The 56,401-nt window shown below is 66.0% G+C and carries 46 protein-coding genes, 3 tRNA genes and 1 pseudogene; 18 read left to right on the top strand and 32 right to left on the bottom strand.

Translation table 11 applies throughout. The annotated features are described in order from the left end of the window. The first annotated feature begins 4 nt into the window (after window positions 1–4). Complete coding sequence (locus tag ACIPVK_RS09640; RefSeq protein WP_407611758.1) at window positions 5–577, top strand: YdeI/OmpD-associated family protein; 573 nt, start codon at window positions 5–7, stop codon at window positions 575–577. Here ACIPVK_RS09640 and ACIPVK_RS09635 read toward each other — a convergent pair. Further along, window positions 574–1,320 (bottom strand): glutamine amidotransferase, encoded by a 747-nt coding sequence (locus ACIPVK_RS09635; RefSeq protein WP_407611757.1) that lies wholly within the window; start codon window positions 1,318–1,320, stop codon window positions 574–576. The two genes, ACIPVK_RS09640 and ACIPVK_RS09635, sit on opposite strands and share 4 nt — an antisense overlap. A 147-nt stretch (window positions 1,321–1,467) precedes the next feature. On the opposite strand from ACIPVK_RS09635, the gene ACIPVK_RS09630 reads away from it, so the two are divergent. After that, entirely contained in the window at window positions 1,468–2,247 is a 780-nt protein-coding gene (locus ACIPVK_RS09630; RefSeq protein WP_407611756.1) for an SDR family NAD(P)-dependent oxidoreductase, read from the top strand. A gap of 37 nt (window positions 2,248–2,284) precedes the next feature. On the opposite strand, the gene ACIPVK_RS09625 is transcribed toward ACIPVK_RS09630, so the two are convergent. Further along, window positions 2,285–3,061 carry a DUF1684 domain-containing protein gene (locus ACIPVK_RS09625; protein ID WP_407611755.1) on the bottom strand — a complete coding sequence of 259 codons (777 nt, stop codon included), beginning with the start codon at window positions 3,059–3,061 and terminating at the stop codon, window positions 2,285–2,287. A 99-nt stretch (window positions 3,062–3,160) separates the two neighbouring features. On the opposite strand from ACIPVK_RS09625, the gene ACIPVK_RS09620 reads away from it, so the two are divergent. Beyond that, entirely contained in the window at window positions 3,161–3,466 is a 306-nt protein-coding gene (locus ACIPVK_RS09620) for a hypothetical protein (RefSeq protein ID WP_407611754.1), read from the top strand. 22 nt (window positions 3,467–3,488) lie between these two features. Here ACIPVK_RS09620 and ACIPVK_RS09615 read toward each other — a convergent pair whose 3' ends face one another. The 5 genes from ACIPVK_RS09615 to ACIPVK_RS09595 all read right to left on the bottom strand — a co-directional run bounded on the left by ACIPVK_RS09615 (window position 3,489) and on the right by ACIPVK_RS09595 (window position 13,255). Further along, window positions 3,489–5,561, bottom strand: a complete 2,073-nt coding sequence (locus tag ACIPVK_RS09615; RefSeq protein WP_407611753.1) for a hypothetical protein — start codon at window positions 5,559–5,561, stop codon at window positions 3,489–3,491. 198 nt (window positions 5,562–5,759) lie between these two features. Then, the gene (locus ACIPVK_RS09610; protein WP_407611752.1) at window positions 5,760–6,833 is read right to left on the bottom strand and encodes a pseudouridine synthase; all 1,074 of its coding nucleotides are present in this window, start codon (window positions 6,831–6,833) and stop codon (window positions 5,760–5,762) included. 69 nt (window positions 6,834–6,902) lie between these two features. Then, entirely contained in the window at window positions 6,903–7,736 is an 834-nt protein-coding gene (locus tag ACIPVK_RS09605; protein ID WP_407611751.1) for a DNA-formamidopyrimidine glycosylase family protein, read from the bottom strand. Between the two features lie 111 nt (window positions 7,737–7,847). After that, a complete protein-coding gene (locus tag ACIPVK_RS09600; RefSeq protein WP_407611750.1) occupies window positions 7,848–12,737 on the bottom strand; it encodes an ATP-dependent helicase in 4,890 nt (1,629 codons plus the stop codon). 59 nt (window positions 12,738–12,796) lie between these two features. Then, window positions 12,797–13,255 (bottom strand): 23S rRNA (pseudouridine(1915)-N(3))-methyltransferase RlmH, encoded by a 459-nt coding sequence (locus tag ACIPVK_RS09595; RefSeq protein ID WP_407611749.1) that lies wholly within the window; start codon window positions 13,253–13,255, stop codon window positions 12,797–12,799. Window positions 13,256–13,355: 100 nt separating this feature from the next. Between ACIPVK_RS09595 and ACIPVK_RS09590 the strand changes: the two genes are divergently transcribed. Both ACIPVK_RS09590 and ACIPVK_RS09585 read left to right on the top strand, forming a co-directional pair. Then, window positions 13,356–14,060: a phosphatase PAP2 family protein gene (locus ACIPVK_RS09590; protein ID WP_407611748.1), complete on the top strand. Its 705-nt coding sequence runs from the start codon at window positions 13,356–13,358 to the stop codon at window positions 14,058–14,060. Window positions 14,061–14,142: 82 nt separating this feature from the next. Continuing rightward, complete coding sequence (locus ACIPVK_RS09585) at window positions 14,143–14,916, top strand: SDR family oxidoreductase (protein ID WP_407611747.1); 774 nt, start codon at window positions 14,143–14,145, stop codon at window positions 14,914–14,916. Between the two features lie 155 nt (window positions 14,917–15,071). Here ACIPVK_RS09585 and ACIPVK_RS09580 read toward each other — a convergent pair whose 3' ends face one another. Continuing rightward, window positions 15,072–15,971: a hypothetical protein gene (locus ACIPVK_RS09580; protein WP_407611746.1), complete on the bottom strand. Its 900-nt coding sequence runs from the start codon at window positions 15,969–15,971 to the stop codon at window positions 15,072–15,074. A gap of 8 nt (window positions 15,972–15,979) precedes the next feature. Beyond that, entirely contained in the window at window positions 15,980–16,999 is a 1,020-nt protein-coding gene (locus ACIPVK_RS09575) for an SPFH domain-containing protein (protein ID WP_407611745.1), read from the bottom strand. Window positions 17,000–17,109: 110 nt separating this feature from the next. On the opposite strand from ACIPVK_RS09575, the gene ACIPVK_RS09570 reads away from it, so the two are divergent. Continuing rightward, window positions 17,110–17,844, top strand: coding sequence for an NUDIX hydrolase (locus ACIPVK_RS09570; protein WP_407611744.1), 735 nt, complete (start codon window positions 17,110–17,112; stop codon window positions 17,842–17,844). Window positions 17,845–18,001: 157 nt separating this feature from the next. Here the strand turns inward: ACIPVK_RS09570 and ACIPVK_RS09565 are convergent. Next, window positions 18,002–18,092, bottom strand: a tRNA-Ser gene (locus ACIPVK_RS09565). A gap of 70 nt (window positions 18,093–18,162) precedes the next feature. On the opposite strand from ACIPVK_RS09565, the gene ACIPVK_RS09560 reads away from it, so the two are divergent. Beyond that, window positions 18,163–19,401 carry a DNA glycosylase AlkZ-like family protein gene (locus ACIPVK_RS09560; protein ID WP_407611743.1) on the top strand — a complete coding sequence of 413 codons (1,239 nt, stop codon included), beginning with the start codon at window positions 18,163–18,165 and terminating at the stop codon, window positions 19,399–19,401. Between the two features lie 11 nt (window positions 19,402–19,412). Here the strand turns inward: ACIPVK_RS09560 and tadA are convergent, their stop codons facing one another. After that, on the bottom strand, window positions 19,413–19,901 hold the full coding sequence (tadA, locus tag ACIPVK_RS09555; protein ID WP_407611742.1) for a tRNA adenosine(34) deaminase TadA: 489 nt from the start codon (window positions 19,899–19,901) through the stop codon (window positions 19,413–19,415). A gap of 79 nt (window positions 19,902–19,980) precedes the next feature. Continuing rightward, the gene (locus tag ACIPVK_RS09550) at window positions 19,981–21,390 is read right to left on the bottom strand and encodes an FAD-binding oxidoreductase (protein WP_407611741.1); all 1,410 of its coding nucleotides are present in this window, start codon (window positions 21,388–21,390) and stop codon (window positions 19,981–19,983) included. A gap of 151 nt (window positions 21,391–21,541) precedes the next feature. On the opposite strand from ACIPVK_RS09550, the gene upp reads away from it, so the two are divergent. Then, window positions 21,542–22,180, top strand: a complete 639-nt coding sequence (upp, locus tag ACIPVK_RS09545) for a uracil phosphoribosyltransferase (protein WP_407611740.1) — start codon at window positions 21,542–21,544, stop codon at window positions 22,178–22,180. Between the two features lie 93 nt (window positions 22,181–22,273). On the opposite strand, the gene ACIPVK_RS09540 is transcribed toward upp, so the two are convergent. Together ACIPVK_RS09540 and ACIPVK_RS09535 are read right to left on the bottom strand one after the other, a co-directional pair. Further along, on the bottom strand, window positions 22,274–23,914 hold the full coding sequence (locus tag ACIPVK_RS09540; protein WP_407611739.1) for a sensor histidine kinase: 1,641 nt from the start codon (window positions 23,912–23,914) through the stop codon (window positions 22,274–22,276). Then, window positions 23,911–24,651, bottom strand: a complete 741-nt coding sequence (locus ACIPVK_RS09535; protein ID WP_407611738.1) for a response regulator transcription factor — start codon at window positions 24,649–24,651, stop codon at window positions 23,911–23,913. The genes ACIPVK_RS09540 and ACIPVK_RS09535 overlap by 4 nt, the downstream gene beginning before the upstream one ends. A 584-nt stretch (window positions 24,652–25,235) precedes the next feature. Between ACIPVK_RS09535 and ACIPVK_RS09530 the strand changes: the two genes are divergently transcribed. Then, the gene (locus tag ACIPVK_RS09530; protein WP_407611737.1) at window positions 25,236–26,033 is read left to right on the top strand and encodes a winged helix-turn-helix domain-containing protein; all 798 of its coding nucleotides are present in this window, start codon (window positions 25,236–25,238) and stop codon (window positions 26,031–26,033) included. A gap of 111 nt (window positions 26,034–26,144) precedes the next feature. Here the strand turns inward: ACIPVK_RS09530 and ACIPVK_RS09525 are convergent, their stop codons facing one another. Together ACIPVK_RS09525 and ACIPVK_RS09520 are read right to left on the bottom strand one after the other, a co-directional pair. Beyond that, complete coding sequence (locus ACIPVK_RS09525) at window positions 26,145–26,564, bottom strand: hypothetical protein (RefSeq protein WP_407611736.1); 420 nt, start codon at window positions 26,562–26,564, stop codon at window positions 26,145–26,147. A 110-nt stretch (window positions 26,565–26,674) separates the two neighbouring features. Then, window positions 26,675–27,160 carry a hypothetical protein gene (locus ACIPVK_RS09520; RefSeq protein ID WP_407611735.1) on the bottom strand — a complete coding sequence of 162 codons (486 nt, stop codon included), beginning with the start codon at window positions 27,158–27,160 and terminating at the stop codon, window positions 26,675–26,677. 24 nt (window positions 27,161–27,184) lie between these two features. Between ACIPVK_RS09520 and ACIPVK_RS09515 the strand changes: the two are divergent. Continuing rightward, a pseudogene (locus tag ACIPVK_RS09515) lies at window positions 27,185–28,042 on the top strand (IS3 family transposase); the annotation flags it as partial. Window positions 28,043–28,160: 118 nt separating this feature from the next. Here ACIPVK_RS09515 and ACIPVK_RS09510 read toward each other — a convergent pair. The 9 genes from ACIPVK_RS09510 to ACIPVK_RS09470 all read right to left on the bottom strand — a co-directional run bounded on the left by ACIPVK_RS09510 (window position 28,161) and on the right by ACIPVK_RS09470 (window position 39,804). Next, window positions 28,161–28,466, bottom strand: coding sequence for a hypothetical protein (locus tag ACIPVK_RS09510; protein ID WP_407611734.1), 306 nt, complete (start codon window positions 28,464–28,466; stop codon window positions 28,161–28,163). A gap of 351 nt (window positions 28,467–28,817) precedes the next feature. Further along, window positions 28,818–29,198, bottom strand: coding sequence for a hypothetical protein (locus tag ACIPVK_RS09505; protein ID WP_407611733.1), 381 nt, complete (start codon window positions 29,196–29,198; stop codon window positions 28,818–28,820). A gap of 77 nt (window positions 29,199–29,275) precedes the next feature. Beyond that, complete coding sequence (locus tag ACIPVK_RS09500; RefSeq protein WP_407611732.1) at window positions 29,276–29,722, bottom strand: hypothetical protein; 447 nt, start codon at window positions 29,720–29,722, stop codon at window positions 29,276–29,278. A 366-nt stretch (window positions 29,723–30,088) separates the two neighbouring features. Continuing rightward, window positions 30,089–30,619 carry a hypothetical protein gene (locus tag ACIPVK_RS09495; RefSeq protein ID WP_407611731.1) on the bottom strand — a complete coding sequence of 177 codons (531 nt, stop codon included), beginning with the start codon at window positions 30,617–30,619 and terminating at the stop codon, window positions 30,089–30,091. 302 nt (window positions 30,620–30,921) lie between these two features. Continuing rightward, complete coding sequence (locus ACIPVK_RS09490; RefSeq protein ID WP_407611730.1) at window positions 30,922–31,251, bottom strand: hypothetical protein; 330 nt, start codon at window positions 31,249–31,251, stop codon at window positions 30,922–30,924. A 132-nt stretch (window positions 31,252–31,383) separates the two neighbouring features. Further along, window positions 31,384–37,311, bottom strand: coding sequence for a DUF6531 domain-containing protein (locus ACIPVK_RS09485; protein WP_407611729.1), 5,928 nt, complete (start codon window positions 37,309–37,311; stop codon window positions 31,384–31,386). Window positions 37,312–37,542: 231 nt separating this feature from the next. Continuing rightward, on the bottom strand, window positions 37,543–37,824 hold the full coding sequence (locus ACIPVK_RS09480; protein ID WP_407611728.1) for a pyrophosphorylase: 282 nt from the start codon (window positions 37,822–37,824) through the stop codon (window positions 37,543–37,545). A 623-nt stretch (window positions 37,825–38,447) separates the two neighbouring features. Further along, window positions 38,448–38,906, bottom strand: a complete 459-nt coding sequence (locus tag ACIPVK_RS09475) for a hypothetical protein (protein WP_407611727.1) — start codon at window positions 38,904–38,906, stop codon at window positions 38,448–38,450. A 76-nt stretch (window positions 38,907–38,982) separates the two neighbouring features. After that, the gene (locus tag ACIPVK_RS09470; RefSeq protein ID WP_407611726.1) at window positions 38,983–39,804 is read right to left on the bottom strand and encodes a hypothetical protein; all 822 of its coding nucleotides are present in this window, start codon (window positions 39,802–39,804) and stop codon (window positions 38,983–38,985) included. A gap of 302 nt (window positions 39,805–40,106) precedes the next feature. On the opposite strand from ACIPVK_RS09470, the gene ACIPVK_RS09465 reads away from it, so the two are divergent. Next, complete coding sequence (locus ACIPVK_RS09465) at window positions 40,107–40,628, top strand: SixA phosphatase family protein (protein ID WP_407611725.1); 522 nt, start codon at window positions 40,107–40,109, stop codon at window positions 40,626–40,628. Between the two features lie 12 nt (window positions 40,629–40,640). Here ACIPVK_RS09465 and ACIPVK_RS09460 read toward each other — a convergent pair whose 3' ends face one another. Beyond that, on the bottom strand, window positions 40,641–41,627 hold the full coding sequence (locus ACIPVK_RS09460) for a LysR family transcriptional regulator (protein WP_407611724.1): 987 nt from the start codon (window positions 41,625–41,627) through the stop codon (window positions 40,641–40,643). A gap of 73 nt (window positions 41,628–41,700) precedes the next feature. Here ACIPVK_RS09460 and ACIPVK_RS09455 point away from each other — a divergent pair, with 73 nt between their 5' ends. The 3 genes from ACIPVK_RS09455 to ACIPVK_RS09445 all read left to right on the top strand — a co-directional run bounded on the left by ACIPVK_RS09455 (window position 41,701) and on the right by ACIPVK_RS09445 (window position 45,780). Further along, window positions 41,701–42,657: an EamA family transporter gene (locus tag ACIPVK_RS09455; protein WP_407611723.1), complete on the top strand. Its 957-nt coding sequence runs from the start codon at window positions 41,701–41,703 to the stop codon at window positions 42,655–42,657. Between the two features lie 208 nt (window positions 42,658–42,865). After that, window positions 42,866–44,029: a DUF1611 domain-containing protein gene (locus ACIPVK_RS09450; protein WP_407611722.1), complete on the top strand. Its 1,164-nt coding sequence runs from the start codon at window positions 42,866–42,868 to the stop codon at window positions 44,027–44,029. Continuing rightward, window positions 44,026–45,780, top strand: coding sequence for an ABC transporter transmembrane domain-containing protein (locus ACIPVK_RS09445; RefSeq protein WP_407611721.1), 1,755 nt, complete (start codon window positions 44,026–44,028; stop codon window positions 45,778–45,780). The genes ACIPVK_RS09450 and ACIPVK_RS09445 overlap by 4 nt, the downstream gene beginning before the upstream one ends. Here the strand turns inward: ACIPVK_RS09445 and ACIPVK_RS09440 are convergent. The 3 genes from ACIPVK_RS09440 to ACIPVK_RS09430 are packed head-to-tail and all read right to left on the bottom strand — an operon-like array spanning window position 45,761 to window position 49,493. Beyond that, window positions 45,761–46,366 (bottom strand): TetR/AcrR family transcriptional regulator, encoded by a 606-nt coding sequence (locus tag ACIPVK_RS09440; protein WP_407611720.1) that lies wholly within the window; start codon window positions 46,364–46,366, stop codon window positions 45,761–45,763. The genes ACIPVK_RS09445 and ACIPVK_RS09440 overlap by 20 nt on opposite strands. Beyond that, on the bottom strand, window positions 46,363–48,681 hold the full coding sequence (locus tag ACIPVK_RS09435; RefSeq protein WP_407611719.1) for a YhgE/Pip family protein: 2,319 nt from the start codon (window positions 48,679–48,681) through the stop codon (window positions 46,363–46,365). Before ACIPVK_RS09435 ends, ACIPVK_RS09440 begins: the two co-directional genes overlap by 4 nt. Further along, window positions 48,678–49,493 (bottom strand): ABC transporter ATP-binding protein, encoded by an 816-nt coding sequence (locus ACIPVK_RS09430; protein ID WP_407611718.1) that lies wholly within the window; start codon window positions 49,491–49,493, stop codon window positions 48,678–48,680. Before ACIPVK_RS09430 ends, ACIPVK_RS09435 begins: the two co-directional genes overlap by 4 nt. A 155-nt stretch (window positions 49,494–49,648) precedes the next feature. On the opposite strand from ACIPVK_RS09430, the gene ACIPVK_RS09425 reads away from it, so the two are divergent. Continuing rightward, a complete protein-coding gene (locus ACIPVK_RS09425; RefSeq protein WP_407611717.1) occupies window positions 49,649–50,674 on the top strand; it encodes a lactonase family protein in 1,026 nt (341 codons plus the stop codon). Between the two features lie 153 nt (window positions 50,675–50,827). On the opposite strand, the gene ACIPVK_RS09420 is transcribed toward ACIPVK_RS09425, so the two are convergent. Together ACIPVK_RS09420 and ACIPVK_RS09415 are read right to left on the bottom strand one after the other, a co-directional pair. Then, window positions 50,828–50,901 (bottom strand) — tRNA-Arg (locus ACIPVK_RS09420). 754 nt (window positions 50,902–51,655) lie between these two features. Beyond that, a tRNA-Arg gene (locus ACIPVK_RS09415) sits at window positions 51,656–51,732 on the bottom strand. A 309-nt stretch (window positions 51,733–52,041) separates the two neighbouring features. On the opposite strand from ACIPVK_RS09415, the gene ACIPVK_RS09410 reads away from it, so the two are divergent. The 3 genes from ACIPVK_RS09410 (at window position 52,042) to ACIPVK_RS09400 (ending at window position 55,914) form a co-directional block, all read left to right on the top strand. Next, the gene (locus ACIPVK_RS09410) at window positions 52,042–53,871 is read left to right on the top strand and encodes a phosphoenolpyruvate carboxykinase (GTP) (protein WP_407611716.1); all 1,830 of its coding nucleotides are present in this window, start codon (window positions 52,042–52,044) and stop codon (window positions 53,869–53,871) included. A 226-nt stretch (window positions 53,872–54,097) separates the two neighbouring features. Then, window positions 54,098–54,625, top strand: a complete 528-nt coding sequence (locus ACIPVK_RS09405) for a PadR family transcriptional regulator (RefSeq protein WP_407611715.1) — start codon at window positions 54,098–54,100, stop codon at window positions 54,623–54,625. Continuing rightward, window positions 54,622–55,914, top strand: a complete 1,293-nt coding sequence (locus tag ACIPVK_RS09400; RefSeq protein ID WP_407611714.1) for an alpha/beta fold hydrolase — start codon at window positions 54,622–54,624, stop codon at window positions 55,912–55,914. Before ACIPVK_RS09405 ends, ACIPVK_RS09400 begins: the two co-directional genes overlap by 4 nt. Before the next feature lie 90 nt (window positions 55,915–56,004). Here the strand turns inward: ACIPVK_RS09400 and ACIPVK_RS09395 are convergent, their stop codons facing one another. Continuing rightward, window positions 56,005–56,274 carry a hypothetical protein gene (locus ACIPVK_RS09395; protein WP_407611713.1) on the bottom strand — a complete coding sequence of 90 codons (270 nt, stop codon included), beginning with the start codon at window positions 56,272–56,274 and terminating at the stop codon, window positions 56,005–56,007. Between the last annotated feature and the right edge of the window lie 127 nt (window positions 56,275–56,401).

Here is a 56,401-nt window from a genome sequence, read left to right as displayed (position 1 = left end):
GTCCATGGCAATCCTCCTGGAAGAACTGTTGCTGCCCGATGCCGCCGCGTGGCGGGCCTGGCTGGACGAGCACCACGACAGCCATCCGGGCGTGCGCCTGGTGCTGCACAAGAAGGGCGGAACCACCACCGAACTCACTTACGCCCAGGCCGTGGACGAGGCCCTGTGCTTTGGCTGGATCGACGGCCAGCGCAGCGCCCGCGACGAGCACACCCACTACAACCGGTTCACCCCGCGCACCGCGCGCAGCAAGTGGTCGACCAGGAACGTGGCAAACGTGGAGCGGCTTGCCGGGCTGGGGTTGATGGCGCCCTCCGGGATCGCCGCGGTGGATGCGGCCAAGGCCGACGGGCGCTGGGACGCCGCCTACGAGGGGCAGGCCACCGCGACACTGCCCGAGGATTTCCTCGAGTCGCTCGCCGGGCACCCGCTGGCGCTTCAAAAGCTTGAAACGCTCAGCGCCACGGAGCGCTACGCCATCTATTACCGGCTGCATGCCGTCAAGGGGGCCGAGACACGGCGGAAGAAGATCGCCGACTACGTCGCCAGGCTCGACGCCGGGCGCGGGATCTTCTAGCGCGACGGCCCGTAGCGCCGCACGAAGTTGCGCAGGATCAGCGCCGGCCACTCCACCTGCGCGGCCAGGGCCTCGTCGTGCAGCCGCTGGGCATCGTGCGGTGGGAAATAGCCGGCGTCGCGGTAGATCAGGATGCGCTGGGCCAGCCCGGCCGGGTCGAGCTCGGGATGGAACTGGGTGGCGTAGAGGTTCGTCTTGACCCGAAACATCTGCACGGGGCAGGCCGCCGAATCCGCCAGCAGCACCGCCGTTTCCGGAAGCACGGAGACTGCCTCCTTGTGGCCCACAAAGGCATCGAATTCCTGGGGCAGCCCGGCCAGCAGCGGATCGCTGCGGCCCTGAGCGGTGAGCCGGATGCGCGAGGTGCCCACGGGCTCGCCGAAGTGCGTATCGATTCTCCCGCCCTGGTGGGTGCCGAGGGTGCCAACGCCGTAGCAGGCACCCAGGAACGGGAAGTCCTCCTCCACCAGCACGTCGAGCAACCCGGACAGGTCGGACTCGCAGCGCTGCTGCGTCGGGGATTTCAGCGAGGGGTGGTCCGAGGCGTTGAAGGGGCTGCCGCCCAAGATGATGCCCGGGCAGTCCTCCAGTCCCAGGGCGCCAATGGGGCCGAGGGGTGCGCGGTCCAGCCGGATGACGCGCAACGCATCGGCTGCCAGCCCGCCGGCGGCCAGGACCCCGCGCACCTCGTCGGATGCGGCCAGGTCGTGTTCCCTGGTGGAAACCAAGATGAAGCGGCCCATGGCTGCAGTCTACTTCCCGGGTTGCCCCGGGCAAGGTGCGGTGCCCCCCTTCTGTCTTGGGGCTTCCCGGTCTAGTCTGTAGTGAGTTAATGGCCACTAACCCAATCGAGGGACCGGCGCAGTACCACCGACGAAGGGAACCACACCATGCTCATCACCGACTCAGTCGCACTGGTCACCGGGGGCGCCTCGGGCCTCGGGGCCGCCACCGCACGGGTGCTTTACGACGCGGGCGCCCACGTGGTGCTGGTTGACCTGGCCTCCGCGAAGGGAGACGCGGTCGCGGCCGCGCTGGGGGAGCGGGCCAGGTTCGTGGCCGCCGACGTCACCGACGAAGATCAGGTCAAGGCCGCCATTGCCGTGGCCGGCGAACTCGGCCCCCTGCGCATCGTGGTCAACTGCGCCGGGGTCGCCACCCCGGGCAAGGTGCTGGGACGCGAGGGAGTGCTGCCGCTGGCCAATTTTGAGAAGGTCATCGCCATCAACCTCACCGGCACCTTCAACGTGGTCCGCCTGGCGGCCGAGGCCATGGCTGCCACCTACCCGGCAGTCGATCCGGACACCGGCACCTCCGAGCGCGGGGTCATCGTCAACACCGCATCGGTCGCGGCCTTCGACGGGCAGATCGGCCAGCCCGCCTACGCCGCCTCCAAGGGCGCGGTGGCCGCCATGACGCTGCCGCTGGCCCGCGAACTTGCCCGCCACTACATCCGGGTCATGACCATTGCCCCGGGCATCTTCGAGACCCCGATGATGGCCTCGCTCTCCGCCGAGGCGCAGGCTTCCCTGGGCGCCCAGGTGCCGCACCCGGCACGGCTGGGCAAGCCAGCCGAGTATGCGGCCCTGGTGGCGCACATCGTGGCCAACCAGATGCTCAACGGGGAAACAATCCGCCTGGACGGCGCCATCCGCATGGGACCGAAGTAGGTAGCGTGGCAGCTACCGCAGCGCCCGTTCCCGGGGCTCAGTGGGGCAGCAGCTCCCCGGCGCGCACCGGGACCTCGAGCTGGTTGCCCGGGACCGGGGCGGGGCACACCGCATGCGGCGAGAACGCCATGGGATAGTTCAGCGTGCGGTTGAAATCAATGCTGACGGTGCCGTCGGGCCCCGGTGCCTTGACCGCGACGAAGCGCCAAGGAGCGGTCTGCACCCCGTTGGTCTTGTCCCGGAAGGTCAGGGTGAGGGAACCGTCGACATTCTGGGTCGCCGCCAGCCGGGCAGGGTGCCCGGCCAGCTCGAATTCGACGTCGCCGATCAGTTCGGCCTTGAGCTTGGTGTCGGCGCGGAAGCTGTCGATCGGAACGACCCGCGGGGCGTGGAAGGCGGTGTAGCGCCCGGGAACGATGAAGGCCGGGTCGTAGTCGAAGACCGGCACCCCGGTGAAGGCCCTCAGCCGGGGATGGGTGCGCTCGCGTGTGCGGATCATGTACCTGCCCCCGCGCACGCCCAGCTCCACCAGGGTGTCGCCGTGGCGGATGAAATGCATCGACTCGTCCTCGTGCAGGGACCTCTCCAGCGGCCCGAGCACCGGGTCGCCGTCCGGGGTCGTGACGGAGTCCGCTGCTTCGAAGGTGGCCCTCGCCGCGACGGCATCGGCGCTCCAGCTTCCGGGCACCAGGTCCAGCGGACCCGGGGACTCGGGCAGCCACTGGTAGCTGCTCAGCGATAGCCACCCGAACGGGACCGCCAGGCCTTCTTCGCGCATGCGGCGCCACTGCATGAATTCTGTTGGTGCACTCATGGCATACAGTGTGCCACTTCCGCGCGCTGGGAGGACCGGCCCTCGCCGGGGCGGTGACGAGGTGAAGGTGCGTCGGGGGCACGCACTAGGCTGGTTTCCATGCCTTCCTATCGCGCCCAGTTGAACATCATGGGGCTTCGGCCCGGGAACGCCCCCGAAGCCGTCATGGATACCGCCGTGGGCTCCTTGGCCGCCGCCCACCATGTGGATGCGAACCAGCTGGACGTCGTTGCCGGGGTTCCGCGGATCACCGTGCGCTACACGGTGGAGGAGGACGGGAACCCCGATGCCCGCGCCATCGCCTCGGCCGCGGCCATGCGCGCGGCGGTGGAAAAGGTGGGGCTGACCGAAAAGCTGGTGGTGCTGCGCCGCACCCGCGGACGCTGGATCACGCTGCGGCGCTAGGCGCGCAGCGGGAAACCGCCGGCTAGGAGAAGTCCGTCGTCTTGCCGCGCGCGGCGCGGTGCTCGGCGTGGTGGATCTGGTAGCGCCGGTTCTCGGTTGCCAGCAGCACCACGAACCCTGCCATGCCTGCAAGGATGGCCACCCAAATGGAATTGTTGGCCCCCAGCACCCGCGGCACGAGCAGCCAGAACATGCCCCAGCCGAAACCGATCGCCATGATGATGCGCCCGCGTTCGGTCATGGACAGGCTCGTCGCGACGTAGCCCAGGGCCGGCACCAGGAGAGTGGCGATCCAGATGCCCGCTCCGCCGGCACCCCAGGACGCCAGCATGTTCATGAAGGTGGACACCAGCACGACCATGCTGAATCCGGTCATGAGGCTGACGGGTGCGTCGGTGAGCATGCGTTCGCGCGGGGTGCGGGCGGTCTTGAGGTTCAACCCGCGCACGGCGGTGTACAGGAACCAGCAGCTGGCCGCGGCGAAGCCGAAGGCGGGGAAAAGCCAGTCGTTCAGGACGCTGAGCATCCACAGCACGTTGCCCGCGCACGCCAGGGCGAACCGATGGCCCACCGCGCGTTGGCGCACCGCGGAGCGTTGCGAGGGTGCCCACGAGTAGGCGGCACCCAGCAAGGCCCAGACGAAGATGACGGGCCAGAGCAGGTGCGCGGTGGGTGCCAGGGACAGCAGCGAGTGGTTGGAGCCCAGCGACTCGACCGTCCCGGAGGACAAGGTTTCCAGGGTGGCCAGGGACACCACGGCCGCCGCCAACGCGGCACCGCTGCCGAGTATCCGGCGGCGCACGTCCGCCGGTTCCTCGGCCGGGTTGGGGCCGGTCTCGGGCAGCACATAGGGGGCCACGTAGACCGGTTCCTCGGCCGCCGTCTGTTGGTGGTCTATGGCCGCCTTGGCGCTCGCCACCAGCGCGGCCAGCTGTTCCGGATCCATCGGCGGGGCCGGGGTGGAGGCCACCGTGGTCCCGGAGCCGGCAGCCACGAGGCCTTCGCCGGGGGCGTCGTGATCGGCTGGGTCCCAGTCGTCGGCCGGTGTGGAAAGCAGGTTCCCGGCATGCAATTCGGGTTCGCCGTCCACGGGGGAATCGGAGGGGGACAGGTCCAAGGCAAGCAACCGCGCCTCCTCGGCGGCCGCGGCACGGGCATCGGCCTGCGCCTGGGCGGCGATCCGTGCGTCGGCGGCCTGCCTGGCAGCGGCATCCAGCTTGGCCTGGTGTGCAAGGCGCGTGGCTTCGCGCTTGGCGGCTTCCGCCTTCGCCTCGGCCCGGGCGACCTCGAGCAGCCGCTCCTGTTCCTTGAGCTCGGCGGCCTTGGCCCGCTCGATGCGGAACCGGTGCCAGCGCTTCTTGAAGGTTGCGGGGGCCGCGTAGATCCTGTCGCCCAGTCGTTCCAAATTGGGCTCGGGCAGGGAATCGAGCCAGTTGTTCAGTCCGGTGAAACCGCCGGACACCGCCTGGGTGCCTGAGCCGGTGGCATCCTGTCCCGCCGAGGATTTCTTGTCCGTCAGGTGGCGCAGCGGGGATTCGCCGGGAGCCGTGCCCTCGGGGCTCTTGAGGACTTCTTCGACGTTGTCGGGTTCCGGAACGGAGTGGTGCGGCACGGGGTGGGCAATGCGCTGGGAGAGCTGTTCCCGGGCCTCGGCCGGTGCTGCCTTCCCGGACTCCCGGACCGTGTCGGTCGGGCCCGGGGACGGGGAAGCGGCGTCGTTTGTGGTGCCGTCCTTCGGCGCGTGGTCTGTGGTGTCCGGAGCGGTTTTCGCTGCCGGGGGCGCCGGAGGCTTCCCTGCGCGATCGGTCTTGGCCTTGGCCGGTGCTGCCGGTGCGGCGGGTGCGGCCTTCCCGGATTCACGGACCAGGTCGGTCGGGCCCGGCGACGGGGAAGCGGCGTCGTTTGTGGTGCCGTCCTTCGGCGCGTGGTTTGTGGTCTCCGGGGCGGCTTTCGCTGCCTGGGGTGCCGCGGGCTTCTTTGCCTGATCGGCCTCGGCCCCCTCGGGCGTCGTCGCCGGCTCGTCCTTGCCGGTGGACGGTGCCGGGTCCTGCGATTTGTTTGACGCGGCGGAGGTCCTGGTATCGGAATTGTTCATCTTCATCTCCTTCATCGCCGCGATGCCTTTGGCGCACCGGCTCATCGGATGGCTTCCAGCGTACCGAACAACCCGGGCGTGGTGCCCGATTACCACGCCCTGACGCCCGAGGCACGAAGGTGAGCTGCGCCATGGCCGCGGCAGGCGCCCCTGTAGGCGCCCCTGTAGGCGCCCCTGCGGGTGCCCCGCCGCGGCCGCTCAGGCGGGGGACTCGGCCAGCTCCAGCCCCGAGGTGTAGCTCACCGGAATCCCGGAGAGCGGATCGATGAAGGAAATGCTGCGGGCCAGCAGTTGCAGCGGGCGCGCGTAGTCATCCGCCGCCAGGTCCAGCAACGTCGGGTAGAAGGGGTCGTTGAGGATCCCGAGTCCCAGGGCCGCCAGGTGCACGCGCAGCTGGTGGGTCTTGCCAGAGTGCGGGCTCAGCCTGAACTTGGCCACCGGAACCCCGGCAAAGTGCCCGGCCGAGGTCCCGGTGCCCAACAGCTCGATCAGGGATTCGGCGTTCGGTTCGCCCTCCTCGACCAGCGAGCGCAGCTGCCCCTTGATCTTGCTCATCCGGTTCCGGTACACCAGCGGCTCCCGGCCCAGCGCCTCGAGGCGGCCGCGCAGTTCGGCCTCCGTGAGCAGGTGGTTGCCCGGGCCCGCCGTGCCGTCCACCGCGTTGCCGCTGCGCTCCTCCGCGCTGCCGCCCAGCCCGCCGGTGCCCAGCACCTCGCCGGCCGGGCGCCCCGCCACCTGCTCGAGCGCCGAAACCGCCTCGTAGGTCTTGGTGATCTCGCGGCGCTCGAAGAGCGTCTGGTAGGCGCCGCGGGTCTCCGGGTTGGTGGAGAAGAGCAGGATCCCGGCCGTCGCCCGGTCCAGCCGGTGCATGGGGATCAGCTCCGGGTTGCCGACGCGGTTGCGCAGCCGCACCAGCGCGGATTCCTGGATGAAGCGCCCGCCGGGGGTGGTGGGCAGGAAGTGCGGCTTGTCGATGACCAACAGGTTTTCGTCGTGGTGCAGGATCGTCTCGGTGAAGGGGATCGGTTCCTCGGCCGGCAGGTTCCGGTAGTACCAGATGAACTCGTGCGCGCCCAGCGTGGTGTGGGCATCCAGCGGGTTCCCGTCGATGCCCACGACCTCGCCGTGCTCGAAGCGGCGGGCAATGCCGGCCGCGTCGACGTGTCCGAAGCGGTGCAGCATGTACTCGCACACCGTGGCCCACGGGCCCGAGGAGGGCACGCGCAGGCGGGTTGCGTTGACGCCGTTGCGCACGGGAAGGGGAGAGGTCATGGCCATGCACACCAGTCTGTCATGTGCGCCGGGCCCGCCCGGACGGGTGCCGCCCCGCCGTCCCCGCCGCTAGCGGGCGCCTCGGCCGCTGGGGACGTTGGAGTCCTGGCAGGCGGCGCAGAAGTACACGTCGCGCTCGGCGCTGCGCGTGGATTCGGCCAGCGATTCCTTTTGCAGCGTTCCCCCGCAGCGCAGGCACGGCTGGCCGGCGCGGCCGTAGACCCAGTACGGGTTCATCCCGTCGGAGCCGGTGGTCACCCGCCGGGCACGGTCCTTGTTGGCGTGAAGCAGGCGGTGGGCGATGTCCACCAGGTGGGCCAGGTCCGCGACCTCGCCCACCGGGGTGCGCGGATGCACGCGGGTGACGAAGAGCAGCTCGGAGCGGTACACGTTGCCCAGCCCGCAAATCAGCCGCTGGTCAAGCAGGGCCAGCCCGATGGGCCGGGCCGGGTCGCCCAGCAGGCGGCGCACCGCCTCGTCCGGATCCCAGGAATGCCCCAGCGGGTCCGGGCCCAGGTGGCCGATGACCTCCACCTCGTCGGTGGTCCGCAGCACGTGCAGGAACCCGAGTTCGAAGCCCACGGCGGTGAAGGCCTGGTTGCCCAGCACCGCGCGTGCCTTGAACGCCGGGGAGCGCCAGCGCTCGCCGGTGGCGTACACGTCCCAATGCCCTTCCATGAGCAGGTGGGAGTGGATGCTCAGTGGAGGTGCGGAAACCTTGTTCGGCGGACGGGTGCGGATGAGCAGGTGCTTGCCGCGCGAAACCACCGACTCCACCATCCAGTCCACCAACGACAAGGTTGCGTGGGCGGGCACCCGGAAATCACTCGTGCTCAAGGCCCTGCCCCCCAGCGCGGCCTCCAATCGACGGGCCGTGCGAAAAACTGTGTCCCCTTCGGGCATCGCTAAAACCACCTATCCAGCTAGAAGGGTTCACCTGCCCAAGTTTCAGGTGACCCTGATCACCTAGCCTAGCCGGTGTCCGTGGTCCGCGGGTGGAATCGGCGCAATTACCTAGGATCTAAAACGCAATCCACTAGGGCTCGAATAGAACCCGGCACGCCGCAGGGCCGCGCCCACGGGCGTATCGGCGATGGGTTTTCCGTTGATCTTCTCGATTCCCAGCTTGGCGATGGCGGCGCGGCGCAGCACCGCCACAAGCTCGGTTGCCACGGCATCGAGCACCGCGGGATCGGCGTCGGGGGAATCCGGTTCCCCGGACAAGGCGCCAAAGCCCAGCACCGTCTTGCCGCCACGCTCCACGTACAGGGCCAGCCGTCCGTCCAGCAGCACCACCAGGGCGCCGGCCTTGCGCCCGGGTCGGTGCCCGCCGGCGGCCTCGGGCCAGCCCAGCGCCGCCCCGTAGGGATTGGCCGGGTCGGTGGCCGCCAGCGCCAGCGCCACCGGGGGCGCCGGATGCCCGGGCTCGCGCACCAGGGCGCGGAGCCGGTCGATGGTCGCGGAGGTGGAGAACTGGGCGGCACCGAGCCGCTCCACGAAGTAGCCGCGGCGGGTGTGCCCGGCCTCTTCGAGCCGGCCGAGCACCCGGTAGAGCTGCCCGAAGCCGCCGGGCACCGATTCGGCGGCGACCGAGCCGCGGGTCACCACCCCGTAGCGCTCGAGCAGGAACTCGGCCGCGGCGTGGGCGCGGATGGTGGTGTCCCCCTCTGGCGCGGGCAGCGCCGCCCAGCGCCCGGAGGCCGAATCGGGGAGCTGGCGGCGCCCGGCCAGGTCGATGCCGGCATCCGGGCGGCCGGCACGCAGCATGGCCATGCGCCCCAGCCGGGCGGTCCGTGCCCGCGGGGCCAGGGCCGGCACCCGGTGCGCGGACTTGCCCCCGGAGAGCAGCTGGCGGATGGGTGCCAGGGTGTCGGGGGCGACGGCCGAGGCCCAGAACAGTTCCCACAGGGCCTCGAGCACCGAGGCGGCGGACGGTTCGCTTCCCGAAGCGGCGCCGGGTCCGTCGCCGGGGGATCGGGCCAGCAATTGCGCCAGCTGCGGCACGAAGTGGGCGCCGGAGGAGCCCAGCACGGCGTGCAGCCGGGCGGCCAGCGGTCCCAGCGAGGAGGTGTCGGGCAGCGGCAGGCTCAGCGGCGCGTTTTCCGCCGTGTGCAGGGCGATCCAGCCGTCGGTCCCAGCCAGCGCCCCGGCGCCGGAGACCAGCACCTCCCCGGAGCTCATGAGCTCGTCGAGCATCGCCGGGGTGTAGTCCCGCACGCGGGCGGGCAGCACGTGGGATTCCAGGGCGGAGGCCGGAACCGGCACCCCGGCCAGCTGCTCGATGACCGCCAATACCCCGTCGATCCCGCGCAGCCCGGCGCCGATGCCTTGCCAGCCCGGCAGGAACCGGGCGAAGGTCTCCTGGTCCACGGGTTCGACCTCCGCCCGCAGCGCGGCCAGCGAGCGGGTGCGGATCATCCGCAGCACCGACGCATCGCAATATTCGGTGGCGCCGGCTCCGGCCACCGGGGCGTCAAGGAGCATTTCGGCGGGCCGGAACGCCCCGACCATGACCCGGGAATCGGCCACCAGCCGCTCCAGGACAGAAACGACCACCGCGACGCCCAAGCCCAGCGCGGTCGCGACATCCGGTGCGGTGAAGGGCCCGTGGGTGCGGGCAAAGCGGGAGACCAAGTCGCCCACCGGATCGGCCACCGGCTCGATGAAGGCCAGCGGCACCCCGTGCGGCAGCGGGACCCCGAGCCCGTCGCGCAGCCGCGGGGCGTCCTCGATCGCGGCGAACAGCTCCCGCCCGCCCAGGCGCACCGCCAGCGCCCGGTTGGCGCGCACCAGTGAGGCCAGGTGATCGGCCGCGGCCTCAACGGCGTCCTGTTCGGTCGTGTCTTCCCCTTCGGGGCGCAGTCTGGCCGCCACGGCCGCCGCGTCCAGCGGGCCGAGCATCCGGAGCAGGTCCGCGGCGCCCTCGAGCCCGGCCAGCTTGCGGTTCTCCGCGGTGCGCTGCAGCTCGTCCTGGGTGCGGGCGATGACCTTGGCGTCGAGCAGTTCGCGCAGCTCGGTGCGGCCCAGCAGCTCGTTCAGCAGTGCCGGGTCCAGGGACAGGGCGGCGGCACGGCGCTCGGCCAGCGGCGAATCGCCCTCGTAGAGGAATTGGGCGACGTAGCCGAAGAGCAGCGACTGGGCGAAGGGGGAGGGTGTGCGGGTCTGCACCTCGCGCACCGCGAGGGAACGCGAGGAAATGCCGGCCAGCAGCCCCTTGAGCGAGGGCAGGTCGTAGACGTCGTTGAGGCACTCGCGCACGGTTTCCAGGATGATCGGGAAGTCCGGGTACTTCCGCGCCACGTCCAGCAGCTGCGCGCTGCGCTGGCGCTGCTGCCACAGCGGGGTGCGCTTGGAGGGGTCGGTGCGCGGCAGCAGCAGCGCGCGGGCCGCGCACTCGCGGAAGCGCGAGGCGAAGAGCGCGGAATTGCCCACCTGCGCGGTGACCAGGTCCTCGATCTCGTCGGGTTCGAAGGCGAAGAGCTCGGCCCCGGGAGGTTCGTCGTCCATGGCCGGGACGCGCAGCACGATCCCGTCGTCCGCGGCCATCGCCGATCCGTCCAGCCCGTAGCGTTCGTGCAGCCGCGCGCCCACGGCCAGCGCCCAGGGCGCGTGCACCGGCAGCCCGAAGGGCGAGTGCAGGATGACCCGCCAGTCCCCGAGCTCGTCCACGAAGCGCTCGATGAGCAGCGTCTTGTCGCTGGGCACCACGGAGGTCGACTGTTCCTGAGCGCCCAGGTAGTTGAGCAGGTTCCCCGCCGCAAAGGCGTCCAGGCCGATGTCCTGAAGCTCGGCACGCGCCTGCGCCTCGGTGGCGTTGGCCAGCCGGGCGGTGAAGGCGCCCAGCGCCGCACCCAGTTCCACGGGCCGGCCCTGGGTGTCGCCCTTCCAGAAGGGCAGCTTGCCGGGCTGCCCGAACGCGGGGGAGACCAGCACCCGGTCGTGCGTGATGTCTTCGATCTTCCAGCTGGTCGCCCCGAGCGCAAAGACGTCCCCGACGCGGGACTCGTAGACCATTTCCTCGTCCAGCTCCCCGACCCGGCGCCCGCCCTTGGCCCCGGAACCGTCGTCGCCGGCGGCCAGGTACACGCCGAAGAGCCCGCGGTCCGGGATGGTGCCGCCGCTGATCACGGCCAGGCGCTGGGCGCCGGGCCGCCCGATGAGCACCCCGGCGTCCCGGTCCCAGACGATGCGCGGGCGCAGCTGCGCGAACTCGTCCGACGGGTACTTGCCGGCCAGCATTTCCAGGGTCGCGGTGAAGGCGGCGCGCGGCAGCGCGGCGTAGGGGGCGGAGCGCCGGACGGTCTCGAACCAGGCCTCGACGCCCAGGTCCTGAAGCGCGCAGGCGGCCAGGGTCTGCTGCGCGAGCACGTCCAGCGGGTTCGCCGGGATGTGCAGCTTCTCGATCTTCCCCTCGCGCATCCGCGAGACGGTCAGCGCGGTGGCCAGCAGGTCCGCGCGGTGCTTGGGGAAGAAGGTGCCGGTGGAGGTCTCGCCGACCTGGTGTCCGGCGCGGCCCACGCGCTGCAGGCCCGAGGCCACCGAGGGCGGGGACTCGACCTGGATCACCAAATCCACCAGGCCCATGTCGATGCCGAGCTCCAGGGAACTGGTGGCCACCACGGCCCTCAGCACCCCGGTCTTTAGATCGTCCTCGATGTTCGCCCGGGTCTCCTTGGACACCGAGCCGTGGTGCGCGCGGGCCAGCGGCGCCACGGATCCGCCCTCGCCCGCCGGGGTGCTGGTGGCGGTGGTTCCGGCCTGGGCCATCATGGCCGCCGGCATCCCGGTGCCCGGCTGCACCCGCACCGCGGGGGTGCCCGCCGTCATCTCGGCGCCGGTGGAACCGATCCCGTTCGGGGCGAAACCCGGTGCCGCGCCGGTTCCCGTGGTGCGGGTTTCGTGGATCTCGTTCAGCCGCCCGGTCAGCCGCTCGGCCAGCCGGCGCGAATTGGCAAAGACGATGGTGGAGCGGTTCGCCTCGATCAAATCGACGATCTGCTCCTCGACGTGCGGCCAGATGCTCGCCTGCGGGGCCAGCCCGGAACTGGGACCCAGGTCGTGGGCGGCCGCGGCGGCGGGCAGGTCGGTCATGTCTTCGACCGGCACCCGCACGCTCAGTTCCCAGGTCTTGGTGATGGGCGGGGCGATGATACGCACCGGGGCCGTGCCGCCCAGGAAGCGGGCGACCTCGTCGCGCGGCTCGACGGTGGCCGAGAGCCCGATGCGCTGGGCAGGGGAGGCCAGCAGGGCGTCGAGGCGTTCCAGGGACAGGGCCAGGTGGGCGCCGCGCTTGGTGCCGGCCACCGCGTGCACCTCGTCGATGATCACGGTATGCACGCCCGTCAGGGACTCGCGGGCCCTGGAGGTGAGCATCAGGTAGAGGGATTCGGGGGTGGTGATGAGGATATCCGGCGGGTTGGTCACCAGCTTGCGGCGCTCGCCCGCCGGGGTGTCCCCGGAGCGGACCCCGACGGAGACCTGCGGCACCGCGAGCCCGAGGTGCGCCGCGGTGGCCTTGATGCCCACCAGCGGGGCGCGCAGGTTCCGCTCGACGTCCACGCCCAGGGCCTTGAGCGGCGAAATGTAGAGCACCTTGGTGCCGCCGGGGGCGGCAGCGGATTTCTTGTCCTTGGCCCCGGGGGACGCGCCGGTTTCCAGGCCCGGGAGTGCGGGGGCCAGGATCTCCGTGGCGGCGCGGGCAAAGGAGTCCAGGGCCCACAGGAACGCCGAGAGCGTCTTGCCGGATCCCGTGGGGGCAACCACCAGGGCATGCTGGCCGGTGGAAATGGCGTCCCACGCCCCGATCTGGGCGGGGGTCGGCGCGGCAAAGGCTCCCTCGAACCAGGCCCGCGTCGCGGGGGTGAACCGCTCAAGGACGTGCGCCGCCTCAACATTCTTAGCCATCGACCCCAGCCTAAACGCTGGAGGCGTCAATTGGGGGCCGGTGTTCCCCGGCGGCCGGGCTAAACGTGGTGGTACTTGCCGCCCGAGGCGATTTCCTGGGCGCGGTAGAGCTGCTCGGTGAGAATCAGGCGCACCAGCTGGTGCGGGAAGACCAGCTTGGACAGGCTCCAGGTGAAGTCCGCGCGGGAGTGCACCGATGCGTCGACGCCGTAGGCGCCGCCGATCACCACGGTGATGTTCCGTGAGCTGTCGATGGGGCGTTGCAGGGTCGTGGCCAGGGCGGGGGAATCGATGTTCTTGCCTCGCTCGTCGAGCAGCACCAGGAAGTCCCGGGCATCGACCTTGGACAGGATCCGTTCGGATTCCTCGGTGCGGGCCGCATCCCCCTCGCGTGCCGAATGGGGGAGCAGCTGCCACTTGAGGTCGAAGGGCTTCTTCATGCGTTTTTCGTAGCGCTCGATGCCCTCGCTCACCCAGGATTCATGTTTCTTGCCGATGGCCAGCACGCGAATTGTCATGCCTCCATCTTCCCGCATGCCGGCCCGACCCTCCGGCAGATACCCAAGGCAACGGCCCGCATCGAACCAAGCCCCGGTGCGAACGTCTAGGCTGGCTTGCATGAGTTCACCGCGCCGGCCCGGGAAAAACCGCCGACATGCCGGGTCGATCCTGGTCTTCGCCCTCGCCATATTGCTGGGGCTTTTTGCCGTGGCACGCCGCGTCTGGGTTTCGGTCCGCGCCGGCGGGGTGCCCAATGCCTGGGACATTCCGGTTCTTGAATGGATGGTGTCGCACCGCAACGCGGCGGCGACGGACGCCGCCTGGTTCTTCACCGTCCTGGGGGACACCCCGGCCATGACGATTCTGGCGCTATGCGTTGCCGTCCTGTTTTCATGGCGCGCCCGCAGCGTGTGGCCGGGAGTGCTCATCGCGCTGACGGCGGCGGGCTCCGTGGCCTTGACCCTCGTCCTGAAGGCCACCCTGGGCCGGGCGCGGCCATCGCTGGAGAGCGTTCTGGCACCGATTCCCTCGTCCTTCGCCTTCCCCAGCGGCCATACACTCAACTCCATCGCGATCCTGGGGATCATCGGATACCTGTCGATCCTCATCCTGCGCAGCCTCTGGGCGCGAATCCTTCTCGTGTGCACCTTGGCGTGCTTGGTGCTGTGTGTGGGATGGAGCCGGATCTACCTCGGGCACCACTGGCTGACCGATGTCCTGGGCGGCCTGCTCATTGGCGGCAGCTGGGTGGCGGTCATCATCCTCCTGCACCACTTCGTGCTGCTCAAGAACCGGCGCACCGTCAGGTGGCTGCAGCTCTGAATCGGCCCGGCGCAAGCTCGGAGGCCGCGAACCACCTGGTTTCCCTCGAACCAACAGCGCTTTCAGGCGTAGGCTGAAATGCATGAGGGTGATCGTTCTCGGCGGCAGCGGAAACATGGGCAAGCGGGTCGTTGGCCTGTTGCGGGATTCCGGCCACGAGGTGGTGGTTGCGAGCCGGAGCTCGGGCGTCGACGCCTACACGGGCTTTGGCCTGGCGGTGGCGTTGCGCGGTGCGGACACCGTGGTGGATTGCCTGAACATGATGTCGGTCAACGCGAACGCATGCATCGACTTCTACGACACCACGGCCAAGAACATCATTCGCACCGCGGAGCAGGAACGCGTCAAGCACCTGGTGTGCGTCTCGATCATCAACGCCCGCAAACCGGAAGTCAACCGGCGGATGGGCTATTACCGCGGCAAGGCCGCACAGGAGGCCCGCTACCAAAACGCGAAGATCCCCACCACGATCGTGCGGTCCACCCAGTGGTTCGAGCTGGCCGAGACCTTGGTGGAACAAATGAGATTCGGGCCGGTGGCGGTGGTGCCCCGCATGCATTGCCAGCCGGTGGCTGCCGATGCGGTGGCGAGATTGGTCGTCTCCACGGTCGATTCGGGGAAGGATGCCCCGGCGGGGGTCGACCTGGCCGGTCCCGAGCCGCGCAACATGGCCCACTTGGCGCGCCTGGTCTCCAGGAACAACGCCGTCTCGCGCAATGGCGGCCCCCACGCCCGCGTCATTGGTGTTCCGGTGCCGGGAATGAAGGCGATGAACGGCGGGCTGCTCCCCTCCACTTCCGTCTTGACGGACCCCACGACCTTTGAGCAGTGGCTGGCCAACGGCCGGAAGGCCTGAACGGCTTTCCCCAGCCAGTGGCAGGCATCGTTCTCCCGGGAAGCCGGCCAAGTCCGCGCACGGAGATCTCCGACTCGATTCGGGGCCGGCGAACACGACCCCCTGGATCCGGCCCGTGCCGCCTTGCGGAGGATGGGGCCGTTCATCCACGACGCCTACGCCAGCCGCAGGGGCCGAATGCCGAGCTCGACGCTGATTTCCTGTCCCCAGGAGGCGGTGAGTCGGTCCTGCTCCATGCCGTCGCCAAACACCACCAGCTGGTCCGACGCCACGGTGAGGCGCAGCGCTTCGCCCGCCTCCAGTGCACCTTCCGTCAGGGACGTCCCGGTGGCGGGGGAGGGCCACGCTTCGCGGACAAACCATGCCAGGGCCGGGTCCGTCGGGGCCGGCAGGGTGCGGCCCCCGCGCTCGAGGGCGATGGAGGCGCACCATCCGGTGGCGCCCGTCCCCGTGGAAACGATGAGGCCGGACGACGACTGCGGCTCGCTGAGGCCCTCCGGCGTCGTGAGCCGGTAGCGGGCCGACTGGTGGGAGGGGTGGCCGATGAAGATCTCGTTGAGTCCCGACAATTCCTGTCCGTCGTCGAGCCTTGCTCTCACCATGGACAGTTCCCGGCAGGGCAACGGCACCCGTTTTCCGCCGCCCGGGGCGGGGTTGCCCAGCAGCCGTGCGGCATCCGCTGCGGTGTGCCGGACCAAGACGCCCGGATTCGTTCCCGGTTCCGGGTCGATCCCGATGACGGGCTGGCCGGTGAGGTACTTGGCCACGTTGGCCACCAGACCGTCCTGGCCCACGACGGCGATGATGTCCTCGGCCGTGAACATGAACCTGTTCAGGTCCCCCCGTTCCACCTCGGCGCGGCGCCAGTCGGCCGGGACCGCGGCGCGGACGGTTGACAGGGCCGCGGCAAGCAGCTCGTGGCGCTCCTGGACGGCGGCCATGGTGCGGCCCCGGGACCTGAGAAAGAATTCGGCCTGGCCGAGGGTGGCGTGCCGGTCCAGCAATTCGTCCAGCTCGGTTCGCCGGTGGACGATGACGAGGCGGGATTTTTCCACGGCCGGGCCTACTTTTCGCCGACGGCTGCGGCGCCCGGTTCCCGGAACAAGCCGGCCAGCGCCCCGCTGAGGAGGTCCGGGGTGACGGTCAGGTTGCCGATGTTCGGCAGCGATCCGGCGGCCTCGCGGAATGCCAAGGCCAGCAGGGTGGCCTGGTCCATGCCCCGGTAGACCTCCATGGTCGCGGCTTCCCGTGCTGCTTCCGCCTCGCCCACCAGGCGGATTCGGTTGGCCTCGGCGGTGGCGCCGATGCCCCGGCGTTCGGCTTCCGCATTGGCCTGGACAAGGCCGGCGGCGGCCTGTTCCTCGGCCTCGCGCCTGGCGTTGGCCCCCTCTTGGGCCACGAGGCGTTCGCGCCGGGAGGCCAGTTCGATCTGGCTGGCCATCTCGTTTTCCGAGATCGTCCGTTCACGTTCGACCGCGACTGCCCGGCGTTCGTACACGGCCCGGTCGGCCTCGGCCTGCAGTTGTTCGCGGACCGGTGTCTGCAGGGCCCGTTCGACCTCGGACTCCGGCCGGACGGCGAGGACCTGCACGCCGAGGATCTCGATGCCGGTGGACACCAGCCGGGTGTCGGTGCGCAGGGCCTCGGTGAGGAGCTGGCGCAGTTCGCTGACCCCGCGTTCCAGCGACTGGGCGAGCGTGGTGGTGGCGATGTGGTCGATCGCGTGGCTCTGGCAGAGCTGGCCAATGATCGTGGCCACCTGTTCCTTGCCGCCGGAGGTTGCCGGGCCCGCCTGCTGGAGGGCGAAATCGAGCCGGCTGGCCACGGACACCGGGTCCACGAAGCGGTAGGTGACGTTGGCCTGGACGCTCACGTCCTGGTGGTCGCGGGTGATGGCGTGGAAGAGCGTGGGCAGTTCCTGGTCGTCGACGGGAACTTCGCTCAGCACGGATGCCGCCGGCCGGAACCAAAACGCCTGGCCCACTCCCCGGTGCCGGACGGCACCCTTTTGCAGGTGGACGACGTAGCCGGTGGGGCTGCCCAGGAAGTGGCTGATCCAGGGGTAGCGCTTGATGGTGGCCATGGCGGGGTGCTCCTCAAACTGTTCAAGTTATCGTCGGTTTGACGATAACAAAAGCATAGGACGAATCCAGAATTATTGTCAAGGTGACGATAAGTATTTATGATGGGTGCATGGCCAAATCCCTGCCGGCGCCCACGCGCTTCCCGGTGACGGTGGACATCGTCGCCCTCACCGTCCGCGACGATGCCCTGAACGTCCTGCTCATTACGCGCCGCATCGAGCCGTTCCGCGGCAAGCTCGCGCTGCCCGGAGGGTTCGTGCTTGCCGGAGAGGGCCTGGGGGAGGCTGCGATCCGCGAACTGGCGGAGGAAACCGGGGTCAAGCAGGTCCCTGGGCACCTGGAGCAACTGCAGAGCTACGGGCCCCGGGGACGCGACCCGCGCGGGGACGTACTCACCGTGGCGCACCTGCTGCTGGCGCCCAATTTTCCCGTCTTGTCTGCCGGAAGCGACGCCGAACACGCCGCGTGGTACCCGGTCAGCGACGTCCTGGACGGGGAAAGCGAAATTGCTTTCGACCATGCCCGCATCCTGGCCGACGCCGTGGAGCGGGCACGGTCAAAGCTCGAGTACTCGCCGCTGGGGGCGGCATTCTGCGGGGAGGAATTCACCATCGCGCAACTCCGTGCCGTGTATGAAGCAGTGTGGGGCACCCGCCTGGATCCCCGGAACTTCCACCGCAAGGCCACGGGAAACCCTGGTTTCCTTGAGGACACCGGGCGGATGACCACGGGCGACGCCGGTCGCCCTGCAGCGCTCTTCCGGCTCGCGGCGGAGGCTCGTTCCGCAGCGGATGAACCGGTCCGAGCGGTACTCAACCCGCCGCTCATGCGACCAAATTCCTGAAGCTGCCTCGGTACAGGCATGCCCACGCACCTGTTCCTGGAAGGCGGAAAGGCGTCACTTCCGCAATTCCAAGGCGGGAGGCCTCCACTCCGACTTCTGTGCGGGCAAAGCAAAAGGCCCCGAATCCCTTGTTTAGAGGGGATTCGGGGCCTTCTTATGGCGGTGACGGAGGGATTTGAACCCTCGGTACGGGGTTACCGTACACAACATTTCGAGTGTTGCACCTTCGGCCGCTCGGACACGTCACCAGACCAGAACACTCTACCGGGTAAATGGCCCACAACAAAAACGAGCCATCTTTCGGGGCAGAATGTAGCCATGACGACGAAGAGCGAAACGCCGCAGATCCCTCAGGAGAAGCTGACCCCGCAGGTGCTGCGGGCCTGGTCGTGGCAGCGCCAGGGACTGGACGGTTCGCTGGCGCGATGCGATTCCGCGACAGTCCTGGATCGCGTGGGCTGGGCTCGGTCGATCGGCGGCGCCAACACCTACCTGACGCTCTTTGCGCGCGCCGGCATCCGCCGCGCCGAGGCCGACGCCGCACTCGCCGCGCAGGACATCCATGAACTGCCCACGGCACGGGGCTGCACCTACGTCCTGCCCGCCAAGGACCATGCCTGGGGGCTGCAAATGGGGCATGCCTCGGCGGAGGCCTCGGTGAAGGTGTTGGTGCGCCTGGGCGTGGAGCGGGAAGAAGTCGAGCAGCTGGCCGAGGATGTGCTGCAGGTCCTGCTCCGGGCTCGGGGCACCGCCGAGGAGGCCTTGGACCCCCGCGGGCTGAAGGAGATCCTGGGTGACAAGGTTCGAAGCATGGGCGAGGAAGGCAAAAAGAAGGGCGCCAGCACCACGCTGCCCGCAGCGCTCGGGCTGCTGCAGGCCGACGGACGGATCCGCCGTGTGCCGGTGAACGGGCGACTGGACCAGCAGCGCTACTCCTATGTGGCCTGGGAACTGCCTGCCAGCGGCGAATCCGACGAAGCAGTCAGGGCGCGGATGCTCGAGCGGTTCCTGGGCTGGACGGGCGGGGCCACGCTGGGACAGATCCGCTGGTTCACCGCCTTCACGGTGGCCCAGGCCAAGAAGGCACTTGCGGCCACCGGGGCCGTGGAAGTCCCCACCGCTGCCGGCGACGTGCTGTGGATGCTGCCGGAAGACGTGGACGAGCTCGCCGGATTCGAGGCACCGCAGACCGAAGACATCCAGCTGCTTTCGGGCTCCGATTCGCTCGTGTTGCTGCGCCGGAACGCGGCCGACCTGTTCGACGAAGCCGGCACCGAAGCGGTGCAGGGAATGAGCGGGTCGGCACTGGCCGCCGATCTCTCGGACCACCCGATCGTTGACCGCGGCCGGATCATCGGCTTGTGGCAGTACGACCCGGAAGGCACTCGGATTGCGTGGTGGACGTTCGAGCCCGCAAGCGCCGGCGTGCGCTCGCGCATTGCGCAGGTCGAGGCATGGATCACCGAGGACCTGGGAGACTTCAGGTCCTTCAGCCTGGATTCGCCGAAGTCGCGGGCGAAGAACATCGCCAAGCTCGATGAGTTGCGAAAGAAATAGCGGGCCCTGGCTTAGTCCAGGCGCCTGGCTCGGAAGAAATCGGTGAGCAGGGCTGCGCATTCGGTCTCCCGCACCCCGGGGTAGACCTCGACCCAGTGGTTGAGCCGCGGCTCGCGCAGGATGTCGAACACCGAGCCGACGGCACCGGCTTTCTCGTCCCAGGCGCCGAAGACGACCTTCGGGATGCGCGAGAGAACGATGGCCCCGGCGCACATGGCACAGGGCTCGAGGGTGACCACCAGGGTGCAATCCTCCAGCCGCCACCCGTCCCCGCGCCCCGCGTCACGCAGTGCCTGGGCCGCGGCGCGGATGGCCACGATCTCGGCATGGGCCGTGGGATCCCCGTGCGCCTCGCGCTCGTTGCGGCCGGTGGCCAGCACCGTCGCATCGGGGCCGATGACTACCGCGCCGATGGGAACGTCGCCGGTGGCCAAGGCCGCCTTGGCCTCGGCGAGGGCCAGGTCCATGAGGTCGCGGTGGCTGGGTTGTTCGGGAATCACCCGGCCAAGTCTAGTTCCGGTGCGGGGACGTCGCTGCCGTCTGCACCGGAATTCGGCATCCGGCTGCCGGCAGGTGCGGCTAGCCGGGGCTCGGCAGAACGATGTTGTGGTTCAGGCGTAGCCTGTTGTGCGGGTCGTAGCGGCGTTTGAGCGCCGTGAGTTTGGCGAGCTTTTCGGCCCCGTAGAGGCCGAGGAGATCGAAGCCGCCGGGCACGTGTTCATCGCTGCTGGAGAAATTCACGTACTCCCCGCCGTGCGTGAAGGGTTGCATCTCATGATGGAAGCCGCGGATGAAGGCAATGTGGTGGTCGTCGAGTTCCTTGCCGTTCCAGAATCCGTAGATGTTCAGCCAGAACGGTGAGCTCCGGTCCTCGAATGCCGTTGCTTCCGGGCGAACCCGTCCCATGGCACCGCCCATGACGTGGATGTCGAAGCCCATGCCCGGCCAGTCGAGTTGCCGCGCCCGGGCAGTGAACACATTGATGGCCTCGTCCGAGAGGTCATCCAATGCAGTGTTCTTCCAGTAGGCGCGCACGCCCTTGGGGAACATCTCGTCCACCACGGACTGCCAGTCGGGCCACGAAACGGGGGAGATGTCCTGTTCGTCGGTGGGCGCGGTTGCGAGGAATTCCTCCACGCAAGCGGCACCGGCCGCATGGTCCGGATCCGCCCAGAGGAATCCGACGGTGAGCACGCTGCTGGTGCCCAGCTCCCACTCGGGCGGCGGCACCACCACCGTGACGATGACCGTCATCTGGTCCGGGAGCCTGGCGGACCAGTCACGCACGGAATGCAGGGCATGCTTCCACTGTTCGGGGCGGTAGATCAGGTTCCCGGCGTAGAGGGTTTTCGGCAGCGGGTGGGCCTTGAACGTGAATTCGGTGACCACCCCGAAGTTTCCGCCCCCACCGGTGAGACCCCAGAGCAGGTCGGGGTTGGTGGTGGCGTCGGTGTGGACCACCTCGCCCTCCGGCGTGACAAGGTCCGCCGCCAGGAGGTTGTCAACGGTCAGTCCAAAGGGCCGGGTGAGCCAGCCGAAGCCACCGCCCAGACACAGCCCGGCAACTCCGGTTTTCGAGATGACCCCGACGGGGACCGCCAGCCCGTGGGCGCTGGTCGCGCGGTCGAGTTCACCCAGGAGCGCGCCTCCGCCGACCCGCACCCGTTGCTCCGCAGCATCCACGCGCACGGTGTTCAGGGCGCGCATGTCCAGCACCAAGCCGTGCTCAACGGTGCCGAACCCCGCCACGTTGTGCCCGCCGGACCGGATCGCCAACGGCAATCCATGCTCCCGGGCGAAGGCCAGCGCGAGAGACACGTCGGCAACGTCGGCGGCACGAACCACCAGCAGGGGGTGCCTGTCGATCATGGCGTTCCAGACGCTGCGGGCCTCGCCGTATTCGGGGTCGGCGGCGGTGAAGAGCATTCCGTGCAGTGACGCCGACAGCGACCGCAACGCGGACGCCGGAAGCGGGTGGGTGATGTCCATGGTGCCGGCTTCGTGTTTGTCCGGGCCACAGGCCGGCCCGGTCTGTGGCCCATTCTCCTCCCGGCCCCAAGGCCGGTCAATGGCGGGAATCACCCGAAGCCGGAATGCGAAAACCGGTAAACGGGAGCATTCGGCTGGTAGATTTTGGTGCATGCGCGTACAGGTAATCGACCACCCGTTGGTGGCCCACAAGGTATCGGTCCTCCGGGACAAGAACACCCCGTCGCCGGTCTTCCGGCAGCTGACCGATGAGTTGGTGACCCTGCTGGCCTACGAGGCCACGCGCGACGTCAAGACCGTCAAGGTCCAGGTCGAAACCCCGGTCGCGACCACCACCGGCATTGCCTTTGCCAAGCCGACCCCGCTGGTGGTGCCGATCCTGCGCGCCGGCCTGGGCATGCTCGAGGGCATGACCCGACTGGTTCCCACCGCAGAGGTCGGCTTCCTGGGCATGGCCCGCAACGAGGAAACCCTCGACATCATCACCTATGCCGAGCGCCTGCCCTCGGATTTGACCGGCCGCCAGGTCTTCGTGCTGGACCCGATGCTGGCCACCGGCGGCACGCTGATCGAATCGATCAAGTTCCTCTTCGACCGCGGTGCCGCCGATGTCACCTGCATCTGCCTCATTGCCGCTCCCGAGGGCCTGGCCCGCCTCGAAGAGGCGTACGGAGACAACGAGAAGGTCCACCTGGTTCTGGCCGCCCTGGACGAGAAGCTGGACGAAAAGTCCTACATCGTTCCGGGCCTGGGCGATGCCGGCGACCGCCTCTACGGCGTGGCCCACTAGCCACAGCAAACACGGCGGCGTCCGGCCGGCACGGGAACCTGGTTCCCCCGCCGGCCGGACGCCTTTTTTGTGTCCTGGTGGCGGGCCCGGGGATCAGGCCTTGGTCGTCTTCGGCGGGGTCGAGGGCTTGGGCGGCACGGCGGGCGGCAGCGGCAGGCGCACCTCGAAGACGGTGTTCCCCGGGACGGAAGAGACCGTGATGGTCCCGTCGTGGGATTCGACGATGGCCTTGGCAATGGGCAGGCCCAGCCCGGTGGTGCCGTCCGCTCCGGAGCGCGCCGCATCGGCCCGGGTGAAGCGCTTGAACACCAGCGGCAGGAAATCCGGGGCAATGCCCTCGCCGGTGTCGGTGACCCGCAGCACCGCCTGGTGCGCGGACCCGTCCCGGTGGATCTCCACGGTGACGGTGTTGCCCTCGGAGGTGTGCTTGCGGGCGTTGGCCAGCAGGTTGGTGATGACCCGGCGCAGCGCCGAGGCATCTCCCGAGACCACCAGCGGGGTGTCGGGGACCTTCGGGATCCAGTGGTGGGCGGGGGCCGTGATCGCAAAGTCCTCGGTGATTTCGGCGGCGAGCTTCCCCACATCCACCGGAGCCTTCTTGACCTGGTGCTTCTCGTCGAGCCGGGCCAGCAGCAGCAGGTTTTCCACCAGGGAGCTCATCCGGGTGCTCTGTTCCAGCACCCGGTTCAGCGAGCGTTGCCCGTCGTCGGAGAAATGCTCGGTGGCGCTGATCAGCTCGGTGTACCCGCGGATGGCCGAGAGCGGGGTGCGCAGCTCGTGGGAGGCGTCGGCCACGAACCGCCGCATCTGGGCCTCCGAGGCCTCGCGCACCGCGAAGGCGGTGCCCACGTTGTCCAGCAGGGCGTTCAGCGCTCGGCCCACCTCGCCGGACTCGGTGCCCGGGATCGAGTCCTCCGGCGCCACGCGGGCCTCCAGCGCGGCGGTGCCCGATTCGAGTTCTGCGTTGGCCACGGAGGATGCCACGGCCGAGACCCGCTGCAGCGGGGCCAGCGAACGGCGGATGATCAGCGAGCCGACCAGCCCGATGGCGATCAGCCCGGCCAGGGAAATCGTCACGGTGAGGATGCCCAGGGAGGCCAGGGTCTGCTGGATGGGGGCCATGGGCAGGCCGGTGATCAGGATGCCGCCGGAACCCGGGGCGGGGTCCCGCTGCGCGGAGAGCATGTAGTCCCCGATGCTGAGGTGATGCATCACCGGGGGAGCATCGATCTTCACGGAGGACAGCAGCTGCGCGTCGGCGTCGGTGATGTCCTTGCGCTCGCCGGTCTTGGAATCGAGCACCGCCCCGGAAAACAGGTAGCCGGAGACGATCCTGGCGTTCAGCGTTCCGGAGGCCTGTCCGGGGGCAAAGAGCGGCCCGGAGGACGGCTCGCGGCCGTTTTGCGCCGAGTAGCTTGCCGCACGGTCGGAGGCGAAATCCAGTTGTTCATGGAGCTGGGAAGCCAGGGACTGGCGCATGCCGGCATTGAGCAGCAGGCCGATGACGGTGCAAATCAAAGCCAGGGAACCAATGAGGGCAAGCAGCAACTTGCGTTGCAGGGTGAGGTGGCCAAGGCGTTGGCCCAGCTTGGCATGCAGCGGAGCTTGTTTGGCCTCCGGCCTGGGCGCTCCGGGGGCCGGAAGCGAGGGCTCGGGGGAGCGGGGCGAAGCCTCCCCGGCGGATGGCAGCTCCGGTGCCCCGGACGGGACCGGCGGGCGTGCGGATTGGCTCATGATGCGGGCTTGAGCATGTATCCGGCCCCGCGCACGGTGTGGATCATTGCCGGGGCGTCGGCCTCGATCTTCTTGCGCAGGTAGGAGATGTAGAGCTCGACGATGTTGGCCTGGCCGCCGAAGTCGTAGTGCCAAACGTTGTCGAGGATCTGCGTCTTGGAGACCACCCGGCGGGCGTTGACCATCAGGTAGGAGAGCAGGTCGAATTCGGTGGCCGTGAGGTTGATGGGGACCCCGGCGCGGGTGACGTCGTGGGAGTCGGAATTGAGCACCAGGTCGCCCACCACCAGCTCCGCGCTGTCGGCCGCCGTGGCGCCCGAGCGTTCCACCAGCTTGTGCAGGCGCAGCAGCACCTCTTCGAGGCTGAACGGTTTGGCCACGTAGTCGTCAGCGCCGATGCCCAAGCCCTCGATCCTGTCCTCGACGGCGTCCTTGGCGGTCAGGAAAAGGACCGGGACCTCGGGCAGGAAGGTGCGGACCTTGCGCAACACCTCCGGACCCTCAAAGCCCGGCAACATCCAGTCCAGCACCAGGACATCGGGGGTCGACTTGCGGGCGGCCTCCACCGCGGAAGGCCCGTCGTGCGCCACGGTGGCTTCCCAACCCAGCATCCGGGTGCCCATGGAGACCAGTTCGGCCAGCGAGGGCTCGTCGTCAACGACCAGTACCCGGATGGCGGTCCCGTCCGGGTGGGTGAGGCGGGGCAATTGCGTGGGAGAAAAGCGGGAGCTTGGCATGTCTTTAACTTTCCCTCCGAGGTGTAGGCCGGTCCTGTGGCCCGGCTGTGTGCGGGCTGTGAGGCCCGGTGATTCCAGCCTAAGGCCTTTGGTTGCCGTGGTGCCCCGCGCTTGCGGCATCGCCGCCTGGCGGGGCCGTTGCCGGATGCCCGGTCCGGGTGTAGGTCTGGGAAATCAGGCGCTAGGGAGCCGTCGATTGATCACATTGCATGTACTTTTCGAAATGACAGCGCATACCGCATTGTCGGATGCCCTCATGTCCGAGATCTGCGCAATGTGATGATGGACACGTTAAGCGCTCCACGTCTCACATCGTGGACGAAATCGAAGTTTGTTACTTGCGGGTTCCGAATATTACGAGGAAACTAGAGGTTGTGAATAGCGCAGCAACAGCACCTCAGAGCCTTTTCGAAGGCATGGCGATGACTCATCGCCAGTGTTGTTGTCGAATGCCCAGCTGAGTGTCGGAACCCTCCGGCGCTCAGTGACACTCGCATCGCTCTCCTGTTTCGCACCGGCGAGGTAGGCGGGGCACCTAAGCATTCGCGCCATTCCGTGGCATTCACACGAGTTAGAGGTAAAGCATGTCGGTAACGTCCGGATACGTCCATGTCTCAATCCGCAACGCCCAGTCCCGCGCCGCCGCCGCGCAGCGCAACACTGCTCCCGGCGGCTATGCCCCGGCCGGCTATCGCCAGCTTCATGCCGTTCCGGCGGCGCAAGAGCCTCGCCCGATGACAGCCCCCACCCCGGTTGTCGCCCCGAGCAGTACGCCGGGACCACAGCCGGTAGCTACCGACACCACTGCCCGAGGGTTTGTGCTCTACGTCGGTTTGGACGAGTCGGTTGCGCAGGCGCAGGGAACCTCGCTGGGCAAGCTTGCCACGCAGGTCCGCGCCTTCCTGGCGACGCTCTCTCCCGAGGCACAGACCCATGCGGCCGTAGCACTTGCCCCGTCCAGCGCACAGGGCGAGAACATCGACGTGGTGCGCCAGGCCCTGGGAGATCCCACGGTCAACCGCCGCCCGCGCGTGGATTCCCGCCCGGCGGCGCCGCGCCCCTCCGGCGTGCTCATCGACTTGTCCCGTCGCGAGGTGCACCTGGATGGCGAGACCCTGAACCTGACGTTCAAGGAATTCGAGCTGCTGAACTACCTGGTGGAGAACGGCACCCGCACCGTGGGCCGCGACGAGCTGCTCACCAACCTGTGGCGCAACGCCGAAGAGGTCCCCAACGAGCGCACCATCGACGTACACATCCGTCGTCTGCGCTCCAAGCTGGGCCGACTGGCCAACACCGTGCGCACCGTGCGCGGCCAGGGCTACCGCTTCTACGAGCACCCCGAGGTCGTCGTCTGGGCAGCCCCGGAATACACCATCTAAGTTCATTTCTTGTTCCTTGCGGGGGCGTGGGCATCCATGGGATGTCCGCGCCCCCGCAGGCGTTTAAGCCCTGTGGCTGCCGGTGGCTCCTGCTAAGAGTCCGAGAGCCCGTTAACCAGTAAAGTACCCGCCAACGGTCAGAATCGACTTCACAAAAAGCGACTGACCAAGGACGCACACCGCAACTAGGAACGATCCGAGGACGATCGACCCAATGCTCCCCTTTTTACTCATGCGATGGGCATCTTTTTTCTTGGTCGACCACCACAATTTTAGGAGAAAGGCCGGGGCAAGAAGTAGTGCGATCTGCATCGGAATGCCTGCCCCGCTCCGGTCATACTTCCCGTCATACGGCACCCGGGTATCCGCCGGGACATTCATGAAAACGAAAATGGCGGCCCCGACACAGGCGGCTAAAGCGATAACACATATGGTTCTGTCTAGTTTGACGATTTTCTTCGCAAACAACAGATCTTCCTCGCTCAACCCCCTCGAAGCAGCAGCCTCACTGCCCGTTTCATCACTCACCATATTTCCAAGCCCGTTCATTCAGTAAAGAGTTCGGAGCATGCTCATGATCGCCGCTCCGAAGCGTCAAGGCCCGCATCAGAAAGGCACTGACAGCGAATTCAAGCGCTGGATCATTCGAACACTCCATACCCCGCGAAATACCCGCCGAGGGTCAGAATCGACTTCACAAAGAACCACTGTAGCGTGAGGCAAACTACCGCCCAGAGCGGGCCAACCACATGTACTCCAATTCTCGACTTTCTTCCCATACGATGCATGTCGGGCTTTCCACTTGGCCACCACAATTTCAAGAGAAACGCCGGGGCAAGCAGTAATGCGATCTGCATCGGAATGCCTGCCCCGCTCCGGTCATACTTCCCGTCATAGGGCATGCGGGTCTCCGACGGGACATTCATGAAAACGAAAATGGCGGCTCCAACGCAGGCCAACAATGCGATCATGAGCGTGATTCTGTATATGTTGATCGCTTGCTTGCCCAACAACAGATCCCGCTCTGTCGGATCCTGACTAATGTTTTTGCCCTCTTCCCCTGTGCCCGTTACATTTCTCACCATAATTTCACTCCTGTCTTTTGTTCCACTGCCTTCGTTAGCCAAGCGGTTTCATGAGGGCTGTTACGCAGCGACCCCGAAGGCCCTGCTGTGCTAAAGATGAGCCTGTGGCTGGAGATCTCCCGTTCGGGCTTCTATCACTAGGGTTCCCGCCTGGCAACGGCCACCGCGGCCCGCCGTACGGTGCTGGAGGCCCGCGTAAGGCATTTCTTCGAGGAAACCGAGGGGACCTACGGGAACCGTCGGATCCACGCAAACCTGGCGGGCGGGCGTGGGCACCGAATGTTCCCCGGAGCTGGTGTGCCAGGCCATACGGCAGGAGGGCCTGGTGCCGTGCCAGCCACGGTCATTCAGAATCACCACCGGGGCGGAAGCCGAAAGCTGCCGCCGCCATGTGCGGACCTGGTGCGGACGGACTTCACCGCGGACCGCCCGGGCAGCAAGTTCGTTGCCAATATCATCTACAACCATGTGTGGCAGGGATTCATCTATCTGGCCACGGTCGTCGACTGTTATTCCAAGAAGGTCGTCGGCTGGGCGATCGAGGACCACATGCGATCCGAGCTTGTGGAGCGGGCCCTGCGCAATGCCACCAGCCCGGCGCGGATCGAGCAGAATGCGATCTTCCATTCGGACCGTGGAAGAGTCCATACCTTGGCCTCTTTCCGGGCCCTGGTCACCGGGTTGGGGAACCGTTCGTCCATGGGCAAGACGAAGATTTCCCCCTTAACCGGCTAATCGGGATCATTGTCCCCAGCCAGGCCGAGACGTTCTTTTCGGCCCTGAAGAACGAGCGCGTGTACCGCGCGACGTACGCCACGAAGGAAACGTTCCCGCAAGGACGCGATCCTCTACATCGAGGGCTCTTACAACAGCCGCAGGCGCCATTCGGCGCTCAATTGTCGGCGGCCGAATGAAGCCCATTAGAGTTACCCGTAGCCGGCTACGACAGCGTAGATAAACCACTAATCCGCTGTCCGGAAACTCCTAAGCAGCCCACACCTCATGAACCCGCTGGTTTAACCGCCGTCTGAACACCCGGTAGCTATTTCTTCTTTTCGAAAGAGTACACAGCTGATCCGATGCCAAGCTTTTGCGTCAGGTTCAGAATTTTATTCTGATTTTCACCAATTTGGAATGTATATATATTTCCGGGCTCGAGTTCGGCGGCAATGTCATCTGCGGTATCCTCGGTTACCTGCCACGACATGCGAAAATCCCCACACTCCTTGGTGGAGATACTGACGGCATAGCCGCCAGCTCCGCCGCGAGGACCCCCTCGAGATTTGCCACCATCGGCAGAAACGACCGTGCATTCGATCGGAACCGTGTGAGACTGGTCGTAATCCAATACGAACAACCCGATAATACCTATGGACCCAAATGTAAGAAATACTAAAAACCCAAGGATCGTCAGGAGGCACCCCGACTTCTTTTTGATTCTCCCCGTTCTCGTGGATCTCCTTCGCCGTGCGACTTCAGATCCGCTTGCTATATGCGCCACAATTTGTCCTCACGTTGCAGTATGCATGCATCCCTCTGAGGGGACCCGGGGCACCTCCCAAAAAACCTCGCGACCCCGGTGCGATCAAATTTTCGCCAATCAAGACCGCCCCCCGGGGAAGCGCCCAGTTCTTTACTCAGGCGAGATATTGCCCAACCAGATCCTCACAGGAAGGACAGCGCATGAAACAGGCGCCTTCTATCCTGCGAAGTACCCACCAACCGTGAGAATCTCCTTAGCAAAAATCCACTGAAAGATAAGGCATAGCGCGACAAAGATAGATTTTAAAGTGGAGATAACAATCCGCGATGCTCTATTCATGTGATGTGCATCAGGTTTCCTGCTTGGCCACCACAATTTGATAATAAATGCCGGAGCGAGAAGTAGCACGATCTGCATCGGAATGCCTGCCCCGCTCCGGTCATACTTCCCGTCATATGGCATGCGGGTGTCCGCCGGGACATTCAGAAAGACGAAAACAGCGGCCGCAAGACAGGCAATCAACGAGATCACGCACAATAAGCTGGTGTATTTGACGACTCGCCTACCTAGTAGCAAGTCCTCCTCGGTCAGCTGCATAGTGGCTCCTGTCTCAGGACCTGCTCCATCACTCATCCAATTCCTGTTGTCCAGAGGCAAAGGCAGCGCCGAATCGCTCAGGCATTCCCTACCTCAATTCCCCACCCCGCGAAAAACCCACCAGCGGTCAAGGCGGCCTTCGCCAAGACCAACTGACCAGCGACACACGCAGCAATCATTGCTGGCCCAAGAAAGTACCACCCAATTCGTCCGCGGTTAGTCATATGATGGGCGTCAGATTTCCTGCCGTCCCGCCAGATCATGAAGAGGAAAGCCGGGCTGAGAAGCATTACGATCTGCATCGGAAGTGGCCCGGTAGCCCATCTCCCGGCATACGGAATTCTGGTGTTCGCAGGAACACTCATGAAAACAAAAACCACAACAAGGATTGAAGCAATCAACGCAACCATGCACAAGACATTGACAAATTTGGCGGCCTTCCGCCCCAAGTCCAATTCCTGCTCAGTGAAATCATAATTCGCGTTTTTTTGCTCCGATCCAGCCCTCTCGTTATTCTTTGTCATTTTTCCGTTCTTTTGATCAATTATTTGTTCACCTGCAAATTTCAACCCCGAAACCCCGATATCAGCATGAGCCGCACCGTACGATGCAAAAGAATGCTGACCAGGTTGGGAGAGCTCCCGCGGGAACGAATCGCTCAGCCGCTGGGAACTTCGAAAGAAGGGCTCCGCCCATACCGTCAACTATCACCTTACGGGTTGCCCGCTCCGGGCGATCAATAACCCGCAGTTCTTGCAGGTGAACCAGCAACACCGATCCAGCAGACCAACCACACCACTAGCTACGGCTTAGATTAGTTGTTCCACCGCAAAATCTGTCCGACGACGATGCCACCCGTGCGTGCAGGGCGGCACGTACTCGAAGGAAAGTTAATCTGCTTTCTCAAATGAATACACTCGAGGTGCCGTATCGGTTTTTAACAGAAGTTGCATAACCCTTGTCGACAACTCGCCGATTTGGAATACGTACTTCTCCCCGGCCTCTAATTGCGAGACAATTCGATGCACATTTGAATCGTTGACCTTCCAAGACAGCTCTAGTCGCCCGCATTCCTCGGTATTAATCCTTACTATGGTTCTGCTGACACCACGTGCGCCACCGGACCGAGCGGTGCCGCCATCCGCCGAATCGACAGTGCACTCAATCGGCACCGTATGCGTCCGGTCGTACTTGGGGTAAGCCCACAAGGCAGCAAAAACACCGGCGCCAAGCAGAACAACGAGGCCAGCCCCCGCAAGTGTGATGAACTCTGGAATTCGCTCTCGCCACGTCGGGGCGGAATCGGACTCGTTACTTTCGGTCACTTGACCACCGTCGTTTTCGCTAGATTCTTGACTGGCCAATTCAGTCGCTCTCCGATCCCACCAGCGTTGCATCCCCTGGCCGTCGGGCACCGTCAATATTCCCCTTAAGAACTGCTTGCGGAACGTCAGTTAATCCCTCCACCGGAATTTTCAAGTCAAGCCGTACTCAAGGCGAGTTGCACGGCCGCTAGGCCGCTTCGTTTCCTGGTACTCGTTGGTTGCCTGATCCACGCTGGGCCGCGGCCAGCTCAAGCACGAACTCAGCCAAACAACGATGAGCCTCGGCATCGATGGCTTTGCGTACTATGCTCAACGAAACTCACCACCCTGCAGAATCGTGAAGTAACTATCCTGTACGGGAACGTGGACTTGCTAAGCGCCGTCTGGACACACGGTGTCTATTTCTTTTTTTCGAAAGAGTAAACGGTTGATCCGATGCCAAGTTTTTGCGTCAGTTTCAGAATTTTATTCTGATTTTCACCAATTTGGAGTGTATATATATTTCCGGGTTCGAGTTCGGCCGCAATGTCATCTGCGTTATCCTCGGTTACCTGCCACGACATGCGAAAATCCCCACACTCCTTGGTGGAGATACTGACGGCATAACCGCCAGTTCCGCCGCGAGGACCGCTTCGAGATTTGCCACCATCGGCAGAAACGACCGTGCATTCAATCGGAACCGTGTGAGACTGGTCGTACTTCAATGCGAACAACGCGATAAAAACCATGGGCCCAAACGCAAGTAATAGAGAACCCCCAAGGAGCGTTAGGAGGCACCCCAACTTCTCTCTAATTTTCCGCGGTGTCCTGGATCTATGCTGATTCGCGCTTTCAGGTCCGCTTGCTAAGTGTGCCATTATTCATCCTCTCGTTGCAGCATGCATCCCGCTAAGAGGACCTTGGGCGCCTCCAACAAGGCCCTGCAACGCCGATTTGACCAAATCTTCGTTATCGAGACTACCCTCAGGACGAACAGCTTCGTTTATTACGCCCTGGAGCCCGCCAAATGTGTGGTTAAAAACGAAATCCGTGCCAGCATTGACACTTGACATGTTTGGTTCAAACATATGTCGGCCGAAAGTTTGACCGATCCGCGGTCGGGGGGTCGAGGCGATGAATTTGTTCAGTTGACCAGCGACCTTCCCCGCAACCTTTTGACCGCCTGGACCGAACAGAGATCCTGTACCTACGCCGGATAAGATGCTACCGGCAAAACCCAGCGGGTTCTTTTTATATCCTTCTCCGGATGCATAGCTCAAGGCATTGCCCACTCCGCCGGAGGCACCGCCTGAGAACATCATGCGGCCCGTGGCAGTCCGGAATAACCATTTCGCTTGCTGATTGGCCAGGTTGGTTGACCAATTGGAAACTGACTGCTTTGCCAGGCCGGACGCAATTCCACCACCTACAGCACCCGTTGCTCCACCGATAAGAGCGTCAACACCCACTTCTTTCCAGTTCACTTTATTGTTGAACCATTTCTGTGTACCAACTGAAATACCGCCACTGGTTAAAGCACCCGCAATCATTGCCCCACCGATCGGTCCGCCAATGCCCGTACACATCAACGCAATGCCACCAGCGACCATGACTCCAGCAATCACGTACTCCCCGTTGTCCTTCCACCAGGAACCAACCGCCGAACCCGCCGCTTGAATTCTCCCGGTATGCGCGTCGTTGTACGCTTTCAGGTCCGCATCGGTGGCGGGGCTGAGCCCCGTCGGGTCGGTGAACCCGACCGGGTTGTTCCCGGCGTACGAGTACGGGTTGCCCGACCATCCGGCGCCGAGCACCGGAGGCAGCGGGTCGGTGCTCAGGAAGCCACGTGTTCCGGGGTCGTAGGCGCGGGCGCCCAACCATTGCAAGCCACCGATATACAGCCCACCTGACGCAGTCAGGCTAACGCTGGAAGGCAAATCAACCGCTGAGGGGCCAGCCGCGGGCGCGCCGAGCATCTCCGCTGGGGCGGCAACACCACCCACGCCAGCGGGAGTGCCGCCCAGCGCGGGAGTGCCCCATGGATCCGTGCTTTCGGTCGTCCGGGTGGCACGCCATCCCGGCGACACCCACGTGCCCCTCATACCGGTCAACCCGCCGGGAGCCGACACCACCGACATATCACCAACACCGCTCAGCTGCGGGATGCTGGCGGCGGCATCCCACCACACGTCAACCCCGTCAACGCCGGTCAGCTCACCGAACGCGTCGACGCCGAACGCCTGATCGCGGCTCCGTGTTCCGTCGGCGGCGAACTCCCGCACTCCGGCGAGGGTCCCGGTGCCGCCCAGGTTCGCGTCCGTCCAGTCGTATTCGGTCCATGACCCGTCCGCGCCGATTTTCCGGACGCGACGGCCCAACCCGTCATACGCGAACCGCACCACCGAGGAAGAACCCCCACTCATGGTGGATTCAACGCTGAGCAACTGGCTGGCCGCGTCATACACGTAATCCCGTCGCGTCCCGGCGGCGGTGTGCTCGCGCACCAGCCGGCCAGCCAGGTCATACACCCACTCGGCCCGCACCGGATCACCACCACCCGTGGTGGTGGTTGCCGAGACCAGCTGCCCAGCTTCGTCATACCCGAACACGGTCGATGTCCTGCTGGTCCCTGGCGACTCGGCCAGCAGTGAGACCACGCGGCCGTCCTCATCGCGGCCGATCAACACCGAAGACACCACGCCACCGGGGACGTCCAAGCTCAGGGCAGCACCAGAAATGAGACCTTGTGAGGCAGTGACATCGTCGACCGTATTGGCGGTGTATTCACCGAGCTCACCATCCCGGTACCCCCACCGATGAGCCACCCCGGCGGCGGTAGCCGTGGTGAGTCGACCGACCGAATCGTACCCAAACACCGCGGAGCCCAGCTGCTCGCTGCCAGCGGTACCACCATTGGTAGCAATGTTGGCGTCGCTGTGGGTGCTGTTACAGGACACGCTTGTCACGTGTCCCGACTGGTCCCGACCATAAAAGGTCGTCACCCCCGTATGGCCCGTGAATTCGGTGCGCTGGCCATCCGCATCATAGGCCCAGGCTTGGCTCTTCCCGTCGCGGGTGACAGACACCAGCTGCCCGGTCGGGGAATAACCGAACACCCGCTCGGTGGAGCACCCCGCACCTTGGGCGTGGTCGGTGACCACGACCCGGTGAGCGAACCGGTCCCGATCAATCTCAGCCACCAACCGGCCGTCAACTTCCAGCGCCTGGACGCGTCCGGCCCGATCATACGACCACCGCGACACACTCACCCCGGAGGGCCGCTTGTCGTTCGGCACCGTTTCGGAGAGCACCCGGCCCGCCGCGTCGTAGGACACCGCCGTCACGCGGCCCAACGGGTCGGTCACCTCAGCGACCTGGTCGGTCTGGGTGTACGTGTATTCGGTGACGCCGCCGACCGGGTCGGTCACACGGATAACACGACCCCGTGCGTCATAGGTGAACCGGGTCTTGCCGCCGAGACCGTTGGTCACCGTGACCAGTTCACCGGCAGGGTTGTAGGCGAACCTGCGGATCCCGTGCCACCGGTCCCGCAGCGAGGTAACACGACCCACCGGGTCATACCCATAAGTGCTGGTACCTTGTCCCGGGGCAGTGCGCTTGACCAACCTGCCACACGCGTCATAGTCAAAGGATTCGACCTCACCGGTCGGCAAGATCCGTTCAACCACCTGTTGGTCCTGGCCATACGCCAGCTTCGTGACCGCACCGGATGAGTCCACCATCGCGACCGGGCGTCCCGCGCCATCGTATTCGAACCGGGTCACCGCCCCACCGGCGGATATCATCCGGACCACATTGCCCGCCGCATCCCGGGTCAAACGGGTCAACCCGCCGGCGGCATCCACAAACTCCACCGGGCGTCCGCACGCGTCATAAGACACGAGCTCGGCCGAAGCACTCACCGAGGTCACACTCTCTCCCAAGGCATAAGGGCCCTCGGAAGGCTCGTCTCCAGTGGTCTCCTGGCCCTGTGCCCCGGTGTTCTGGCTGCGGGTTTCCGTCTTGGACGGTCGACCGTACTTGTCGAATGAGTATGTGGTCTTCGTGAACGCGTCCGACACGCTCATCGTCCCGGCCCGCCGATCCAGACTCATGCTGGTGCGCACCCCGGTCGGATCCACCCGGGCAGTCAACTCGCCGACCTGGTCGTATTCCTGAACCCAGTCGTGTCCTGCGGGGTCAATGACCGCGACCAGGCGGGAGAGCACGTCGTGGGTGAACCCCCACCGAGCACCATCGGGCAGCACCATGGCGGCCAGGTTCCCGGCATCGTCAAACTCTTGCTCGGTCACCCGACCCAACGCATCCGTCATCGACGCCACTTCGCCGTTGGGGCCGTAGCTTGCTTCGGTGCGAGCACCGGTCGGGTCGATCATCGCTACGGGACGGTTGCCGGCATCATATTCAAACCGCCATACCGCGCCGTCCGGGTCCACCCGGGCCGCCACGTTGCCGAACCTGTCGTACCGAAGTTCGGTCCGTGCCCCGGACGGGGAAACAGCAGCGACCGGCCGACCCGCAGAGTCTCGTATGATCCGGGACGTGTCACCGACCCCGTTCGTCGTGGCGACCAAGTCCCAGTGCTCGTCGTAGGTGAACCGGACCGTGACACCCACCGGGTCCACCAGTTGGGTGGGCAAACCGTTCTTCCACACCAGCTCGGTGCGCCCACCAGCCGGGTCGATGATCATCGACGGATCGCGGTCCTGGGCGTCGTACTGGTACTCGACCACACCACCATCAGCGGTGACGACCGTGGTCACACGGTCCAACGCGTCGTACCCGAAGGTCACGTCCGCGCCCTCAGGAGTGACCGTACGGGTTTTACGGCCCAACGTGTCGTAGGCATGGACGGTGATGGCGCCGTCACGCTCGGTACACATCATCTGGTTCCCGTGCGGGTCGTAGGACATTGACTGGCGCTGATCCTGGCCATCGAGCACTCCGAGGAGGCGGCCACTACTGTCATGCACCCACGTGTTTGAGCGTTGCCCATCCATGTCTGAGACCACGGTGACCCGGCTCGGCAGGTACGCGAAACGGACCCGGCGACCGTGAGCGGACACCTGTTCGGTGACCCTGCCCAGCTCATCGTAGGTATTCGCCGCTTCCACCACGCCCGCGGCGGAGATGACCGCTTCAACCAGGCCAGCAGCGTTCCACCGGTAGGACCGCGCACCGACAGCAGACCCGTCCTCTGCGTCGGATCCGGCGGCGACACCCGTGGTCGTCACCGTGTTGAGTTGTCCGGCATCGTCATACACGTACTCGACCCGGCGTCCGTCCGAGGCGGCCGCAACCGCAACCCGGCCGGCGGCATGTTCGATGCTGATCGACCGGCCGCGCTCATGAACCAGCCCGGTCACCACGCCGGCCTCATCAAGGGCGGTGTCGCCAGCCTGAACGGCACTACGGATCACCGTGACCGCGGTGCCCGGACCCGACCCCTGACCCAACCAGGCGCCGCCGAGGCTAAACGCCCACCAATGGCCGGCATTATCACGGGCCAGAAACACCTCGTTCACTCCAAGACCGACCAGGATCCGCCGCTGCACGGGGGTCAACAGCTCAATGCCGGTCCTCCCGGCAGGCTCGCCCGATGACGGCGCGGGGGATTTTGAATCGGCGAGAGTGACACGGTTGAGCCAGAACGATTCACCGGCAGCACGGCCGTATCCGGTGCCTTCGCGGGGGAAGTAGACTTCGCGCCCGTCGGCTTGGCGCCATCTGGCGCCCTCATCATCGATTTCGAGGCCGGTCTCTAGGATGCTGGACCAGCCCGGGCCAAACACCCCGACGCGCTCATCGACAGAGTTGTACATCCTCGTCAGGGCGAGCTCACGCCCGCCGCCGGCGAGCAGGCCCTGACCGAATGCGAGGTCTGTTTCCGGTTCAATGAAGTTGCCGGTTGCGGTATTGACCGGGTCCATCGTGAACCCGGTGGTCGGGGCCTCGCCAATCACCGTGGGCATCTTAACCAACAAGTCATCACGCGTCACGTTCACGTTTGCGGCCGCCAACGCCGTGGCCAGCGCAGCGTCCGACAGCCGCACCACCGACCCGTCGCTTCCGGCTGCTTCGAACGCGCCCGCGACGGTCGTGGCCCACACCGCGTCTTCTTCGTTGGCTTGGCGCCAGGCCTTCAGCCCCTGGATCACACCGTCACCATCCAGAGTGCCCCACTTACACTGTTCCCTGAATTCAACCAGCAATCCCTGTAAATCACTGGGCATATCAGCAATCGAGGATTCAATACCTCGAATCCGAGAGGCAAACGATCGAAGTTCCTCCGGTCGCGCGGAAGAGGTGCTGCCCCCATACCCTCCGGCGCCACCGGGTGGTGGCGTTTCTCGTGTCCGTCGGGCCGGCTGTTCTGCCACATGGTGAGGCTCGGGATTCCCGGTCATGGCAGGCATCGGATCCCAATCCCAAACGTCTTGCAATTGCTCTTGGAGCGCGTTGCGGGAATCCTGGCGTTCCTGCCACTCCCTGGCCACGCGGCGCCGCTCGTCTTCCGCATGCGCCGCAGTAATCAGTTCTTGGGCATACTCGGAAACCTTTCGCAGGGCTCCTTCGATTTCACGACGATCAGTGGCAGCCGTCGAAGCGTTCTGCTCAAGAATTCGGGAAAAACGACCACGGAACTCTTCCAGCGCAGAGCTAACGCTGCTCGATCTTTCCGAGGCTTGTCCCGAGAGCCTGTCCGCGGCATTATTGAACCGTGAAACCAGCGCCTCGGCCAGACCGTAATTGAAAGCCAGCGCCCCGTTACCCCACGGATCATCCACCCGAAAACCCCTAAATCACCTCAGCGCCGGAACACAGCCAGCGCTCTTCACCAGAACAACGAATCAGAAAAAGACAATCGAACTACAGCAATACGCCCCGCGCGCAGCCCCATCAGGGACACACGATCGAGCCAATGCCGCAAACAAACTGTTTCACTCCGTAGCCGGTCGGCATCACTAACCAGCGCAGGTTAGTTGCGCCTACTGGCACACGGAAACTAAGACCTACGCTTACGCGCCGCCACCAGCGCTGAAGATGTCCTGCGAGATCTTCTGCAATTGGGTACGTAGCTCCTCAAGCTCGGTGCGAGCCTTATCCAGGGCGGCCTTGGTCTCCGGCCAGGTCGAGGAACGGAACGTCGTGGCCAACGGGCCATCCCACACATTCGGGTCGGACAAGATTCGCCCCTGAGTATCCAATGAGGTGATCTGGTCCGTGAATCCACCATTCACGATGCCCTGGATCTGCTGGATCGACTGCTTAGCCTGCTCGGTAGACAACACACGTGACATGAAAACCCCTTTGAGGCTCGAGTGGCCCGATGCAACGGGTTCCCTTCAAGAGCACGTTGCGCAGGCGGTCGCTAGTAGACCTGACTTAAGGTATCCCAGGACAACTCAAATGACCAAACCATTTACTAATACGTGAAGCCGCGGAATTGGATCGGGTGCCACTTGGGCCCAGTAGGGCGGGGCGGCTGCGTTCTGGAAAGTGATTTAGACCACTCCGGGAAAGGTTTGGATCCGCTTATTTTGCGCTTGTAGCGCCCGGGCGGGAGGTCGTATGGCCTGTAGATTTGCGGCACGTAGCGCGGTGAGCGCCCACGTCGCCGGGGTGCGTCCAAGCTCGGGGCAGCATCCGCGCCGAGACCATGCGAGGCACTGACGTCGTTGACCGGAGTGGCGGTGTATTCGCCGAGCTCATTATCCCGGCCCCCCACCGATGGGCCACCCTAGCAGCGGAAACCGTGGCGATCCCGGTGTCGACCATTCCTTCAGCAGACTCACGGTGGGCCATCCGGAGAATACTTAGGGCCGCTCCGGTCCTGCTTCCCGTCATACTTACAGGCCAGCGCCCGAGGAACATTCAACAAAAGACTGTGACGCCTCCAGCACAGACAATATTTAACGCAAAATCACTCCACCTTCTCAAAAGAGTAAACAATTGAGCTAATATTGAGATTTTTATATATTTCGTTAAATTTATATTCAATTTCGCCTATCTCGAACGTGTATTTTTCCCCTGGGGTGAGTTTGGCGCTAATGTCTTCCGCGTTATCGCCTGTTACGTGCCAGTACATTCGCAGGGAGCCGCACTCTTCCGTAATAACGCTGACGGCCCAACTTCCGGTTCCACCTCTAGGTCCACCTCGAACTACCCCGCCCTCGGCGGAGACTACCGTGCACTCAATTGGCCTTACTCGATCTTTATCGTACCCCATTGAAAAGAATCCATAAACTGAAATCAGAAAAAATGATATCATTAAAATCAGCGCGGAGTACATCAGGAGTGCATGAATGGCCCGCCCTATTTTATTTACTTTCTTTTGAGCGCCTTGCGTGCTATCTTCTGAACTCCCGTTTTTATTTTTCATCGTCCACTCACTCGTTGCGGTATGCATTCCACCAAGGGGCCCACGGCTGCCGCCATTAGCACCTAGGAGTACGGATTCAGCTCTTCTTACGCCGACGCGCTTTGATAACCGGCCAGACGAAAACATATCCGGCAGCGATCAACCCGTTGACCAAGAGCAGAATTAATGCGACATTCAGCTTCCCGACGAGTCCCCCTAAAACCAACAGCGGCAGCGCAAGGCCCGACAGGTACAGGCCAACATACTTCGCCACACCGAATAGTTCCGAGCCCTGCCGGTACCAGGTGGCATTTCCAGCCCTGCGCTTTCGGATATCCCTGACGAGGCCAGGTGCGCCGAAGCACCCTCCGACGACAACCACAGCGATCAGGCCGAGAATGATGATGTTGGTCCAGGTGTTGTCATTTGACTCCGCGGAAGCGACAGGAATGTCGACTTCCTCAAATGAATACACTTCGGTTGCAATGTCGAGCCTCTGACCAAAATCCAAAGTTTTGAAGGATAGCTCACCCATCTGGAACTCGTAGGTTTCCCCGGGTTCCAACTGATCGACCACTTTCTGAGCGCTGGAAGGATTCCCCCAAGTCATCGAAAGCCGCCCGCATTCCTTGGTATGGATTATCACGCTGTTGCTCGTCACACCGCGTCCACCGCCTGAGCGTGAGGTTCCACTATCTGCTGATACGACCGTGCATTCAATTGACACCTGATGCGCCTGATTGTAAAACGGGTAGGCGAGGAAACCGGCTCCCACGGAGAGGACAAGCAACACAAATAAACCAAGACCTACCCGCCGCATGTATTCCTTGAGCCCCAGCCTAAATCTGAATACCCGCTTTCCCCGTCTGCGCCCTCGCATTTTAGCGTCGTCAAATTCCCTAGAGGCATCATTCGTCACCTCATTCACCCTACTGCGTGCAGCCCGCTCAAAGGACCTCGCGCACCGCGACTCGTTACCCGACGCTGCCGCCCACAAAACGGTGGCATGGCTCGCGGTACGGTTCACTCGGCGCTGATGCTAAAGAAATCCTCAAACCGCCGGGGCGCAAAACCGCTACAACTTCAGGGCCCTTTTGCGGCACCGCCAACGCACGCCTCAAATGGACCATCGCGGTCGCGGCAGGAAGTTGAGACTTGGCGAAAAGGAACATCGGGTCGTCGAAAGCGACGTTACAGGCTCGGACCCTTAAGGTTGATTGCATGAGCGAACACCATCTGAAGCGTCTCGTCTTGTTGCGCCATGCCAAGAGCGACTACCCGCTGGGGGTCAGTGACCACGACCGGCCGCTGGCGGCCCGCGGGAACCGGGAGGCGCCGGCGGCCGGGGCCTGGCTGCGCGAGAACGACGTGGTTCCGGACTTCATCATGCTCTCCGACGCCCAGCGGACCCGCGCCACCTGCGCCTGGGTGATCAGCGAACTGGGGGAGAAGGCGCCCACGCCCTACCTGGATTCGCGGATCTATGGCGCCTCGAGCACCAGGCTGTGCGCCATCATCAACGAAACCCCCGAAACCGTCACCACGCTCATGGTCATCGGCCACCAGCCGGTGTTGCAGGAGCTGGCCATGCGCCTGGCCTCGGTGGACTCGGACGAAGAAGCGGTCTACGAGCTGGCCATGGACTATCCGACGCTGGGGCTGACGGTGCTGCAGACCGAGAAGCCCTGGGCGGAGATCGACGGCCGCGACATGCGGGTGACCAACTTCGTGGTCCCGCGCTGAACGCCGGCGGCGCTATGGCCTCGGCGCCGACGGCACCGACGGGGCCGGCAGGTCCGCCGGGTCGGCCGACGAGCCCTCGGAGGCCAGCCCCGGGGTTTGTGCAAACACCTCACGCAGGATTCCCGCCAGCTCCTTGACCGCGGGGGAGTTGGCCATTGATTCCCGGTAGACCACCTGGATGGTGCGTCGCTGCGCCGCATCACGCAGCGGACGGGCCACCACCGAGGGCCCCAGCGGGCCGCGGCCAAGCCGGGGAACCAGTGCAATGGCCACCCCGGCCGAGGCAAGCGAAATGAGCGTGGCGAACTCCGGGTCCTCCGCTACCACGCGCGGCACCACGCCCAGATCCGCAAAGAGCCGCATGAGGGCCTCGTTGCAGATCGCCCCCGAAGGGGTTGCCGCCCAGGGCTCGCCGATGAGCTCGCTGCGGTCAACGGATGGGCGGGCCGCCAGGCGGTGGTTCACCGAGAGCACCACGTCGGCCTCGTCGACTCCGAGGACTTCGGCGCGCACGCCAGCGGGGATGGCCAGCGGGATCGAGCTCCAGTTGTGCACCACCGCCAGGTCCGCATCGCCGCGAGCGACCTGGTCCACCGCGGCCTCGGGTTCGACGCTGCGCAACTGCGTTTCCAGCGGCGCATGATGCGCACCGCTGGACTGGTAGCGGGCCAGCGCCGGGGCGACCAGCCCGCGCATTGCCGTGGAGAACGCGATGACCCTCAGCTTGCGTTTGGCCAGCACGGGGGACTCGAGCAGGGTGGTCACCCGCTCCAGCTCGCGCAGCAACGGCCCGCCCTCCGCAACCAGGAGGCGCCCGCGCTCGGTGAGGATCACCCCGCGGCCCTGGCGCTCCAGCAGTTCGGCATCCAGGGTTCGTTCCAGCTTCTTGACCTGTTGCGAGATGGCCGAAGGGGTAAACCCCAGAACGTCCGCGGCGGCAACCACCGAGCCATGGCGTTCGATGGCCACCAGTGAACGCAACGCCTGCAAATCGATCATGAAGCGATGCTACAAGAAACCATGAAGGACCCGAAGCTGGTGCTACACAGTCGCCGGGTGCCAGAGTGGGTGGGTGAAACCACGCGATACCCTTCTTGCCCTGTTGGTCGCCCTGCTCTGGGGGCTGAACTTCCTGTTCATCGAGCTGGGGCTGCGCGATACCCTGCCGCTGGTGTTCGTGGCGCTGCGTTTCGCTGCCGTCGCCTTCCCGCTGGTTTTCCTGGTTCCCCGGCCCAACGTGAGCTGGAAGGTCGTGGCAGGCATCGGGCTGACGATGAGCGCGGGGCAGTTCGGGCTGCTCTTCACTGCCATGCACCTGGGCCTGCCCGCCGGATTGGCACCCGTGGCCTTGCAGGCCCAGATGTTCTTCACCATCGGGCTCGGTGCGCTCTTCCTGCGCGAATTCCCCACGCGAAAGCAAGTCATCGGCTCCATCCTGGGAATTGCCGGGTTGGTTATTGTCGGCTTTGGCAGGGTTTCCTCGCTCCAGGAGGGCGCCGCCCTAGCCGGTGTCCTGGTTCCATTGCTCATCTGCATCGCCGCGGGGTTCAGCTGGGGCGTCGGCAACGTCATTTCGCGTTCCGCCGCCGGCGCCTCCGGGCTGGGACTGGTGGTGCACTCGGCGCTCTGGGTTCCCCTTCCCATGCTGGGGCTGTCGCTGCTGCTCGACGGCCCGGCCGCCGTGGGCGAGGCGCTGACGACCTTGGGCCCGGAAACCTGGTGGGGAGTTGCATTTACCGCCTTGGTGGCCTCGGTCATCGGGTACAGCATCTGGAATTCGCTGTTGGGGAAATACCCGACGGCCAAGGTGGTTCCCTACACCCTGCTGATTCCCGGGATCGGGATGGGAAGCGCGGCGCTGGTGCTGCACGAATACCCCAACGCCCTTGAAATCACCGGGGCGGCGGTGCTGGTCCTGGGCGTCGCGGTCGGGACCCTGCGGTTCCGGGCGGCCAGGCCCGACGTGTCCGCCGCGAGGGGAGAGGCCCGCACCGAGGACAAAGTGGGCGAACGCCTGCAAGGAACTTGATGAGAGTTTCGGGGCAGCGGTTTCCCCGGGTTCATGCGCCGCGCGCCCGCGAACATGAGAACGCATGTGGCGATTATGAGAGCGCCCTCATCGACAGTTCACTCTTTGCTCATTTCGGGGGATTTGACTAGGTACAACGCAAGCCACCGAGGCTGCGGCCGCGACACCACGGCACCAGAATCCCGGCATTGAAAAGGATCACCCCCCCATGAGCATCAGCCCCAGCCTTGAAACCGAAACCTTCGAAGCCAACGAAGCCCTGGCGGCGGCCGAAGGCCGACTGCGCCACCTGAAACTCGATGCACAGCGCGCGCTGAAGATCCGCGCCGCCTACACCACCCGCTTCGTGGCCACCGAGTTCTCCAAGCACCCCGGGGACTTCCACCTCATCGCCGGTGCCGAAGTCACTCCGCAGCCCGGGGACGTGGTCATCGCCCGCGTCGCCGAAATCGGCAAGCACACCCGCCTCGAGTCCCCGGTCTCCCGCCGTCAGCTGATGTTCGTCGGCCAGGAAATCATGGTCGCTTACGGCAACCGCTACGCCCCGGACCAGTTCCTGGCGCACGTGCCGGACTCGCTGGAAGCCTGCCACCTGGTGGCCGGCGGCGGCCTGGCCGGGTACGTCACCGAGATGCACGCCTCGATCGATGCAGCCACGGCCATCGAGCCGATCGGCCTGCTGGCCACCCAGGACGGCGTGGTCAACCTGCGCGACTTCGCGCCGCTGCAGGTCGGCACCCCGTCGCTGGCAGCGCTGCGCGCCGAGGGCACCGTGCGCCCGCCGGTCATCGCGGTGCTGGGCACCTCGATGAACTCGGGCAAGTCCACCACCCTGGGCTGCCTGGTCAACGGCCTGGCCAACGCCGGGCTCAACGTCGCCGCGGGCAAGGCGACGGGCACCGGGGCGGGCAACGACCCGAACCTGTTCATCGACGCCGGGGCGTTCCCGGTCTGCGACTTCACCGACTTCGGCTACCCCACCACCTTCAAGCTCGCCTACGAAGAGGTCCGCGACCTGCTGGCCGCGATGATCGACGAGCAGGCCGCCTCCGGCGCCGACGTGGTCGTCATCGAGATCGCCGACGGCCTGTACCAGGGCGAGACCTCCAAGCTGCTGCGCGACCCACTCTTCGCCGCCTACGTGGATACCGTGGTGTTCTCCGCCCAGGACGCCCTCGGCGCCCGCGCCGGGCTGGACGTGCTGCAGGACGCGGCGGTGCCGGTGGCCGCGGTCTCCGGCCTGCTCACCGCCTCCCCGCTGGCCACCGCCGAAGCCGCATCCAAGCTCGAGGTCCCGGTCATCGACACCTACGCCCTGTGCCGCCCCGAGGTCGCCACCGCCCTGATCCCGGTGCGCGCCGCCTCGCTGTGAGCGGGCTCGAGGTCCTGATGGACTCGCAGCGCTCCCCGTCCACGCAGCCGCTGGAGATCGTGCCGGCCGCCAAGAACCGGGAACCGGCCCCGCGCCTGCCCCGGCTGTTCGCCGGCAAGCGCCGCGGCCTGTTCCTCGGGCTGCTGGCTCTGGCCACCGCCTGCGGTGGCCTCGGGGTGGGCATCGCCCTGCTGGTCGGCGCGCTGGTGACCGGGGGAGCGGTGCTGCCGATGTCCCTGGGCATCGGGGCGCTGATCCTGGTACTGGGCTACGGCCGCTACCTGGAACGCGTGCTGGCCGAGAAGCTCGGGCAGCACTACGTGGCGCAGTTGCGCCTGGGCCTGATCTCCCACTCCCTGCTGGCCGCCAGGGTGCCCTCGGTGGGCATCACCGTGGCCCGGGCCAGCAACGACCTGTCCTCGGTGCGCAACTGGGTCGCCCAGGGCATCGCCCCGCTGCTGGCCGGCATCCCGCTGGTGCTCATCTCCATGGCCGGGCTCTGGATGATCCATCCGGCCCTGGCCCTGGCACTGGGTGTGCCGGTGCTGGTGCTTGCAGGCGCCCTGGTGCTGCTGGCCAAGCCCGCCTACGAGCGGGCGCGGACCCTGCGGCGGCACCGCGGCAACCTGGCCGCGCGCATTGCCGACACCGTCGCCGCCTCCTCCGCCGTGGTGGCGGCCGGCGGCGTGGAACGCGAACTCTCCCGGGTGGCGGCCAGCGGCAACAAGGTCGTGGACGCCGCGGTGTCGCGCGCCCGGCTGGCCGCGGTGCTGCGCGCCTGCTCCCTGGGCATGCCGCTGCTGGCCACCGCCGTGGTGGTGCTGGTTTCGCGCCACGCGGCCCTGGACGCCGGGCACATCGCCACGGCCCTGACCCTGTTGGGGCTGTGCGCGGCCCCGGTGGGCGAGTGGGGACGCATCGTGGAGTACCGGCAGAACTACCGGGCGGCGTCCCGGATCATTGCCCCGCTGCTGGAGGAAGAGGGCACGCTGTCGGCCGGCCCGGCCCTGCGCCAAAAGGCCCAGCGGGCCGCGGCACAGATCCAGGCCTCGCGCGTCGAGGGGGTGTGGCTGCACGGCGTTCAAATCGACGGCAAGCCCGTGGCGGAGCTGCGCGCCGAGCCCGGCGAGCGGATCCGCATCACGGGTGCCGACGCGCGTGTGCGCGGGGAACTGTTCAGCATCCTGGCCACCGCACGCACGGAGGCGGGGCCGATCCTCGGGGACCTGGGCGACGACGCCGCCCACCGGGGCCGGGGCTACGTGGTGGCGGGCGTGATCCCCGGGTCGGTGAAGGAGAAGAAACGACGCCGGCTCATTGGCGCCGCCTTCGCCTCGATGGTGCCCGAGCGCGGCACGCTGGGCCGCGCCCTGCGCTACCGCCGACCCGACGCCGATCCGGCCAAGGCCCTCGCGCTGGCGGGGCGGCTGGGCATGGACGTCGCGTCGCTGGAGCACGGGGAGGATACGCAGCTGCGCCGCGGCGGGATGCCGCTGGATGCGGCGCAACGCGCCGGGCTCATGGTGGCCCGCGCCATGCTCGGCTCCCCGCCGCTGCTGCTGCTCAACGAGATCGACGGCCACCTGGACGCGGCGGCCCGCGGGCAACTGGAAAAGATGCTCGAAGGGTACCGGGGCGTGGTGATCGTGTGCTCCGAATCCGCGTGGTGCGCCGGGTACCGCGAATGGAACCTGGATGCCCCGGAGGACGGACCGATAACCGCTCCGGACCTCAGCGCAGCGGAGCGGTAAAGGCCATCGCGGCCCGGACGCAGTCCTGGATGCTCCGCTCGGGGTGGAATACCTGGCGGTCCCGGCCCAGGATGAGCGTGGCCCCGAACAACGCGGTGGCCAACGCGTCCAGGTCGGGCCCCGGCTCCCCGGCCGCCGGCGCCGCGTCGGCCAGGCGGGAGAGCGCGGTGCGGACCATCCCGATGACGTCGTTGCGCATCTTGGCCAGGGCATCTGCCCATTGGCTGTCGGATTGCCATTGCTCGGAAATCCAGAGTTGGGAGAAGGCCGGGTATTCGGCAATGAATTCCAGGGCCTCGGCCACCATCAGCCGCAACCCTTCTTCCGGGTCCGCGTGCGTGGCGCCGGGCTCGAGGCGTTCGAAAAGGATGGCGATGCCGTAGTTCAGCAGTTCGCCGATGAGTTCGTTCTTGGACCCGAAGTTGTAGTAGACGGTGCCCTTGGAGACGCCCGCGGCCTTGGCGATCTCGTCCACGCTCACCTGTTGGTGCCCGCGGGTGCCGATCAATTCCATGGAGGCGGTGAAAAGCCGGTGCTTGGAGTCGGTCGCGCGCACCCGGGGCCGGGGCGTGGTGTTCTGGGTCATGCGCTTAGCTCCGGGTGCAGGGTTTTCAGGGTCCAGGTCTTGTGCAATCGTACCGCCACGGTGCTGGCAACCAGGCCCAGCACGGTGTAGCCGGCCAGCCCCGCCACGATGGGTCCGAGCACCGAGAGGTCCGCCCCGTACATCAGGTGCCGCAGGCCCGTGACCACGTGTCCCATGGGCAGGAAGCGGTGTGCCACGTGCAGTGCCTCGGGAGTGGTTTCCCAGGGGAAGGTGCCGCCGGAGGAGACCAGCTGCAGCACCATGAGCACCAACACCACCATCTTGCCCGGGGTGCCGGCCAGCGCGCAGATGCCCTGGATGATGGCGGTGAAGGCCATGGAAGCCAGCAGGAACAACCCCCAGGTCATCCACGGGTGGGCGGTGTCCAGCCCCAACCCGTAGAGCACCACGGCGTAGAGGATGGTGCCCTGGAGCATCGAGATGCCCAGGAACGGCAGCCAGCCGCCGATCGCGATCTTCCAGTTCGCGGCGTTGGAGGCCAGCGCGCGCTTGGTGATCGGGCGCATGATCTGCACCAGGATGAACGCGCCGATCCAGATGGCCAGGGTCATGAAGAACGGGGCCAGGCCCTCGCCGTAGACCCCGGCCTTGGCCTGGTCGGTGCGCTTGATGTCCACCGGGTCCCCGATGACCGAGGAGACCTGTTCCCGTGCCGAGGCATCCGGGTTGGGCACCTCGTCGGTGCCGTCGGCCAGCTTGGTGGACAGCTCCCCGGAGCCGTCGCGCAATTCGGTGGCGCCGTCGCCCAGCTCGCCCACCCCGGTGCCCAGTTTCTTCACGCCCGAGGCCAGCGAGCCGGTTCCCTCGTGCAGCGTGTGTGCCCCCTCGGCCAGCGAACCGGCGCCGGAGTCGAGCTTCTTGGCCCCGGCCAGTGCGTCGTGTTGTCCCTCGGCCAGGGTGCCCGCCCCGTCGGCGAGCGTCTGGGCGCCGCCGCTGAGCTTGGACGCGCCGGCAGCGGCATCGGAGATGCCCGTCTTCAGGGCGGGCATGGCCCCGGCCAGCTGGTGGGTTCCGTCAGCGAGGGTCCTCAGCCCACCGGAGAGCTCCTTCGCACCTGCGGCGACCTGGGCCGACCCGTCGGCGAGCGCCGAGATCTGCGACCGGGCGGTGGTCAGCTGCTTCTTGGTGTCGGCGACCTGGTCTGCGACTCCTGTGGAGGCCGCCGCGTCCTTGACGTCCTTGCGCATGGTCTCTGCCTGCTCAGATGTCAGGACCCCGGCCTCGACCAGGGTGTCCAGCCGGGCATCCAGCGTGTCGGTGGCCGAATCAATGCGGCTCTCGGCATCCTTCTCCAAGGCCGTGAGGGTCTCGGCCGCCAGCGTGACCTTGTCATCCAGGGCCTTGTTGCCGGCGGCGACCTGGGCGGCGCCGGAGGAAAGCTTCTTGGAGGCGTCGGCGGCCTTTTGCGCCCCGTCATCGAGCTGCGCCGTCTTGGCCGGAAGTGAGGAAGTCTTGGACTTCAGTTCCCCCAGCCCTTCGTCGAGGTCCTTGGTGCCCGCGGCGAGGGTTCCGGCACCGTCGGCGAGCTTGTCTGCCCCGGCGGCCAGCTTCTTTTGGCCAGCCACGAGGGAAGAGGTGCCGTCGTGCAGGGCGTCGGATCCGTCCGCAAGATCCGCGGCGCCGGTGTTGAGCTTGGTTGCCCCGTCGCCCAGCGTGTTGACCCCGTCGGCCAGGGTGGTGACCCCGTCGGAGAGTTTCACGGTTCCGGTGTGCAATTCGCCGGCGCCGTCCGCGGCCTTGGCCATGGAGGTGTGGATGTCGGAGAAGCCTGTCAGCAGGGCGTCGGCGGTCTGGGTGCCGACCTCCTGTGCCACGGTGTTGTGGACCTGTCCGGCGAGCTTGTCGGCGAAGGTGCCGACCATGTAGTTGTTGGCGTCGTTGGTGGTGATCTTCAGGATGCCCTGCTTGGCCTTCTCGAAGTCGCCCGGGGAGGCGAGGTTGGCGGAAAAGTCCTTCGGGATCGTCATCGCGAAGGCATAGTCGCCGGAGGCGACGCCCGCTTCGGCCTCGGCCTCGGAAGCGACCACGCTCCAGCCGAAGGTCCCGTCCTCGAGCAGCTCCGCGGTGACGTCGTCCCCGACCTGCAGCTCCTTGCCGTCCTTGGTGGAGCCGGCATCCAGGTTGACGATGGCTGCCTTGACGTTGTTCAGGTGTGCGTACGGGTCCCAGTTGGCGTAGAGGTACAGGGCGCCGTAGAGCAGCGGGACCAGGCACATGGCGATGATGGCGATCCGCGGCAGGCGCCCGGAGGTCATGCGCTTGAGTTCGGACAGGGCCAGGCGCAACGTGGTCATGATTCTTCCTTCGGTGCGGTCGAAAGCGTGGTGGGTGCGGCCGAAACGACGTCAGCTGCAGGCGCATCGGGTTCCGGGGTTTCCCCGGCGGCAGGCAAGGCCTGGTCCGGTTCCTTTGCGGAGACCACGACGGGCGCGGCCGTCGGCTCGGTCTCGGCTGCGGGCGGCGGGGCCACTGCCGCAGCCAGCTTGTCCTGCACCTGGCCGGCGCGGGCCACCGAACCGTTCCAGCCCTCCGGGATGCGCTGGATGACGGCAACCACTGCCGGCGCGCGGCGGGAGGTGGCCACGGATTGAAGGTAGCGGGTCCAGTCCTCCGCTGGGATGCCGTGGCGGTCGGGGGAGTCGAAGACCAGCAGCTCGATGGAGCGGTCCTCGAGGGCCAGGTGGGTCAGCAGCGTGAGGCGTTCGAGCGGGTCGATGGCGTCAAGCCATTGGTTGGCCAGTGCTTCCATGCCGTGCTTCCTCATCCAGCCTTCGATGCCGCTGCGCCTCCAGACCGGTCCGGGCTGCAGGGCCAGGTCCTCCGCCACGAGATCGCGGACCTTCAGGTGTGCCTCGGGTTCGTTGATTTCCGGGGAGTCGACCAGCGCGCTGATGCGCCGCACCGAACGCAGCGCGGAGGTCCCGGACCAGCTCACGGTCCCCTCGCCGGGGCGCATGCGTGCGCTGAGTCCCAAGGCCAGCGCGGTGCGGGTGGGCTGCGGTTCGGCCTCCACCAGCAGGAGCTCGCCGCGCGCTGCGGTGAGGCTGGTGGGTTCCAGCAGGGGCAAGTGTCTTCCGGCAATGGCCAGGTTATCGGCAATGAGCACGACTAAAGAATAAACCGAACTGACCGGTCAGTTCAAATAGTTGGCTTGTCTGGTTCGCCACTCACGCGCCGGGCCGACACTGCCCAATGACACGATCGAGTATCTTTTCATCTCGGGTCTCCGCGCCGGACGGGCACCCGGGGGAGGATGGGCTTATGGGCAAGAGATTTTGGGTCGGCGGCTATTCGCCGGACGGCGGCGGGACCAGTCTGGGCATCCGGGCGATCGAGATCGGCAACGGCACGCTCACCGACCTGGGCCTGGCCCACGCCGCAGACTCGCCGTCGTGGCTGGCAACCCACCCGAAGCTTCCGGTTCTCTATGCAGCGCTTGAGCACCGCGGGGAGGTCGCCGCCTACCGCATCGTGGGCCGGGACCGGCTCGAACCCCTGGGCAGACCCGTGGAAGCGGGCGCGCTGGTCTGCCACCTGGCCGTCGTCGCCGCCGGAACGACCTTGATTGCCAGCTGCTACGGCGACGGGCAGGTGCTGTCCTACCCGATCAAACCGGACGGCTCGCTGGCCAGCCCCGCTGCGGCCCCCGCCTCGTCGGACCCCTTCGCCGTACCCGGGCACTACCCCAGGGCCTCGCGCTCCCACCAAAGCACCGTGCTGAGATCGGGAAAGATCATCACCACCGACCTGGGCCACGATTCCCTGCGCATCTGGGAATTGCAGGAGGGCGAATTGCGGCTGTGCCGGCAAATCGCCTTGCGCAAGGGAGACGGACCGCGCCACCTGGTGGAGCATCCCTCGGGGCTCATCTACGTGGTCACAGAACACAGCGCCCAGGTCGTCGCGGTTGGCGCCAACGCCGCGGGGCAGTGGCGGGAAGTCTTTCGGGAATCCCTGGGCGACGGCATCCGGGCCGGCGAGCACTTCCCATCGGAGATTTCCCTGGACCGGCACACCAACAGGCTCTACGTCGGGGTGCGCGGCGCCCGGGCCATTGCCGTCCTGGGATTGAAGGGCGGACGGCCGGTCTTCCTGGGGACCGCACCGTGCGCCGGGGAGTGGCCGCGGCACCACGTGCAGGTCGGGAACTCGCTCCTGGTTGCCAACCAGCTGTCCAACACCATCGAGGCCCTCGGGCTGGATGCCGAGGACGGCTTGCCACGCGAGCACCTGAGCTCGCTGGCCCTGGAAAGCCCCACCTGCATTGTCGCTCAAGTGGAAGTCTGAGAACCGGCTTCCTACCGGTATCGGGTGCTGTCGGCACTGCGCTGCCGGCATCCCCCGGGCCTGGGGCGTCGTCCGCGCGGCAACCCGCGGGGAAACAAAGCGGGGAAACAAAGCGGGCCGCAATCTTTTCGATTGCGGCCCGCTTTATATGTGTGCGCCCAAAGGGATTCGAACCCCTGACCTTCTGTTCCGTAGACAGACGCTCTATCCAGCTGAGCTATGGGCGCATATTTTGTTGTTGGCCGAGCCTCACGGCTTGACCTCGAACAACTATACATAGCTTTGGCGGGCTGGTCGATCCAGGAAAGTGAATCGTGCGCGAACTCACGCCCGGCGGCGGGACACGGTCTTCCTTCCAAGGCCCCCCTGCCACCCATCGCCGCGGCCCAAACCTGGCGCGGGTTCGGTGGCGCGCCCATATATGGGAATCTTCAAGGCCAGCTGCACCGGCGCCCTTCCCGGCGCCCGCCGGGGCCGGCCGCGTAGGTGCGGAAAGGGAACGGGTCCGATGTCGGCTGCAGATCACGCATTGCCGGGTAGTTCCGCGCAGGAGCGGGCGGATCGGAACGAAGGGCCCGTGGACTGGTACGAGCTCTTCTTCGACCTGGTCTTTGTTGCAGTCATTGCGATCTCCGCCCGGGCCCTCGGGGAAGGCCCGGCCTGTGGGTGGTGATCGAGTTTGCGCTGTTGTTCTTCCCCTTGCGGTGGGCCTGGGTCAACTGATGATCTCCAACCGCCTCTATGGAAGACACTATCCGTCCATGGGGCCGGGTGGCCGACTTGTTCGGGTTGGCCGTGCTGTCGCCGACTCTGGCCTGCCTGCTGACCGGAGCGTTGCCGGCGTGGGGGACCGTGGGATTAGTCGCCCTGCGTCCTGCTCGTACTAGATGTCATCAGCGGCGCACTTGGCGCCCACTGGTATGCCCGCCGGCAATGTCGGCAGAAAGCAGAAAGGCCACGATTTCTCGTGGCCTTTCTTGTTGGTGCGCCCAAAGGGATTCGAACCCCTGACCTTCTGTTCCGTAGACAGACGCTCTATCCAGCTGAGCTATGGGCGCATATTCTGTTTTTGGTACCAACCTTGCGGTTCGACCTCGAATAACTATACAGACGAATGCCGTTCGCGCAAAATCCAGGGGTCCTTGGGATGAATAGTCATGGGGAGGCGTTCCGTGAAGTATACCGGTCTACGTGACCTTCGTCACGCTTGGGGTTTAGAGTCAATTGGTCGAAGCCCGAAAAGCCGGGGTTTTCGGTGAGACTAAATCGAATTCGGGAGTTCTGGGCGATATGCGTCACAGGGGGGCCGATGGGTCGGCCCCCTAGCATCGAATTATTGCAAATTCAGCCCAATGGAGGGAATGGACATGAGCGAGAGCTCGGACCAGAAGGTCATCGACGCAGCACCGACAACGCACTCAAAGCTTGCCGCTTGGGTGCAGGAAATCGCGGAACTGACGAAGCCTGACCGTGTCTATTGGGTAGATGGCACGCAGGAGGAGAACGATCGCCTGACCGCCGAACTGGTTGCCGGCGGCACGCTGCAGAAGCTTACCGATCCTTCGTTCCCGAATTCCTTCGCTGCATTCTCGGACCCCAAGGACGTCGCACGCGTCGAGGAACGCACCTTCATCTGCTCGGAAAACGAGAAGGATGCCGGCTTCACCAACAACTGGGAAAACCCGGTGAAGATGAAGTCCATGCTTAAGGGACTGTTCGACGGCGCCATGCGCGGCCGCACCATGTACGTCATCCCGTTCGTCATGGGCCCGCTGGATGCCGAGCAGCCGCAGTACGGCGTTGAGCTCACCGACTCCGCCTACGTGGTCGCCTCGATGCGCATCATGGCGCGCATCGGCAACGACGTCCTGCGCAAGATGGAAGCAACGGATGCGTTCTTCGTCCCGGCGCTGCACTCGGTCGGCGCTCCGCTGGAGTCGGGCCAGGAAGACGTGGCTTGGCCGTGCAACGAGGACAAGTGGATCGTGCACTTCCCCGAGGAGCGCTCCATCTGGTCCTACGGCTCCGGCTACGGCGGAAACGCCCTGCTGGGCAAGAAGTGCTACGCGCTGCGCATCGCCTCGGTGATGGCCCGCGACGAGGGCTGGCTGGCGGAGCACATGCTCATCCTCAAGCTCACCAACCCGGAAGGCAAGAGCTACAACGTCGCTGCCGCCTTCCCGTCGGCCTGCGGCAAGACCAACCTGGCGCTGCTGGATCCGACCATCGACGGTTGGAAGGCCGAGACCCTTGGCGATGACATCAACTGGATGCGCATCGGCAAGGAGGGCGAACTTCGCGGCGTGAACCCGGAATACGGCCTGTTCGGCGTCGCTCCGGGCACCGGCTGGTCCACCAACCCCAACGCCATGCGCGCCATCACCAAGGGCAACTCGATCTTCACCAACGTCGCGCTCACCGACGAAGGCGGCGTGTGGTGGGAAGGCATGACCGACGAGGCCCCGGCGCACCTGACCGACTGGTTGGGCAACGACTGGACCCCGGATTCCGGCCGCGTCGCAGCACACCCGAACTCCCGTTTCTGCACTCCGATCTCCCAGGTCGACATGCTGGCCCAGGAGTACTACAGCCCGGACGGCGTCGAGATCCACGCGATTCTCTTCGGCGGACGTCGCAAGACCACCATTCCCTTGGTGACCCAGGCTCGTAGCTGGACCAACGGCATCTTCATGGGCTCGACCCTGTCCTCGGAAACCACCGCGGCCGCGGCCGGTGCCGTGGGTGTGGTTCGCCGCGACCCGATGGCCATGCTCCCGTTCATTGGCTACAACGCCGGTGACTACCTGAACCACTGGGACTCCATCGAGTCCAAGGCCAACCCGGAACGCCTGCCCAAGATCTTCCTGGTGAACTGGTTCCGCCGCAACGCCGAGGGCGGCTTCGCGTGGCCGGGGTTCGGGGACAACTCCCGCGTGCTGAAGTGGGCCATCGACCGCATCGAAGGCAAGGCCGACGCCGTCGAGACCCCGATCGGTTTCGTGCCGACCGGCGACTCGGTCGACCTGACCGGACTGGACATGACCCCTGCCGACGTCGACGCCGCAGTGGCCGTGGACAAGGGTGAATGGGACACCGAGCTGGCCAGCATCGAGGAATGGTACGCCAAGTTCGGCGAGGCGCTGCCGGCTTCGCTGCGCAACGAGCTTGACGGACTGAAGGCTCGTTTGGAGGCCTAGGCTTCCTGCGCGCGAGCATTTGTCATGCAGGGCCCCGCTTTCATCGACAGCCTCCCGATTCAGGGAAGGCCGGATTGGTCAGGGCGGGGCCCTTGCCTTTGCCGCCCGGCAAGGCGGGTCCTTGCGCCTCATCGGCAGTGGTGGGGAAGGCCTTTCGCCGACGGCGTCAGCCAATAAGTGCGTGGCTGCTGGAACAATCCCCTAGGGGATGTGTCAGGATGAAAGCATGATTCTTGCGCGTTTGATCCTCGGGCTCTTGAGTTTGGCGCCCATGACCGGGTATGAACTGAAGAAGCACTTCGACTCGTCCATCAATCATTTCTGGAATGCAGACAAAGCGCAGATCTACCGAACCCTGGCCCAATTGGTGAAAGACGGGCACGCCACCGTCACCACCATTGCCCAGCGGAACTACCCCGACCGGCAGGAACACCACATCACCGCGCTGGGCCGCCGGGAGCTCGTCGAATGGCTGGGTGGCGAGGTCACCGCCCACACCCCGCGCGAACCATTCCTGGCCCGGGTGTTCTTTGCCGCGGAACTTGACCGCGACTCGGTGCTGGACCTGATCCAGGCCCGACGCGAAGCAACGCAAGTGGTGTTGGACGACTACCTCTCCCAGCGTGAGGACATTGACATGAGAGCGGCAGCGGACCGCCGCAGCTTCCTGATGGCTGCAACCCTGGACAACGGAATCCGCCATGCGGCGGCCGAACTCGAATGGCTGGATGCAGTGACGGAGTACCTGCCATGAGCCAGCACCAGCACCCCTCCGACGGGGACGCCGGAACGGACGAGGAATTCGTCGACCGCTCGTTGGCGGAGGAGCCGGCCCCGGCGGACAAGCCGGGCAAGGACCCGCGCGAAAAACGGCAGGCCGGCCCCGCTGAGCCCAAGCGTGGACCCAGGGACCACAAGCCACGCCCCGAGCCGCATTCCAAGCCCAAGCCTGCCGCAAAGGGTGGGGCGAAGCCCGAGGTGGAGGCGGTGCGCCCCCCTGCCCAGGCCGGGGCGCCGACGGCGCCGGCCGAAGCCGCAGCCGGATCCTCGCCCGCGAAGCCTTCCGAGGAAACGCACCGGGCGGCCGCCAAGGACAAGCCCGCCGGCACGGAGAAGCCGGGGCGCCCTGCCAAGGCTCCGAGGCACCCCAGGCCAACGGTCCCGCACACCCGTACGGAGCCCAGGAGCCCGGCGGAACCGGGGACCGAGTCGACGCCGGCCTCATCCCTGGCCGCGGCGCCGCGGGATCCGGGCGGCTACCCGGAATTCCATGCACCCACCCGGCCCCGCAAAGACGGCAAGAAAGCCCAGACCATCGTCTTCCTGCACGGGGGAAACGTCGCGAACTGGACCTGGGACCCGCAGGTGCGCGCCTTTGGCGACTACGAGGTGCTCACCCCGCACCTTCCCGGATTCGGTGCCCGCGCCCAGGAGGACTGGGCGGGGCTTGACAGCGCCGCCGACGACGTTGCAGCGGTCATCGCCGACGAGGTGTCCAACGGCGGTGCCCACCTCGTGGGCCTTTCCCTGGGTGGCGTCATTGCGCTGCGCGTGCTGGCCAGGCACCCCGAGCTCGTGGAGTCCCTGCTGATCTCCGGCGTCCCGGCTGCGGGCGTCTCGACCTCGATGCGCACCATGAGCCGGATGCAGCTGCGCCTCTTCGGCAGCGAATGGTACTGGCGCTTCCAGGCCGGTGCCTACGGCATGGTCGCCGACGAAAAGGAACTCTTCACCGAGCACGGCACGCACCTGCGCGCGGACAACATGCGCGCCATCATGGACGAGGTGGACCCCGGAGGCGTCCCCGCCAAGCTCGGCAACTACAAGGGCCCGGCCCTGGTGATTGCCGGCGGCAAGGAGCCCAAGCTGGTGGCCAAGTCCTTCCCGGCGCTGGCCAGGGCGCTGCCACAGGCCCAGTTCCGCACGGCAGTAGGCATGCACCACCAGTGGAACATCGAGGATCCCATCCTCTTCAACGCGACCGTGCGGGCCTGGATTGAAAAGGGCACCGCGCACCCGCGCCTGCAGGAACCCGGGCAATAGCGCCCCAAGCGGGAATGCCGCGACTGCAGCGCCCGGGTTCCTGCCCCAACCGGGACGTTGGGCCGGGAGCCCGCGGTGCGGGACCCCGGGCTACAAGGCCCGATGATTGGGGCGCCGCAGTCCGGCGATGATGAGCAGGACTCCGACGGCAAAGAGGACGGCGCCCGTAACCACGATGTTCCTGTCCGCCGCCGTCATCCCGACGATCCTGCTGAAGGTTTGTTCATCCAGCACATGTCCCAGGTCCTCGAGTTCCATGTACCTGGAAAACAGGGAAAGGGCCGTGACGCCGACGGCGACCACGGCGGTGAGCAGACAGCTGGATCCAAGAATCAGGAAAAGCCGGTTCCTCCCGTTCATCAATACCTCTCCCGGCATGGGCTGCCCGTGCCGTATTGCCCCTTGTTTTCAAGGCTATCGGACGTCCGGCCCGGCAAATAGAAGCGCGAGGGGTTCCATCGCCATGCGGTGGAACCCCTCGCGCCAT

It is taken from the genome of Paeniglutamicibacter sp. MACA_103 (assembly GCF_045798555.1).
GTDB lineage: Bacteria > Actinomycetota > Actinomycetes > Actinomycetales > Micrococcaceae > Paeniglutamicibacter.
The sequence above is the reverse complement of the archived record's forward strand: the minus strand, read 5'-3'. Positions and strand labels throughout refer to the sequence as shown.

Coding starts and splice junctions, on each gene's coding strand:
- ACIPVK_RS09570 (WP_407611744.1), top strand. CDS start 17,110: ATGGCCAAATCCCTGCCGGCGCCCACGCGCTTCCCGGTGACGGTGGAC.
- ACIPVK_RS09540 (WP_407611739.1), bottom strand. CDS start 23,914: ATGAGCCAATCCGCACGCCCGCCGGTCCCGTCCGGGGCACCGGAGCTG.
- ACIPVK_RS09610 (WP_407611752.1), bottom strand. CDS start 6,833: ATGACCTCTCCCCTTCCCGTGCGCAACGGCGTCAACGCAACCCGCCTG.
- ACIPVK_RS09450 (WP_407611722.1), top strand. CDS start 42,866: ATGAGCATCAGCCCCAGCCTTGAAACCGAAACCTTCGAAGCCAACGAA.
- ACIPVK_RS09400 (WP_407611714.1), top strand. CDS start 54,622: ATGAGCCAGCACCAGCACCCCTCCGACGGGGACGCCGGAACGGACGAG.
- ACIPVK_RS09410 (WP_407611716.1), top strand. CDS start 52,042: ATGAGCGAGAGCTCGGACCAGAAGGTCATCGACGCAGCACCGACAACG.
- ACIPVK_RS09595 (WP_407611749.1), bottom strand. CDS start 13,255: ATGACAATTCGCGTGCTGGCCATCGGCAAGAAACATGAATCCTGGGTG.
- ACIPVK_RS09560 (WP_407611743.1), top strand. CDS start 18,163: ATGACGACGAAGAGCGAAACGCCGCAGATCCCTCAGGAGAAGCTGACC.
- ACIPVK_RS09575 (WP_407611745.1), bottom strand. CDS start 16,999: ATGGCCACCATCAAGCGCTACCCCTGGATCAGCCACTTCCTGGGCAGC.
- ACIPVK_RS09505 (WP_407611733.1), bottom strand. CDS start 29,198: ATGCAGCTGACCGAGGAGGACTTGCTACTAGGTAGGCGAGTCGTCAAA.
- ACIPVK_RS09440 (WP_407611720.1), bottom strand. CDS start 46,366: ATGACCCAGAACACCACGCCCCGGCCCCGGGTGCGCGCGACCGACTCC.
- ACIPVK_RS09525 (WP_407611736.1), bottom strand. CDS start 26,564: ATGGTGAGTGATGAAACGGGCAGTGAGGCTGCTGCTTCGAGGGGGTTG.
- ACIPVK_RS09615 (WP_407611753.1), bottom strand. CDS start 5,561: ATGAACAATTCCGATACCAGGACCTCCGCCGCGTCAAACAAATCGCAG.
- ACIPVK_RS09475 (WP_407611727.1), bottom strand. CDS start 38,906: ATGAAAAATAAAAACGGGAGTTCAGAAGATAGCACGCAAGGCGCTCAA.
- ACIPVK_RS09500 (WP_407611732.1), bottom strand. CDS start 29,722: ATGACAAAGAATAACGAGAGGGCTGGATCGGAGCAAAAAAACGCGAAT.
- upp (WP_407611740.1), top strand. CDS start 21,542: ATGCGCGTACAGGTAATCGACCACCCGTTGGTGGCCCACAAGGTATCG.
- ACIPVK_RS09460 (WP_407611724.1), bottom strand. CDS start 41,627: ATGATCGATTTGCAGGCGTTGCGTTCACTGGTGGCCATCGAACGCCAT.
- ACIPVK_RS09550 (WP_407611741.1), bottom strand. CDS start 21,390: ATGGACATCACCCACCCGCTTCCGGCGTCCGCGTTGCGGTCGCTGTCG.
- ACIPVK_RS09465 (WP_407611725.1), top strand. CDS start 40,107: ATGAGCGAACACCATCTGAAGCGTCTCGTCTTGTTGCGCCATGCCAAG.
- ACIPVK_RS09635 (WP_407611757.1), bottom strand. CDS start 1,320: ATGGGCCGCTTCATCTTGGTTTCCACCAGGGAACACGACCTGGCCGCA.
- ACIPVK_RS09625 (WP_407611755.1), bottom strand. CDS start 3,061: ATGAGTGCACCAACAGAATTCATGCAGTGGCGCCGCATGCGCGAAGAA.
- ACIPVK_RS09490 (WP_407611730.1), bottom strand. CDS start 31,251: ATGGTTTTTATCGCGTTGTTCGCATTGAAGTACGACCAGTCTCACACG.
- ACIPVK_RS09530 (WP_407611737.1), top strand. CDS start 25,236: ATGTCGGTAACGTCCGGATACGTCCATGTCTCAATCCGCAACGCCCAG.
- ACIPVK_RS09425 (WP_407611717.1), top strand. CDS start 49,649: ATGGGCAAGAGATTTTGGGTCGGCGGCTATTCGCCGGACGGCGGCGGG.
- ACIPVK_RS09395 (WP_407611713.1), bottom strand. CDS start 56,274: ATGAACGGGAGGAACCGGCTTTTCCTGATTCTTGGATCCAGCTGTCTG.
- ACIPVK_RS09585 (WP_407611747.1), top strand. CDS start 14,143: ATGAGGGTGATCGTTCTCGGCGGCAGCGGAAACATGGGCAAGCGGGTC.
- ACIPVK_RS09480 (WP_407611728.1), bottom strand. CDS start 37,824: ATGTCACGTGTGTTGTCTACCGAGCAGGCTAAGCAGTCGATCCAGCAG.
- ACIPVK_RS09435 (WP_407611719.1), bottom strand. CDS start 48,681: ATGACCACGTTGCGCCTGGCCCTGTCCGAACTCAAGCGCATGACCTCC.
- ACIPVK_RS09630 (WP_407611756.1), top strand. CDS start 1,468: ATGCTCATCACCGACTCAGTCGCACTGGTCACCGGGGGCGCCTCGGGC.
- ACIPVK_RS09640 (WP_407611758.1), top strand. CDS start 5: ATGGCAATCCTCCTGGAAGAACTGTTGCTGCCCGATGCCGCCGCGTGG.
- ACIPVK_RS09590 (WP_407611748.1), top strand. CDS start 13,356: ATGAGTTCACCGCGCCGGCCCGGGAAAAACCGCCGACATGCCGGGTCG.
- ACIPVK_RS09600 (WP_407611750.1), bottom strand. CDS start 12,737: ATGGCTAAGAATGTTGAGGCGGCGCACGTCCTTGAGCGGTTCACCCCC.
- ACIPVK_RS09605 (WP_407611751.1), bottom strand. CDS start 7,736: ATGCCCGAAGGGGACACAGTTTTTCGCACGGCCCGTCGATTGGAGGCC.
- ACIPVK_RS09535 (WP_407611738.1), bottom strand. CDS start 24,651: ATGCCAAGCTCCCGCTTTTCTCCCACGCAATTGCCCCGCCTCACCCAC.
- ACIPVK_RS09620 (WP_407611754.1), top strand. CDS start 3,161: ATGCCTTCCTATCGCGCCCAGTTGAACATCATGGGGCTTCGGCCCGGG.
- ACIPVK_RS09405 (WP_407611715.1), top strand. CDS start 54,098: ATGATTCTTGCGCGTTTGATCCTCGGGCTCTTGAGTTTGGCGCCCATG.